A 55,257-nucleotide genomic window follows, 5' to 3' on the forward strand; every position below is an offset into this window, starting at 1 on the left:
ACGGCATGATCATCCGCCCATCCGGCGCCGATGTGAAAGTGGTTTGCGTGGGATAGGCGAATTCGATCCCGCGATCGTTGAATTGCCGCAGGATGGCCAGGCCAACCTTGTGCCGCACGATGTAGATCGCGTCCCAGTCCGGCAGATAGACGTCGAACTCCACCTCGAAATCCAGGCTCGACGCGCCAAATCCAATAAAACCGGACCGGACGAAATTGCCGCCCAGATCGGTGATGATCGCCTTCAATATGTCGGGTATCTGTTCGGCGACGTCGGGCGCCGTCTGATATATGACGCCGATGGCGAATTTGATCCGTCGATGGTCCAGCGTGAAATAGCTGGTGATTTCCTTTTGCAGCAGATTGGCGTTCGAAATGACCTTCTTTTCGCCGGTGACTGCGCGCAGGCGGGTGGATTTCAGCCCGATTTTTTCCACTGTGGCCGTCGTAGCGTCATAGTTGATCGTCTCGCCCCGGCGGAATGGCTTGTCGAAGATGATCGAGAGCGCGGCGAACAGGTCGGAGAAGATGCCCTGCGCGGCCAGGCCTATGGCGATGCCGCCAATGCCCAGACCCGCGACCAGCCCCGTGACGTTGACGCCCAGATTGTCGAGCACGACGATGGTGGCGATCGCGAACAGGGCGAAGCTGACCAGCACGCGAATCAGGCCCATGGCGTTGGCCAGCGTCTCGCCGCCGCCATCCTGCGCCAGCGTTTTGCGCTCGATCAGGCCCAGGATGATCTCCCGCGCCCAGAGCGCGACCTGCAACACGGTGGCGATGGTGAAGAGGAAAGCGACGGTCTTCGTCAGCGAAGCCGGCGCGTCGGCATAGCCCACGACCAGACGGGCGGCGACCAGCACCATGAAATAATGGGTGGTGCGCGCCGCCGCGCGGCCCAGCACATTGGCATAGCCCAGCGGATCGCCGCGCGTTCCCCGGTTGCGCTTGCCAAATTCGCGCAGCGCGGTGAGCGCCAGATAGATCAGCACGGCCGCGCCGAGCGCGATCAGGATCTGGACATAATGGACCTGGAACCAGGTGATGGTGGAATCCCACATTTCGCGTAGATTGGGGGCCTGCACGTCGATGGCGGGGAGGGCGGGGTCTTTTTTGTCGGCCATGCTGTTCCGTCTGAATGAGAGCGAGTTCCAATCAGATGGAATCATCTGATGACTGGCAAATCGCGTAAAACATAAGGGGCGGATCAGGCCGCCGCTGCGAGCGGCTCGCAATCCGCGATCCCGTCGAGAAACGCAATCAGGCCGCGCTCCCCGCGCGACAGATAGCGCGTCCGGCGCGGCAAGCGAAGCCCTTCGCGCCACGCATCCTGCCCATCCTTGCACAAAGCCAGCAAAGCAGGGTGGACATAGGATTTGCGGCTGATCGCGGGAGTATTGCCCAGCGCCCGCGACACCGGTTCGAGTAGGTCCTTAAGCGAGACATGGCCGGCCGCCAATGTTTCGAACGCGATGGTGGACGCCCCCCAGGTGCGGAAATGCTTGGCGGTGAAGGGGCCGTCCATGGCCTGCGCGATATAGGCGTTGACGTCGTTCGAGGTGATCGGCCGGGCGTCGCCATCCTCATCCAGATATTGGAAGAGATGCTGGCCGGGCAGATCCTGCACCTGCCGCACGAAGCGCAGCAGACGAGTGTCGGTGACGGTGAGTTGCTGTTGCTTGCCCGACTTGGCGCGGTAGCGCAGCGTCAACGACTTGCCGGACAGGTCGACATGGCGGCGGCGCAGCGTGGTGGCGCCGAAACTCTTGTTGGTGGTGGCATAATGTTCGTTGCCCACGCGCAGCTTGGCCAAGTCGAGCAGGCGGATCACGGCGGCCAGCGTGCGGTCCTTGCGCAGGCCGCGGCGCAACAGGTCGGCCTCCAGCCGTTCGCGCAATTTGGGCAGGGCGCGGCCGAAATCGGGGCAGCCGGCATATTTCTGCGCCTCCCGCGCGGCGCGGAAGTCGGGGTGATAGCGATATTGTTTGCGACCGCGATCATCATAACCGATCGCCTGGATATGGCCCCAGGGCGAGGGGCAGTACCAGCAGTCGACATAGGCCGGCGGCAGCGCGATCGCGTTCAGCCGGTCGATTTCATCGCGGTCGGCGATGCGCGTGCCGTGGGCGTCATAATAGGCCCATCCGTGCTTGAGCGCGCGTCGCGTAATGCCGGGAATGGAGTCGTCCGCATGGACGATGGAGGTGTTGGCCATCTTATCCTTCTCATGGCCGAAAACCCGCCGTTCGTCGCTTCGTTCCGCAACTTCCCCAGCGGACGGCCGTTGAGGCTGCTTCCCCATAGAGGAGACGATCATGCTCGCCCTTGAAGAAAGCCGAATCCTGATCATCGCCACCGACGGCTTCGAACAGTCCGAACTGTTCGATCCGCGTCAGGCCCTGATCGACGCCGGGGCGCAGGTCGTGCTCGCGTCGCCCGATACGAAGCCCATTCAGGGCATGAAGCATGACGAGAAGGGCGACAGGATCACGCCCGATATCATGCTGGAGGCGGTGAAGATCGCCGAATATGACGGCCTGATCCTGCCGGGCGGGGTGGCCAATCCCGATACGTTGCGAATGGACGAGAAAGCGGTGGCACTCATTCGCGCCTTTGCCGAAACGGGCAAGCCCTTGGCGGCGATCTGTCACGCGCCATGGCTGCTGGTGGAGGCCGATGTCGTGCGCGGCAAGACCGTAACATCCTGGCCGTCGGTGCGCACGGACCTCGCCAATGCCGGCGCGCAGGTGGTCGATCAGCCAGTCGTGATCGACGGGAACATCATCACCAGCCGCAAGCCGGACGATATCCCCGCGTTCGTCGCCGCGTTCAAGAAAGCGGTCGGCGAATCGCAGACGGTCGCAGCCTGAGCGGCGGGGCGCCCAGGCGCCAGGGCGTGACCGGGCGGCGGAGCAGCGACAGATAGGCCAGCGTCCACGCCGCGCAGACGGTCAGCGTCGGCGCGGCGAAAGCCAGGATGCCGGGGAAGATGACGGCTGTGGCGACAGCGGCGGCGCTGCCGCCCAGCACGGCCGCCAGGGCGCGCGGCTCCCCATCGGGGCCGCGCAGCCAGACTATGGCGGCGGTGACGCCTGTCAGGAAGCCTAGTATGAAATGCAGCGTGGCCGGGCCGGGCAGGCCAAGCGCGGCGACCAGCAGCATGAGGATCGCCGCCGCTGGCGCCAGCGGAACCCGGCCCAGCAGCCGCGTTGTCAGCGGATAGGCCAGCAATTCGCAGGTCAGCGCGGCGAGTAGAATAGCGATAGCCAGGTCGGCATGACCGGCGATCAGGGCGATCACCGCGGCGGCGCCCCAGCGGATGAGGCGGGTCGGGGCCATGCGGATATGGCTGATCCACTCCCGCGCGCCGGGACGCGGGATGATGCGACGATCGGCGAGGCGTAGCTGGAAGCCGCCGACAAGCAGCAGCGCATCGATGCCCCAGGGCAGCAAGTCCGGCACCTGCCATGAACAGGCGAGCAACAGGCCGAGCAGCAGGCCGTGGGCCAGACCCAAAAGGCGCAATTCTCCGATCATGCCGGGACGCTCCGTCCCGCACCGAGCGTCGCGGCAAGATCGTCGCGCGCCGCCGCCTTGCGCAGCCGCGTCAGATAGGTGTCGAGGCCGATCTGAAGCGCGAGCATCATGAAGATGAAGGGTTGATAGGCGATGCCCACGAACAGCGATCCGATCATGTAGACGACATGGCCCTGTTGCAGGGCCGAGGCGAAGGGCGAGATCCAGGCCTCGTCCGGGCCATCTCTCTTGCGATACAGGCGGCGGATCATCTCGGTGCGGATGAAGCAAATGCCGTGGATCAGCGCCCAGATGAAGAAGCCGAAATAGCCCTGTTCGCCCAGCATCTCGAAATAGGCGCTGTGATAGGCGCGGCCCTTGTCGGTGACGATGCGCCGCTCGATCCGTGCGCCGCCGCTGTCGACGACGGTGCTCTGGGCGAAATAGGTGAAGCTGTTCTGGAGATAATTGTCGAAGCCGCCGCCGCCTGGATGCTGCTTCACATAGTCGAGCGTCCACATCCACACCGCGACTCGGGTGGCGGCGCTTTCGTCGCCCTGGTGATTCTCGATCGTCTCCATCCGCTGGGTGAAGCTGGCGGGCAGGAAGGGGATGGACGCCAGCGCGGCCACGGCCAGCAGAGGGCCATAGACGAACTTCTTCTTCGACCGCACCAGCATCATGCCGAAGAGGATGACGAGGCAGACGAGGCCCGTGCGCGCCTCCGTGCCGATCGGCATCAACATGCAGGCGAGGCACAGGGCGTAGCAGAAGGTCTTCACGCGCCAGTCCGGCGGGAAGATGGTGCCATGGTTGGACAGCCAGAGGATGAGCGGCATCAGCGAGATGGCGACGCAACTGATGATGCTGCCTTCATAGAGGCCGCTGTTATTTTCGACCATCAGGTTGAGCACGCCATAGCCGCCGCCCGACAGCGCGGTCTTCATGCCGCCATTGATGATGATGGTGCTGGCGCAAAGAATCATGAAGAGGGTCAGCGCCTCGATCCGCAGCCGGGTGCGCAGGACGAGCGGCAGGAAGATGCCCGCGATGATCGCCTTCCACACCCAATTCCATTTGGTGAGCGCTTCGGCCGGGAAATCCGCGGTCATGGTGGTATAGCCGCAATAGGCCACCAGCACGAGCATCAGCCCCTGCCGCACCGAGAATCGGCAATCCTTCTTGTCGTCCATGACCAGCCAGGCCCCGACCATGGCGGCAAAGGCCATGGCGGAGATGGGGATGGTGTTGAGCAGGAAATAGGACAGGCGCTGGGGCGAGACGATGTCGATATAGGCATAGACCGCGACCAGCAGGAACGGCCGTTTCAGGCCCATCAGGCCGAAGATGCCGAGAAAGGCGATGAAGAAGAGGTCACGCATCGGTATGCGGTTCCGGCGCCGAAGGAAGCTGCGCGGGCGGGTCGCGATCCAGATCGGCGCGCGGCAACAGCCGCCAGGCGGCGAGCAGGATCACGCCATGGCTGATCAGCAGGGACAGGGCGTCGATCATCGCGCGTCGATCATAGGGGGCTGAGTGATTCCGTTCGGCACTTGTCCCCACTAGCGAGACAGAGTTGACGGGCCGTTAAACCTTTTCCGGCAAACCGATTGGGCTATGACTCGTATTCTCCATGTCCTGGACCACAGTCTGCCGCTCCATAGCGGCTACACATTTCGCACCCGCGCGATTCTGCGCGCGCAAATGGCAAAGGGGTGGGAGGTGCGCGGCATCACCGGCCATCGCCATGCGGCGCAGGGGCCGGAGCAGGAGATGGTCGACGGCCTGACCTTCCATCGCACGCCGGGCGAACCGGCCAGCGGCAATCCGCTGATTCGCGAATGGCGCGACATATCGGCCCATGCCGATGCGATCGACGCGCTGGTGCGGGCCTGGCGGCCGGACGTGATCCATGCCCATTCGCCGGTGTTGAACGCCATCGCGGCGCAGCGCGTGGCCAGGCGCCACGGCCTGCCGATGATCTACGAAATCCGCGCCTTCTGGGAAGATGCGGCGGTCGGCAACGGCACCGGGGTCGAGGGCAATCCCCGCTATTGGCTGACCCGCCAGCTTGAAACCCATGCGGTGCGCGCGGCCGATGCCGTGGCGGTGATCTGCGAAGGGCTGCGCGGCGACCTGATCGCGCGCGGCGTGGATGCGGACAAGATCGTGGTGTCGCCCAATGGCGTCGATATGGACCAGTTCGGCACGCCGGTCGATCGCGACCCGGCGCTGACCGCGAAGTTGGGCCTGGAGGGGGCCGACGTGGTCGGCTTCATCGGCAGCTTCTATGATTATGAGGGGCTGGACGACCTGATCGCCGCGATGCCGCGACTCGTGCGCGCCCGGCCCAGGGCGAAGCTGCTGCTGGTCGGCGGCGGCCCGCGCGAACAGGCGCTGCGCGACCAGGCGATGGCGTCGCCCTTCGCCGACCATATCGTATTCGTCGGCCGGGTGCCGCACGACCAGGTCGAACATTATTATGCGCAGGTCGATATATTGGCTTACCCGCGCAAGGCGATGCGGCTGACCGATCTGGTCACGCCGCTAAAGCCGCTGGAGGCGATGGCGCAAGGGCGTCTGGTCGCGGCGTCGAGCGTCGGCGGGCATCGCGAACTGATCGAGGATGGCGTCACCGGCGCCCTGTTCGCGCCCGACGATCCGGCGGCGATCGCCGCGGCGCTGGCGGACCTGTTCGCCAATCGCGACGGATGGGATGAACGCCGGGCCGTGGCCCGCGCGTTCGTCGAGCGCGAGCGTAACTGGTCGTCAAACATTGTGCGTTATGAACCCGTTTACCAGCGGCTGCTGGCGCGTCCCGCACGGACGCGCGCGGCCGCATGAGCAAGGGTTGAACATAAGGTGGCGGCGGGAGTCATCAGCAGGCGGGGCATGGCGATCGCCGCACTGGCCGGTCTGGCGGCTGCGTTGCTGGTGTTGTGGATGCCGGTCGGCCTGGTCGAGATGATCGTGGCGTCGAGCGGCCTCAGCGAAGCGTGGCCGGCCGCGGCGCCGCCGTTGGGATGGAAGGCGCGGCTGATGATGGCGGGTTTCGCCGGCGTCATGGCGATCGGCCTGGTCGGCCTGGCACGCCGCGATGCGGATGCGCCGGAACAAGAAGATGGGAAAGGACGCGCCCATCGCGTCCAGGGAGCACGTAAAATGGGTTTCGCATTCTCCAAGCTGACCGCGCTGGCGCGGGGCCGTGCTGCATCGGGCATCGAACCGGACGCGCCGATCCTGCGGCGCGCCGACGCGCATCCTGATGCGCCGTCACGCCCGCCGATCTTCGCGAGCCGGGACTTTGACGGGATCGACATTTTCCCGCGCGCCGAATCGGGCCGCCGATCGCTGGTGGCGCGTCGCGACCCGGAGCGCGACACGATCGTCCCGCTCGGCAAGCTGCCCATGCCCAGCGCGCCGATGCCGCTGACGGACGCAGAGCTGCCGCAACCCGCCTTCCTGCGGCCGGCCGGTCCCTTTGCCGTTCCGACCCTGGTCGAAGACGATATCGACGATGATGGCGCGGACGAAGATTATGCCACGTTTGAAGCAGCGCCGGTCGCGGCCGAATGGACCGCGCCTGCGATGCCCGCCAGCGTCGCCCAGCCCGCCGAAACAATCCGTCCCGCGCCGCTGCCCATGCCCTCCACCCATGGCCTGTCGATCAGCGAACTGACCGAGCGATTGGAACGCGGGCTTAAACACAGGTCGCGGAAAATGTCGTCGGCCGGGGCCGGTGGCGGTATGATCGCCGACATGCCGGTGGCCTCGGCCGTGCCGGTGCGCAAGACGGTGGAGCAGGATGCCGACGAAGCGCTGCGCGCCGCGCTGGGCGCGCTGCGTTCCATGACCGGGCGACGGTGACAGCCGCCGCCCGGCGCAGGTCTTACCAGTCTTCGATCGTCAGGGCGGACAGTTCCAGCCAGACGCTCTCCATATCCGCATCGCCATCATCGACGCTGATGTCAGCGACGAAATGGCCCGGCAGCACCCATTCGGCATCGGCGAGGCCTGCCATGAAGGCGCTGCCGCGTTCAGGGAAATCCTCGCCGCTCAGGCGCAGCCGCACCATATGGCGCTGCCCTTCGAACAGGGCGCTGGCCCAGGGGCGGCTGACCGCCCGTTCGACGATGGCGGGTTCGCCCGCGCGGGCAAGCAGTTGCGCCAGCAAGGGCGGCAGCGGATGCGCCCTTTTCCTTCCTATTCCTTTATTTCGGATGAGGTTGGCCACGCCGAACTCATGATCCAGACTTGTCATTGGCTGATGCTCCTGCGATAAGTGTTCATGAAATGTTCTACTCGTCTCCTTATGCGATCGCCGGGTTGCCGACCCAGGCGCAGGTCGAAAACCAGGCGTGGATCGCGTGCGCAGCGACGTCCGAAAGTGGTTGGCCGCATCTTAAATTCGCGAAGAAATTGTTCGATCATGCGCAGCAACATTGGCCTTCTTCTCCCCAGTCAGCACGACTCGCCCGCTGCAAGTCGATAGGTTTATTCCTATCTCTAACGCAATTTCCTACTTGTCTAGGAAAATTCCTATCATTATGGATTGGATATGGATGAATCGGAACATACCCGGATTGCGCTCGATCGGCTGATTGCCGAACGGGGGGAGAATTATGCCGATCTGTCCCGGCTGATCGGCCGCAATCCCGCTTATATTCAGCAGTTCATCAAGCGCGGCACGCCACGCAAGCTGGACGAGGAGGATCGGCGCGTGCTGGCGCGCTATTTCGGCGTGCCCGAACAGATGCTGGGCGGCGCGACGGCGCCGGTCGCGGCCCCCGCCCGGATGCGCGGGATGCCCGCGGTGGTCGCGGTGCCGCGGCTGGCGCTGGGCGCGTCGGCGGGGCTGGGATCGCTGGACGAGGATGAGCAGGCGGCGGGCGTGATGGCGTTCGATGCGCGCTGGCTGCGCCATCTGGGCGTGCGACCGCAACGGGTGTCGATCATCCGGGTCGATGGCGAATCGATGGCGCCGACGCTGAACGACGGCGACGACATCATGGTCGATCATGACGATGATGCGGGCCGCCTGCGCGACGGCGTCTATGTGCTGCGGCTGGACGGCGTGCTGATGGTCAAGCGCGTCGCCATGGGGCCGCGGCGCGGTTGGTTCAGCGTGGTGAGCGATAATCCGCATTATCCCGACTGGGCGGATATCGATCCGGCGCTGGTGGATATTGTCGGCCGGGTCGTCTGGAGCGGCAGGCGCTTGCATTAGCGGTGTCCGCCTCCCAATCCGTCAAGTGGATGTTTTCCGACTGGGTCGGGATAGGCGGGGTCGGCACGGTGTTATGCTGCCGTTGAGGCGATGGCGTGGCTGCGCCAGAGGAGTGTCGATTGAACGATAATGGCGCGGTGATCCGCAAGGGACAGGAATGGCGCGGCGCGCCCATGGCGCTGGCGACGGTGGTGTCGACCTGGGGATCGGCGCCGCGGCCGCGCGGCAGCCATATGATCGTCCATGCCGATGGCCGGTTCGAGGGCAGTATTTCGGGCGGCTGCGTGGAAAGCGACGTGTTGCAACGCGCGGCGGAAGTGATCGGCGGGCGCAACGCCCATGTCGAAAGCTATGGCGTGGCCGATGGCGATGCCTGGGAAGTCGGCCTGCCGTGCGGCGGCGAGATCGCGGTGCTGGTCCAGCCGGTGAGCGAGGCCGGCTTCGCGCCCGGATTGTTCGACCGGATCGCCGCCGCCAGCGCGCGCGGCCGGGCGCTGACGCTGGCGACCGACCTGGACAGCGGCGTGACGCGCGAGGCGGCGGGAGAAGGGGATTTCCTCAATCGCTACGATCCGCCGCGCCGTCTGCTGATCGTCGGTGCGGTGCAGATCGCCCAGAGCCTGGTGCCGCTGGCGCAGGCGATCGGCGTAACGCCGGTGGTGATCGACCCGCGCGGCCGGTTCCTGACGGTGGAGCGTTTCCCCGGCGTGGAGCTGGACGACCGCTGGCCCGACGAGGCGATCGCGGCGCGCTTCCCCGGCGAATCGACCGCGGTGGTGACATTGAGCCATGACATCAAGATCGACGACCCTGCGCTGGTGGCGGCGCTCCGCGCATCGACGGGTTATGTCGCGGCGCTGGGATCGCGCAAGAGCCATGCGGCGCGGCTGGAGCGACTGGGGGCGCTGGGCTTCGGGGCCGATGACCTGGCCCGTATCGATGGGCCGGCGGGGCTGGATATCGGCGCGATCGGCGCGGCGGAAATCGCGCTGTCGATCACGGCGGGGATGGTCGCGGGGTTTAACGCGCGACGTTGACCGTCATGCGTGCCCCCTGCCGCAAGAGATGGGCAGGGGACATATCCCCCACGCTGTCGGGCACAAAGGATGGCGCGCCCTAACAAAGCGACGGGATGGATCAATACCCCAAAGGACGTATTGGAGAAATTTCTCGTCGCCAAGCGCCGTTATACAATCGTAATATTACAGGCGCTGTAATGTTCGGCAGGGAACGACTCCAGCGAGAGCCGTTATCCCCTTTGTTTCGGCAGGATATTTTTCAGCAGCAGCGGCCGCCATTCCTGCCGCCGTAGCGCGCTTCCTGCCGGTCCCGAAAAAATTGCGTACGGTCCATGGCTGGCCGGTCGGGATGATGCGCGGCCATGTGGCGCAGATAGGCGTCATAGTCGGGCAGGCCGACCATGAGTCGCGCGGTCTGGCGCAGCGTGGCGAACAGCCCGCTCATTCCGCCGGCGCCAACTGGGAGGGGATTTCGCGCGCCGTGGGCGCGGCGGTCCGCCGGGCGGCGACACAGGTGCGAATGGTGAAGAAGAGCAGCGCCAGCACGACCGCCAGGAACAGCGCCACCAGCGCGGCGTCGATCCGGTCGTTGAAGATGATGCGCTGCATCTCCGCCATGGATTTGGCGGGGGCCAGCACCGTGCCCGCATCCGCCGCTGCGCTGAATTTCGCGGCATGAGCGAGGAAGCCGACCTTGACGTCGGCCGAGAAGAGCTTGAGCCAGCCCGCGGACAGGGTGCAGATCAGCAGCCAGGCGGTGGGGACCAAAGTCACCCAGGCGAACCGGTCGCGCTTCAAGCGGAACAGGACGGCGGTGCCCAGCATCAGTGCGATCGCCGCGAGCATCTGGTTGGAAATGCCGAACACGGGCCAAAGCGTATTCACGCCGCCGAGCGGATCGGTGACGCCCTGATAGAGGAAAAAGCCCCAGGCCGCGACCGTTAGCGCGGTGGCGACGATGCCGGGGACATGGCTTTTCGTATCCTTGAAACTGGGCACGGCCAGCGCGATCAGATCCTGCAACATGAAGCGCCCGGCGCGGGTGCCGGCATCGACGGCCGTCAGTATGAACAAGGCTTCGAACAGGATCGCGAAATGATACCAGAAGGCTTTCATCGCCGGGCCGCCTACGACATGGCTGAAAATCTCCGCCATCGCCACCGCCAGCGTCGGCGCGCCGCCCGCGCGGCTGATGACGCTATGTTCGCCGACATCCTTCGCCGTCTGGGCGATGAGGTCGGGCGAGATCGGGAAGCCCATGGCGGTGACGGCGGCCGACGCGCTGGCCGCGTCCGTGCCGATCAGCGCGGCCGGGCTGTTCATCGTAAAATAGATGCCGGGGTCCAGGATCGATGCGCCGACCAGCGCCATGATCGCCACGAACGCCTCCATCAGCATCGCGCCATAGCCGATCATCGGCGCATGGGCTTCGCTGGCGATCAGCTTGGGGGTGGTGCCGCTGGCGATCAGCGCGTGGAAGCCCGACACCGCCCCGCAGGCGATGGTGATGAACAGGAAGGGGAAGAGGCCGCCCGACCAGACCGGGCCGTTGCCGCCGACGAATTGCGTCAGCGCCGGCATCTTGAGCGGCGGGGCCATGATGACGATGCCGATCGCCAGCGCCGCGATCGCGCCGATCTTGAGGAAGGTGGAGAGATAATCGCGCGGCGCGAGCAGCAGCCAGACCGGCAGGACGGAGGCGACTGCGCCGTAGCCGATCAATATCCAGCAGAGCTGGACCGGGGTGAAGGTGAAGATCGGACCCCAGACCGGCGACAGCGATACCGCCTGGCCATAGACGATCGCCGCCAGCAGGCCGATCAGGCCCAGCAGAGACACTTCCCCGATGCGGCCGGGCCTGATCCAGCGCGTATAGGCGCCCATCGCCATCGCCAGCGGCACGGTGGCGGCGACGGTGAACATGCCCCAGGGGCTTTCCGCCAGCGCCTTCACCACGATCAGCGCCAGCACGGCCAGGATGATGACCATGATCATGAAGGCGCCGAACAGGGCAATGGTGCCTGCGACCTGCCCCATTTCCATGCGGATCAGTTCGCCCAGCGACTTGCCGTCGCGCCGCATGGAGATGAACAGGATCATGAAATCCTGCACCGCCCCCGCCAGTACGACGCCGACGATGATCCATAACGTGCCGGGGAGATAGCCCATCTGCGCCGCCAGAACTGGTCCCACCAGCGGCCCTGCGCCCGCGATCGCCGCGAAATGATGGCCGAACAGGACGGCCTTGTCGGTCGCGACATAGTCCAGGCCATCGGCGCGGAGGATCGCCGGGGTGGGCCGCGCCGGGTCCAGCCGCATCACATGGCGGGCGATGAAGAGGGCGTAATAGCGGTAGGCGACCAGGAAGCAGCTAACCGCCGCGACCACGATCCACAGTGCGTTGACCGCTTCGCCACGCGACACCGCGACGACGGTAAGGGCGATTGCACCGATGATCGCTGTCAAAATCCAGGGTAGGTGCCGGGTCACATGTGCTCCAGAGCGGTTGGGGGGACGTCGGCACCCTAATCCCCCCCAACCGAAACACAACCGCCTAGCGGCGCTGCCGGAACGGCCAGTCTGTGACGCCGCTGGCCCAGAGCGCCCACCAGATGATGACGGGCTGTAGCGCCAGTCGCGGGCCATGATACCACCAGCTCAGATGCACCCCGCCCAGGGGAATGTCGTTGATGGCGTGGTTGATATTGGCCGGCCAGACGCACAGAGCGTAGAGCGCAAGGCCCATGCCCGCCGCGGGGCGCAGGCGCGGGATCATCAGCCCGATCGTGCCGGCCAGTTCGGCCACGCCGGTCAGGGCCACAACCAGTTCGGGCATGGGCACCCAATGCGGCGTGATCGCCAGAAAACCGGCCGGCCGCGACAGATGCGCAATACCGGCAAAGGCGTAGGCGGCGGCCAGAACCAGTCGGCCGATTGTCCGGCCGCGCATCGCGGTCAATGCATCACGTCGATTTCCAGCTCGCCCTCATCCTGCCCATCCCAATAATGGGCGCGCTCGGCATGGACCTTTATCATCACCAGCCCCGGCGTGTCGGCGCCACCCTCGAACCAGAGTTCCAGATCGGGGTTCCAATGCGCGTCGAACTGGGCGCGGTCGCGGATCAGGTCGGCGCGCCCTTCCAGCGCGATGAACAGCGGGCGCTGGCCGAACAGGCCGCTCTTGCCGTGGAAGGACAGGCTGACGCGCGGGTCACGCTCGATATCCCGGACCATCAGCGTGTCTTCGGTGATGAAATAATAGCTGTCGCCGCCATGGGCCACATCCTGATTGTTGCTCATCGGACGGGCGCCGATATGGCCATCCTCCGTATGGGTGGACAGCATGGCAAAATCGATATGCTGCATCTTTTCGGCCAGGCTGGCCATCGTGTGCTGCACCATGGGAGTCTCCTCTACTCGATCCGCTGTTAACGCAGGATGGGCCGAGTCGGGTTCCATCGATCGGATTCGACTCTCGATCGATAAGAACATATCATGAACATAATAGATATGATTCGGGAGTCGCCGTCATGGAAAGCCGCACCACGCCGCTTTACCGCCCCTTCTTCGCGCTGAAGCCGCCGCCGGTCGTCGCGCGGCAGATCGATCATTTCGCCGCGACGCTGGCGCCGGGGGCGGATCGTATCCTGCCCGAACATCAGCATGTCACGCTGGGCATCACGACCGACTGGCCCGACTATCCCTATGAACTGATCAAGGCGCTGCGCCGGGCGGGCGCGGGGATCATGGCGGAGCCGTTCGACCTGCTGATGGACGGTGTGAACTTTGGCGGCCGGTCGGCGGCGTTGCGGCCTTCGCGCAGCATCGCCGGGTTGAAAACGGTGCAGCAGCAGGTCGCCGCCGCGATGGCGCGGGCCGGGGCGACGCCGCGTCCAGGCTGGAGCTTCAGCCCGCACCAAACCCTGTTCTACCGCGACGGCCGGCCCAGGCAGCAGCGCATCGACGGGTTCGGATGGCGGGTGGAGGAGGTGGTCTTGGTGTGCAGCCATGTGGGCCGCACCCGGCATGAGATTATGGGCCGTTGGCCGCTCAGGGGCGATGCGCAATATCGGCTGTTTTAGAGCCTCGCTTGACTTGGTCGCGTCATGTTCCCGCCTGCGCGGGAACACGGGTTACAATATTCAGCGTTTGCGGACGAATTCCGCGCGCAGCACCAGGCCCTTGATCCCGTCATAGCGGCAGTCGATTTCCTGAGCATCGCCGGTCAGGCGGATCGACTTGATGAGCGTGCCGCGCTTGAGCGTCTGGCCTGCGCCCTTGACCGTCAGATCCTTGATCAGCGTAACCTGATCGCCGTCGGCCAGCAGGTTGCCGACCGAATCGCGAACTTCGACGGCGTCACCATCATTTGCGGCTACGGCGTTCGCCGCGCTGATCCATTCGCCGCTGGCTTCGTCATAGACATAATCGTCGTCGTCCATGGCGATCTATCCCTGGGTCACGCTTTGCAGCACGGCGGCGCGCAATTCCGGGATGCCCATGCCTTTCTCGCTCGACGTGACGATGATCTCGGGATGGGCGGCGGGGCGCTTGCGGATCGCGTCGGCGGTGGCCTGAGTCACCGCCGCCAGTTCGCTCGCCTTGATCTTGTCCGCCTTGGTCAGGACGATGCGATAGCTGACCGCCGCGCCATCCAGCATGTCGAGCATGTCATTATCGACGTCCTTGACGCCATGGCGGCTGTCGATCAGCACCAGCGCCCGCTTGAGCGAGGCGCGCCCGCGCAGATAGTCGTTCACCAGGAACTTCCATTTGCGCACGACATCCTTGGGCGCCTTGGCATAGCCATAGCCCGGCATATCGACCAGCCGGAACTGAAGCGGCACGCCCACGTCAAAGAAGTTCAATTCCTGCGTGCGGCCCGGCGTGTTGGATGTGCGGGCCAGGCCATTGCGATTGGTCAGCGCATTGAGCAGCGAGGATTTGCCGACATTGGAGCGGCCCGCGAACGCGACTTCGTTGACGTCCATGTCGGGCAGGAAGTCCAGCGTGGGCGCGGATTTGAGGAAGGCGATCGGGCCGCTGAACAGCTTGCGCGCTTCCTCGATCAGGTCAGTATTTTCTTCTTCTGTCACGTTCTTCTCCGTTCGCCCTGAGTAGCCGCTGAGCTTGTCGAAGCGGTGTATCGAAGGGCCGAAGGCGCGCGATGCTTCGATACGGGCCTTCGACTTCACCTTCGGTGAAGTTTATCCTGAGCGCCTGCTGCAAGCGGGCAGTCGAAGGGCTCAGTCCCTACTCAGCACGAACGGGGACTTGGTAGGGTTATTCACTTCGTCGCGCTCGCCGTGCTCAGCACGGGATGGCGCTTGTACAACCACCATTGCTGCGCCATCGACAGGCAGTTGTTGGTGATCCAGTAGACCAGCAGGCCCGCCGCGAAGGGCGCCATGATGAACATCATCATCCATGGCATGATCGAGAAGATTTGCTGCTGCATCGGGTCCATCTGCGCGGGGTTCAGCTTGAACTGGAAATACATGCTGATGCCCAGCAGCAGCGCCAGCACGCCGATCGCCAGGAAGGACGGCGGGGTGAAGGGCAGCAGGCCGAACAGGTTGAAGATATGCAGCGGGTCGGGCGCGGACAGGTCCTTGATCCACAGCACGAAGGGCTGGTGGCGCATTTCGATCGTCAGCATCAGCACCTTGTAGAGCGCGAAGAAGATCGGGATCTGGATGAAGATGGGCAGGCAGCCGGCGAGCGGGTTGACCTTTTCCGTCTTGTACAGCGCCATCATCTCCTGCTGGAGGCGCGGCTTGTCGTCCTTATATTTCTCCTGCAGCGCCTTCATCTTGGGCTGCACCGCGCGCATCGCCGCCATGCTGGCGAACTGGCGCTGGGCGACCGGGAACATGATCGCGCGAACGACGAAGGTCAGGCAGATGATCGCCACGCCGAAATTGCCGAGCGTTTCGAACAGCCAGTGGAGCAGCGCGAAGATCGGCTGTTCGAACCAGTAGAACCAGCCCCAGTCGATCGCGCGGTCGAACAGCTTCACGCCGTCGCGCTCATAGGCCTGGAGCGTCTTGACTTCCTTTGCGCCGACATAGAGGCGAATGGTCTGGGTTGCGGCCTTGCCGGGCGCGAGCATGGTTGAACCGAGCGCGGCGTCGGCCTGATATTGCGTGCCTGCGCCCTTACGGAACTGGCCCGCGAAATCGGCGTCAGCGCCGGGGACGAGCGCGGAGAGCCAATATTTGTCGGTAAAGCCGATCCAGCCGCCCTTGGACTGGAAGCTTTGGGTCGATGGACCCTCGTCCAGATTTTTATAATTCACGTCATAATTGGCCGCGCCGTTGAACACGCCCATGGGGCCGACATGGATGGTCCAGGTGTCGGGATCCTTGGGGATGCCGGTGCGGCTGATATAGCTGTAGGGCTTGACGCCGACGGCGCCGGCGCCGCTGTTCGACACCTTCTGCGCGGCGGAAATCATGTAATTTTGATCGACGCTCAGGCGGATTTCGAACAACTGGCCCGCACCGTTGTTCCAGGTCAGCGTGACGGGACTCGTCGGCGTCAGCGCGCTGCCTTGAGCGGTCCAGACCGTGTTCTTGTTCGGCGTCTTCAACCCTTCGCCCTGCCAGCCGAAGCCGGCGAAATAGGCGTCCTGCGTGCCGCTGGGGCTATATAGGCGAACGGCGGGCGAATCCTTGTCGATCGTCTCGCGATAGGTTGGCAGCACGATATCGTCGATGCGCGCGCCGCGCAGGTTGATCGATCCGGTCAGCTTGGGCGTGCGGATCGGCACGCGCGGGCTTTCCTTCAGCACGATGGCGCGATCGCGAATCGTGGCCGGACCGTCGGCGGTGTCGGTGCCGGGGGCGGCGACCGGGGTGGTCTTGCCGCCTTCGATCTTCGTCGCGGGCGGATTGGCCGCCGGGAAGAAATAATGCGAGACATAGGGCCAGCCGAACAGGATCGCCGCGGTCAGCAGCACCGCCAGAATGATATTCTTCTTGTCGTCCACGTTGTTCGGCTCCGCCGTCTTATATCTGTGTCAGGGGACCGGGTCGTAGCCCGACCCGCCCCAAGGGTGGCATCGCATTAGCCGCTTGAACCCCAGCCAGCTACCCTTGATCGCGCCATATTTGCGGATCGCCTGAATCGCATATTCCGAACAGGAGGGGGCGTAGCGGCAGGTGGGGGGCAGGACGCGCGAAGGGCCGAGTTGCCAGAAGCGCGCGATCAGGATCAGCAGGCGGCCGATCACGGCTGTTCGCTTGAACGCGCCGCGGGCGTGTCGCTCTTTCTGGCGGTCTTGCCCTTGCGCGGACGCGGCGGGCCGCGCGGCGGGTCGATCGGGCGCGTCATGATCTTGCCCAACGCCTTGCCCAGTTCGGCGTGCAACAGCGCAAAATCGCGTTCGATCCCGCCTTCGCGGCCGATCAGCACATGATCCGCGCCGGCAATGCCATGGGCCGGCAGCAACGCGCGCGCCAGAACGCGAAAGCGGCGCTTCATCCGGTTGCGGATGACGGCGCCGCCAATCTTTTTCGTGACCGTGATGCCGATCCGCATCGCCGGGTCGCCATCGCCGCGTTCGCGCACCAGCAGGACGAAACCCGGCATGGGCGCGCGGCGTCCACGGTTCGCCGCCAGAAAATCCGCACGCCTGCTCATGACGGCAGGCGCGGCGGACGGCGGCGCGTCGATCAGGCGCTCAGGCTCTTGCGGCCGCGCGACCGGCGCGCGCGAATCACATTGCGGCCGCCGGGGGTCGCCATGCGAGCGCGAAAACCGTGACGGCGCTTCCGAACCAGATTGCTCGGCTGAAAAGTGCGCTTCATCGTTCATTCCTCAAAAAACAACTAGAGAATCGGGCGTGACAAAAAAGGGCCGCCAAAACAGCGGCCACCAGTCAGGGGGCGTCCGATAGGCAAAAGGGGGTGGGAAGTCAATGGCGGAAGCGGTTCACGGCGGACCTGCCGTCCGTTCGGGCTGAGCCTGTCGAAGTCCATCGCTGGGCGGAGCGCAGTGGCTTCACTCCCAGCAGAACCCTTCGACTTCGCTCAGGGCGAACGGCGTCCTTGGAACGCTTACTTCCCCCGCGCCGTCGCCACGGCCGCCTTGAGTGCGTCATAGCCGACCGCGCCGCCCAGCACCTGGCCGCCGATCACGAAGGTCGGGGTGCCGCTGGCCTGGAGTTTCTGGGCCAGGGCGATGTTGGACTGGATTTCGGCATCATATTTGGTCGATGCGATCGCCGAATCGGCTTCGGATTTGGTGATGCCCGCTTTCGCCGCCGCCGCGACGATGGTGTCGCGCGTGACCTTGCCCGCGTCATAAAGCGCCTTGTGATAGGGCATATATTGGCCGCGTTCGGCCGCCAGCAGCGATACCTTGGCCGCGGCGCTGCTTTCGTCCGACAGGATGGGCAGTTCGCGATAGACCACCTTCACCTTCGCGTCGCCGGCGACCAGCTTGGCCAGGTCGGGCAGCGAGGCGCGGCAATAGCCGCAGGCATAGTCGAAAAACTCGACCACGGTGACGTCGGCGTTGGTGGCGCCTTCCCACGCCCCGGCATAGGGGGTTTCGAGCGTGCTGCGACTGGCGTCGATCATGCCCGACATGCGTTTGGCCTGCAACTTCTCCACCGCCTGCGGGATGATTTCGGGATGCTCCAGAATGTAATCATGGACGATCTTTTCGATCGCCGCCTTATCCTGGGCGTTGACGCTGGCAGGCGCCTGGGCAGCCAGCGCGATGCCGGCAACGGCGGTCAGGGCGAGTGCGCCAAGGGTCATTTGAATGGTCCTGTTGGAAAGGGCCGTGCGAAAGCTGGGCCGGGTCTGGTCTGTCATGTCTATCTTTTCTTGCGCTGCTGCTCGATCGCCGCGCGGGATGTCATCGCGATATCCTGCGCCCGCAGATAGTCAACCGTGCCGGGCTTCAACCCCTGCATCGCGCCGTCGGCGCTGCGCAGCGCCATGGGATGTTCGCCCATCATGGCGTAGCGTTCCGCGGTCGCCAGCGCCGCGCGGGGCGTGTCGCCGCGCCGTTCATAGACGACGCCCAGTTGATACCAGGCGAAGGGGTTTTCCCGATCGCGTTGCACGGCCAGGCGCAGCACCTGTTCGGCCTCGGCGAAATTCGCCTCATCCTCGGTCGCGATCAGGGCGTGGGACAGCAGCACGGAAATAAGCGGCTGGTTGGTGATCTTCACCGCTTCGCGCAGCGGCGCCACCGCGTCCTTGGGGCGACCGCTTTCGAGCAGGATCTGGCCCTTGAGTTCCAGGAAATAGGGGTCGTCCGGCGCGGCGGCGAGCAGGGCGTCGGCTTCGGCCAGCGCCTTTTGCGGATAGGCGCTCTTATGCCAGGCATAGGCGCGGGCATAATGGGCCGGCATCGACTGGTCGGTTTCGGGATATTTCTGCAAGGTCTGGGTGGGTTCGGACACGAAGCCGATCAGCTTGGCCTTGATCCGTTCGAACCTTTGTTCGAGCGCCAGGTCGACCGGCCGCTCCCAGGCCGGATCGACGCTATAGACTTCGCGCAGCACATTGATGCGTTCGCCTGACAGAGGGTGGGTGCGGCCGTAACTATTGTCCTGCGGGATGGCGAGCCGATATTCCTGATTCTGCAGCTTCTTGAAAAATTCCAGGCTGCCCTTGCCGCTCAGGCCCGCCTTCGACAGGTAGCGCGCGCCGGCCAGATCCGCCGAGCTTTCCTGCCCACGGGAGAATGCCAGGAATTTGGTCATCGCCGCTTGCTGGCCCAGGCCCATGATGCCCATGCCTGCTTCCGCGCCGCCCGCCGCGATCGCCGCGGCGCCCAGCACCAGGCTGAGCAGGGTGACGCTGGTGGCTTCCTTGATCCCCTCGCCCGAACGGATGATATGGCCGCCCTCTATATGGCCCAGTTCATGCGCGACCACGCCCTGCAACTGGTTCACATTGTCGGCCTGGGCGATCAGGCCGCTATGGACCCAGACATATTGGCCGCCCGCGACGAAGGCGTTGATCTCCGGGTCGTTGATGACCATGACCTGGACGTTTTTCGGCTCCATGCCGGCTGCCTTGACCAACTGGCCCGACATGTCGGCCATGAAGGATTCGGTTTCGGCATCGCGCAATATCTGCTGGGCGAGGGCCGGGCGCACCATGCAGGCGAGCGCGGCGATCGCCAGCGCGCAAAATTTAAGCCGCCGCATCAGGAGCGGGCCGTTGGCAGGGAGAAGCAGACGGTCACAGCGGCGTCGTGCCAAGGCCGGGCTGAACCTGCCGTGAAGCAGGGGGCGCAACGAAAAGCGCCGCTGCGCACCGGTCGGAACCGGATGGGCAGCGGCGCTTGTTCATAACAGCCTAAGTCCGACCTTATTGGCCGAAGGTGCGCTGCCACCAGCCACGGCGCGGTTCGCCATCTTCGCCTACGCCATCCTCGCCATTGCCGGCGTCGGCGGTTTCGGCGACTGGCGTCTGAGGCGCGGCGGCTTCGGCAGCGGCTTCGACCGCGGGTGCGGCGTCTTCAGCCTCCGCTTCGGCGACGACGGCCTTCTTGCGGCGCGGACGCTTGGGCTTGGCCGGCGCCTCCTCGGCAACGGGCGCCTCGGCGACAGGGGCGGCTTCCTCGGCAACGACATCCGCTTCCGCTGCGACAGGCTTCTTGCGACGGGGGCGCTTGGGCTTGGCCGGGACCTCCTCGGCAACGGCTTCGACCGGCGCGGCCTCGGCGGCGACTTCCGCCACCGGCTCGGCCACGGTTTCGGCTACCGGAACGACATCCGCATTGGCTTTGCGCGCGCGGGGGCGGCGACGGGTCTTGGGCGCGTCCTCGGCGGGCGCTTCCTCGACCACGGCTTCGGTAGCTGGGGCCTCGACCACCGGCTCGGCGACCTCGCCAACGGTCTCTTCCGATTCGCCTGTGTCGGCTTCGAGCGTCGCAGCGTCTTCGCTACCTTCGCGACGGCGACGACCCCCACGGCGACCGCGACGACCGCGGCGGCGTGCGCTACCCTCTTCGTCATCGGCGGCAGTAGCGGCTTCCACCGGTGCGTCGTTCGCGTCTTCGGCGATGACGACGTCCTCGTCTTCATCCTCCGATTCCGCGTCGCCATTGTCGCTGGCGTCTTCACCGGCACGATTCTCCTCGCGCTGACCCCCACGACGGCGACGGCGACGGCGACGACGGCGTCCGCCATCGCGGTCTTCGTCCGCGCGCTCGCCTCGGTTGCTGCGGTCCTCCTGCTCGGTTTCGGCTTCGGCTTCCTCGACCTCTTCCTCTTCCTCCTCCTCGATGACGTCCAGATCGTCGTCCTCTTCCGGCAGCGGCGCATAGCTGACGACACGCTCAGGCCGCGGGCCGCTGGCCTCGACCGACATGCGCGCGCCTTCGATCTCGCCATCGGGCAGGATTTCGATGCGCACGCCATAGCGCTGCTCGATCTCGTCCAGTTCGCGGCGCTTGTTGTTGAGGACGTAGAAGGCCGCTTCCTGGCTGGCGCGCAGGGTGATGAGGTTGCCGCGACCGCGCGCCGCTTCCTCTTCCAACATGCGCAGCGCGCCCAGGCCCGCCGACGATGCGGTGCGGACCAGGCCGGTGCCTTCGCAATGCGGGCACTGGCGGGTGGACGCTTCCAGAACGCCGGTGCGCAGGCGCTGGCGGCTCATTTCCATCAGGCCGAAGCCGGAGATGCGGCCGACCTGGATGCGGGCGCGATCGTCCTTCAGCGCCTCCTTCATCGCCTTCTCGACCTTACGGATGTTGGAGTTCACCTCCATGTCGATAAAGTCGATGACGACGAGGCCGGCCATGTCGCGCAGGCGCAGCTGACGCGCGATTTCACGCGCAGCTTCCAGGTTGGTCGCCACGGCCGTCTGTTCTATGCCATGTTCGCGGGTCGAGCGCCCTGAGTTGATGTCGATCGACACCAGAGCCTCGGTCGGGTTGATGACCAGATAGCCGCCGGACTTGAGCTGGACGACGGGGTTGTACATCGCCGCCAGCTGTTCCTCGACGCTGGCGCGCTGGAACAGCGACACCGGATCGGCATATTGCTTCACGCGACGCACATGGCTGGGCATCAGCAGGCGCATGAAGTCCTTGGCGGCGCGATAGCCATGCTCGCCCTCGACGATGACCTCTTCGATATCCTTGTTGTAGATGTCGCGGATCGCTCGCTTGATGAGGTCGCTGTCATTATGGACCAGCGCGGGCGCGGCGGCGCTCAGCGTCTTTTCGCGAATCTCGTCCCACAGGCGGGCGAGATAGTCGAAGTCGCGCTTGATTTCCGGCTTGGTGCGCTGGAGGCCCGCGGTGCGCACGATGCAGCCCATGGAAGAAGGCAGCGCCATTTCGGCGATGATCGTCTTCAACCGCTTGCGGTCGGCCGCATTGCTGATCTTGCGCGAAATGCCGCCGCCATGGCTGGTGTTGGGCATCAGCACGCAATAGCGGCCGGCGAGCGACAAATAGGTGGTCAGCGCGGCGCCCTTGTTGCCGCGTTCCTCCTTGACGACCTGGACCAGCAGCACCTGGCGGCGCTTGATGACGTCCTGAATCTTGTACCGGCGGCGCAGGGCCATGCGCTTGCGGCGCAGTTCGTCGGCGGCTTCGTCGCCCCCGCGGCCACGACCGCGTCCGCCGCGACGGCCGTTCGGCGCGCTGTTGGTCCCGTCGTTTGCGCCTTCGCCTTCGGTCTGCTCGGCGTCTTCGCCCGGCTCTTCATCGTCATGATGATGGCTCGCTTCGACATATTCCACGCCGCCTTCGGGCGCGATGGAGTCGTGGTCCAGATCATGATCGTCATCGTCGAAATCGGCGCGCAGCGCGGCTTCTTCCTCGGCATGGGCGCGTTCTTCGCGCAGCAATGCCTCGCGGTCTTCACGCGGGATTTGATAATAATCCGGGTGGATTTCGCTGAAAGCGAGGAAGCCATGGCGGTTGCCGCCATAATCCACGAAGGCCGCCTGGAGCGAAGGCTCTACGCGGGTGACCTTGGCCAGATAGATATTGCCCTTGAGCTGCTTGTGCTCAGCGGACTCGAAGTCGAATTCCTCGATCCGGTTACCCTTGACGACCGCGACCCGGGTCTCTTCCCGGTGGCGCGCGTCGATCAGCATACGCATTGTCATTTACATGTCTCCGGCGTGGACGGGCTGCGGCACAGGGCCGCGCCGCCACGCGATAGTGAAGGGACGGCCGGGCGCGCTCCGTTAAGGGCGCGGATGTCGGCATCGTCCAGGTTTGAAGGAAATTATGCGCGTCTGCTGCGTCGGCAGGGCCGGACAAATCGCCGGGCCGGACCATCCACGCCGCATCGCCCGTTACCGGGGCAAGCGTGGAATGGAAATCATGCCTCATGCAGCGTCAACCTGTTTGCGACACTGCGGGGGGCAAATACTGCCTCCGCCGGTGCCTGTCTCATTGCCCCGCAAGGCTGCCATGATATCGGCAAGTCTTTCGGGAATATGAATGGGTAGCAGTCAAATACCGACGGGGCAACGGCCGCCTGAAATATAATGCCTTGTCCGCCGGTCGGGCTGTCGATGCCCAATTCATCGTGAAGGACGGGTTAACCCTCTCATTTTACCGGGCCACAAGGAGCGATGCTTAATCCGGAATTTAGCGTGGGGACGCTGAACGGATTAGCCCAAATGAAATTTGGCTGGACGGCCGACAGGCGCGCGTCGCACAAGCGACGTATGCTCCAAAGCATTGCCCTGGCAGGCACGATATTGATGGCGGTCCCCGGCAGCGCCGGCGGCATATCCGGCGTGGACGTGCAGGACGATATCGTCGTCGTGCGCTTCGACGACCGTGTGGACGGGGCTTCGGCCTTTCTGCTGGATTCGCCGCGCCGCATCGCGCTCGACATCAACGGCGCGCAAATGGGCAGGGGACGGTTCACGCCGGGCAACGGCGCGATCGCCGCGGTGCGCCAGGGCCAGTTGAGCGGCGACACGGCGCGCGTGGTGCTGGACCTCTCCACCCCCGCGACGCTGGGCAATGCGCGGCTGGCGCAGGACGGAAAGTCGCTCAGCTTCTCGCTGCAGGGCGTGAGCGACAGCCGGTTCCGCGCCGAAGTGGGCAAGGGGCGCACGCGCTTCGACGGCCCTGCCGACATGGCGGCGCGTCCGCAAAAGCGCATCCATTCGATCACCGTGCCGATCCCCGCCGCGGCGCGCGGGGTGTCGCTGCCGCAGGTGGAGGGGGCGCATGACGGCGCCCGGCCGCTGGTGGTGATCGACGCGGGTCATGGCGGTCATGATCCCGGCGCGATCAACAAGGAAAATGGCAAGCGCGAGAAAGACGTTACGCTGGCCATCGCCCAGGCGATTCGCGACCAGTTGGTCAAGTCCGGCCGGGTGCGCGTGGCGCTGACCCGCGACGACGACAAATTCCTGGTGTTGCAGGAACGCTATGGCATCGCCCGCAAGCTGGGGGCGGACCTGTTCATTTCTGTCCATGCCGACGCGGCGGAAAATACCGAGGCGCACGGCGCGACCGTCTACACCCTGTCCGAAACCGCATCAGACCGTGAAGCGGCGCGGCTGGCGGCGCGAGAGAATAAGGCGGACATCATCAACGGCGTCAATCTGGGCGGCCAGTCGGGTGACGTCTCGTCCATCCTGATCGACCTGACCCAGCGCGAATCGATGAATATATCGGCCAACTTTGCGCGGCTGTTGCAGCGGGAGGCTGCGCCCTATGTGCCGTTCCGCAGCGCCTATCACCGTTTCGCCTCGCTGATGGTGCTCAAGGCCCCGGACACGCCGTCGATCCTGTTCGAAACCGGCTATATCAGCAACGCCGACGACAGCGCCTTCCTTTCCTCGAGCGAGGGGCAGGGCAAGATCGCCCGCGGCGTCGCCCGCGCGATCGAGGTGCATTTCGCCCGCAAGCTGGCGATGCGCGACGGGGCTGCGGGGGGCTGAACGCAGCCATAAAAGCGCAAAGACCGTTCGCCCTGAGCCTGTCGAAGGGCGTTGCGCGCGCCCTTCGACAGGCTCAGGGCGAACGGATGTCGGAGGGTGGGGGCAAGAGTTGCGGCGGATCGCGTCATGCCCACTGGTCTTGGCGATAATTTGACCCTAGAGCCTCTTCCCTATGGAAGAGGCCCGTTCCGAACCCGCCCCGTCGTCCTTCGCCTATCGCCTGCGCCGCGACGCGGGGGGCTTTTTCGGCCGTCTGCGTCCCTTGTGGCAACGCCGCTGGGTGCGGTGGGCGTCGATTTTGCTGGGCGGCTTCGCGCTGTTCTGCGCCTTGTTCTGGCTGATTTTCGCGCGCGGCCTGCCTGACGCGGCGACGCTGCTGGAATATGAGCCGCCGCTGCCGACCATCGTGCGCGACATCAATGGCCAGCCGGTCCACAGCTATGCCCGCGAACGCCGCGTCCAGTTGCAATATAGCGATTATCCCCCGCTGCTCATCCGCGCCTATCTGGCGGCGGAGGACAAGACCTTCTTCGAACATCATGGCGTCGATATTCCCGGCTTCGCCGGCGCGGTGGTCGATTATGCCAGCAAGCTCGGCTCCGGCCAGCGCGCCCGCGGCGGCTCCACCATCACCCAGCAGGTCGCCAAGAACCTGCTGATCGGTGACGAATATTCGCCCACGCGCAAGGTGAAGGAGATGATCCTCGCCTACCGCATGGAAAATGTGCTGAGCAAGCAGCAGATCCTCGAACTCTATCTCAACCAGATTTTCCTCGGCCGGAACGCCTATGGCGTCCAGGCCGCCGCGCGCGCCTATTTCGACAAGGATGTCGCCGACCTCCAGCTACACGAAATGGCCTATCTGTCGATCCTGCCCAAGGGGCCGGCCAATTACCGCCCCGAAAGCGAAACCGGTCACGCCCGTGCGCTCGACCGGCGCAACTGGTCTCTGGGCGAGATGGAGAAGAATGGCTGGATCACCGCAGCGCAGCGCGACGCGGCGATCGCCCAGCCGCTCGGCACCGTCGCCGCCCATGGCTCCAGCTTCGACGCGCGCGCGGGCGGCTATTATATGGAGGAGGTCCGCCGTCGCCTGATCGGGCTGTTCGGCGAAAAGGCCGACGACGGCCCCAACAGCGTCTATGCCGGCGGCCTGTGGGTGCGCAGCCCCTATGATCCGGTGGTGCAGGACGGCGTCGCCACCGCGCTGCGCAACGGCCTGCTCCGCTTCGACGCCGGACGCGGCTGGTCCGGTCCGGTCGGCCACATCAATATCGACAATGGCTGGGAACGCGAACTGGCGGCCAGCTATATCGACGTCGATTATGCGCAATGGCGCGTCGCCGTCGTCATCAGCCGGACCTCGTCCGAGGCGCAGATCGGCTTTGCCGACGGCAGCACCGGCGCGCTGCCCGCCGGATCGGCGCAAATGCCCTATCGCAAGGTCGGCGGGCCGGCCTTTTCCGCGATGAAGCCCGGCGACCTGATCGTCGTGGCGCGCAACGGGGCGAGTTGGGCGCTGCGCTCCATTCCCGAAGTGTCGGGCGGCATGGTGGCCGAAGAAGTCCATTCGGGCCGCATCCGCGCGATGCAGGGCGGCTTCGATTCGCGCCTGTCCTCCTACAACCGCGCGACGCAGGCGATGCGCCAGCCCGGCTCCACCATCAAGCCGTTCGTCTATGCCGCCGCGCTCGACAATGGCATGACCCCGGCATCGATCATCGTGGATGGCCCCTTGTGCGTCTATCAGGGCGCGGGCCTGGGCCAGAAATGCTTCCGCAACTTCTCCGGCGGCAGCGCCGGGCCGCAGACGATGCGCTGGGGCGTGGAGCAGTCGCGCAACCTGATGACCGTGCGCGCCGCCAGCCAGACCGGCATGGACCGGGTCGTGCGCACCATCAAGAATATGGGGATCGGCGATTATCAGCCCTATCTCTCCTTCGCGCTGGGCGCGGGCGAGACGACGGTGGAACGGATGGTCAACGCCTATGCCACGCTCGCCAACCAAGGGCGGCAATTCCCGTCCAAGGTGATGGATTATGTGCAGGACCGGCGCGGCAAGGTGATCTGGCCGGAGCGCTGGCGCGCCTGCGACGGGTGCAACATGGCCAATTGGGACGGCAAGCCGATGCCCCGCTTCGGCATGGAGGGCAAGCAGGTCATGAACCCGATGACCGCCTATCAGGTCGTTCACATCGCCGAAGGCGTGGTGCAGCGCGGCACCGCGACGGTGCTGGCGGACCTCAAGCGCCCTCTGTTCGGCAAGACCGGCACCACCAACGGCCCGACCAACGTCTGGTTCGTGGGCGGATCGCCCGATCTCGTCGCTGGCGTCTATATCGGCTACGACCAGCCGCGCAGCCTGGGCGGCTGGGCGCAGGGCGGGAGGATCGCCGCGCCGATCTGGAAGGCGGCGATGGCGCCCATCCTGGAAACCATGCCCAAGACACCATTTGTTGCGCCTGCGGGCGTGCGCATGGTCGCGATCGATCGCCGGTCGGGCAAGCGCGTCTATGGCGCCTGGCCGACCAGCGAGCCGAAGGCCGCGGTGATCTGGGAAGCGTTCAAGCCCGAATCCGAACCGCGCCGCACGATCCGCAAGGAGGAAGCGGAGGAACAGGCCAAGGTCGCCGCCGCAAGGACGGTGACCGGCCGTACCCGCCAGCGCAGCGACGCCGACTTTCTGGAAGGGCAGGGCGGGATTTATTGAGGTTAGAGTCCCGCCGCCTTGCGCAAGGCTTCGTTGATCCGCCCCTGCCAACCAGGGCCATCCGCCTTGAAGCTTTCGATGACATCCGGGTCCAAGCGCAACGAGACATGCTGCTTGGTCTGCGCCAGTGTCGGCCGGCCGCGACGTATCAGCGCCTTGCCGCGATAGGCGTCGGCGCCATTAGCCCAGTCTTGCGCCAATTTAGGCGCGTCATCCGGATCGCTCCAACTCGCGCCGGTAGATTTCGCGTTCTTCATCATCTGCAATCCTCATGGAGATGACGCGAACTGCATCATCTCGTTGGGTCCAGACACAGACGACAGGGCGCTCTTTCAGCGCACCCAGCATGATATGGCGAACCTCGCCATAATCCTTTCGATCGTCCATTCGGACCAGATAAAAACCGTCAAAAACTTCAGCAATAGATTCAAAATCGAGGCCGCGCTCCTCAAGGGTGCGCTGGCGCTTATTCGGGTCGTACTCGATCTTCATGGCGGCGTGCTTCCTTATGGGCAAAAGCGCCCGGTTGGCTGGTCATCACGGTCCTCCATCTATGGCCGCACGAAGCGGCATATTTTTTGTAGCACACAAAACGTGAGTTGCAAATTAAATGTAGCACATAAATCCTCGCCCTTCCCAAATCTCCCGCCCTCGGATAGGGGCAGTCGCCTGATGCGTTGAGACGCCACGACATTTCTGGAGACTCCCCATGCGCGCCGAAGCGCAGCAATATATCGACCGTATCGACGCCGCGCTGGAATTGCTGCGCCGCTTCCTCGACTGGGACCGCGCGCTGCGCCGGCTTGACGAGCTGAATGCGCGCGTCGAGGACCCGACCCTGTGGGACAATGCGAAGCTGGCGCAGGAGGTGATGCGTGAGCGCACCCGGTTGGAAAGCGCGATCGGCGCCACCCGCGCGATCGAAGGCGGCAAGACCGACAATGCCGAACTTATCGAGATGGCCGAGGCCGAAGGCGACGAGGAGATGGTGACCGAAGCCATCGCGTCGCTCAAGGCGCTGGCCGACCGCGCGGACGAGGACAAGATCAAGGCGCTGCTCGCCGGCGAGGCCGACGCCAGCGACACCTATCTGGAAATCCACGCCGGGGCTGGCGGCACCGAAAGCCAGGACTGGGCCGAAATCCTCTCCCGCATGTATCGGCGCTGGGCGGAACGGCGCGGCTACAAGGTCGATCTGGTCGATTATCAGGCGGGCGAAACCGCGGGCATCAAGTCGGCCACCTTCCTGATCAAGGGCGAGAACGCCTATGGCTATGCCAAGACCGAAAGCGGCGTTCACCGCCTGGTCCGCATCAGCCCCTATGACAGCGCGGCGCGGCGGCACACCAGCTTCTCGTCGGTCTGGGTCTATCCGGTGATCGACGACAATATCGATATCGAGGTCAAGGAAAGCGACCTGAAGATCGATACCTATCGCGCATCGGGCGCGGGCGGGCAGCACGTCAACACTACCGACTCCGCAGTCCGCATCACCCACGTCCCGTCGGGCATCATCGTGGCGTCGCAAAATGACCGGTCGCAGCACAAGAACCGCGCCACCGCGATGAACATGCTGAAAGCGCGCCTGTACGAAGCGGAACTGCGCAAGCGCGAGGAAGCGGCGAACACCGACTATCAGGCCAAGACCGAAATCGGCTGGGGCCACCAGATCCGTTCCTACGTGCTCCAGCCCTATCAGTTGGTGAAGGATCTGCGCACCGGCGTCACCTCGACCGCGCCCGACGATGTGCTGGACGGCGCGCTCGACCCGTTCATGGCCGCCGCCCTCAGCCAAAAGGTGACGGGCGAAAAGGTCGATGTGGAGGATGTGGACTGATGATCCGGGCGGTCATGGCGGGCGTATTTGTCCTGCTGGCCGCCTGCGACCAGATTGGCGGCGGCAAGGATTCGCATCGCTCCGCCGCGGCGGCGCCCTTTCCGCAGGCCGACCGGCCGGTGGCCCCGATCGTATCGACCCGCTGGTCGAGCGAGGAAGCGCGCGACCGGGTCAACGAAGCGGAGGATATCATGGACCGGGCGGGTATCCGTTCCGGCATGACCGTCGCGGATATCGGCGCGGGCGAGGGCTATTACACCGTGCGGCTTGCCCGACGAGTAGGGGCCAAGGGTCGCGTCCTGGCTGAAGACATCATGCCCGAAGTGATTGAGGCGCTGTCGCGCCGCATCACCCGCGAGAAATGGGATAATGTCAGCCTGAAGCTGGGTGCGCCGGAAGACCCCAAACTACCCGAAAACAGCTTCGACCGGATCATGATGGTCCATATGTATCATGAGATCGCCGAGCCTTACGCCTTCCTCTGGCATCTCAGCCCAGCGCTGAAAAAGGATGGTGAACTGATCGTGGTCGATGCCGACCGGCCGACCGACCAGCATGGCGCGCCGCCGCGGCTGCTGGCCTGCGAACTGGCGGCGATGGGATTCCGCATGGAGCAACTAATCCCCAAGCCCACGGCGGGCGGCTATCTGGCGCGGTTCCGCCGCATCGCCGCGCGGCCCGACCCGGCCAGCATCGTCCCCTGCGCCTTTCACGGCTGAACGGCAGGGTTAATTTTTGCCTCATGCTTCTTGTTGAGATGCCGGCATGGCCCGATGGCGTAAAGATCGTGCAGGGAGGCTGCGGCATGACCGATCAGGGGTCTTTCACGGCATGGGAGATGCGACCGCGGGGCGCCGCGCGGCACAAGCTGTTCGAACCCCTGGCGATGCGCCATGCCGGGGTGCCGCTGCGCGCCCATATGTTGGACCTGTCGGTATCGGGCGCATTGCTGCACGCCGAACGACCGCCAGGGATCGGCGACAGCGTCATCATCGAATTGCAGGAATTTTCGGCTGCGGCGCATGTGGTCTGGGTCCGGGCCAAGCGTTTTGGCGTGCGATTCGATGTGCCGCTGACCGAGACCGCGGTGCGCGCCATTCTTGATGATGGCGGCGCGGGTTGCGCATGAAGGGCAGGCTGCTGTAGGCAGGCGGCCATGCATTTCGACGATCAGCTCCAGCGTTATTTCGGGACAACCGGGATAGACAGCCTGCCGCCCGAAGCGGTGGAAGCGGGGATCGAGCGGATGCGGGTCGATCTGGGGCTGGAGAAGGATCGCGGGCGGCGGTTCGCACTTTGGTCGCTGTTGTTCCTGCTCGGCGATGCGCCCGACCTGGACGTGGCGTTTAAGGATGCGGCGGACCGGGATGCGGCGCGCAACTTCATGGAGCTGACCGAAAGGGGCTGAACTCGCCTGCCTTGCAGGTCGATGTTTTCGCTTACGCGCCCGTTATGTTACGATCATAATGGTGGATCGCGCCATCACTGATCGCTGCCGCTGACACAGGGGCGCGCGGGCGCGTCATGCGGCGCGGGGCGGTTGGGCTTTCTTGTCCGCGGTGGCGGGTATGTCCGCCATCGCGGCGATGTCCTGCCACCAGTCGTCGATGCAAGGGGTGAGAATCGCCAGGATGCCATGGCGGGGCCGTGCGTGCCAGACGGACGCGATGCGCAGATAGCGCCATTGCGGATCGCAGTTGATGGGGATGTTGCGAAAGCGGCTTTGCGCGCCGGTCGTTACGGGATCGATGGGGCGTAGTTCGCTGGGCACTTCACGCCAGCCGCCATCGGGGAATCGCACAGAAATCGTCATGGCCTGCCTCCATCCCCGCCGTCGCTCTTCCATAACGCGCTACAAACCTTTGAGTTCATTGCGCCTTATCGCAAAACCGTCGGGCCGCGCAGGCGCGCTAAACGACACATAAAATGCGATTCTTCCGCAATGGCACGTAATGCAATTGCGAATAGGTCGCATTATCCTTATGGCGCGTCCCAATCGAGTCGAAAAAGGGACGTTGAAATGAAGGTAAAGTGGATCGCATTGGGTGGCGCAGCGGTCATGGCTTCGTGCCATACGGTTGCCTATGCTGCGGATGGCGCCATGATTGCGGACACGGATCAGGACAGCATCATCGTCACCGCCGCCACCACCGGGTCGAAGACCGACACGGCGCTGGTCGAACTGCCCCAGCCGATCAAGGTCATCACGTCCGAGCAATATCTCTCGCAGGGCGCGATCAGCATTTCCGACACGGTCAAATATGCCGCCGGCGTGCTCGCCAACCCCTATGGCCGCGACACCCGCGTCGACGGTTTCAACGTGCGCGGCCTGGATGCGCTCCAGTTCCGCGACGGGATGCGCGACATTTTCAGCTATTATGCCAGCATCACGTCGGACCCCTATAATTTTTCGCGGGTGGAAATCCTGCGCGGCCCGGCTTCCGTGCTATTTGGTCAGGGGTCAATCGGCGGCTTGGTCAACCTCGTCAGCAAGACACCCGAATTTCGCACCGGCGGCGAACTGAACCTTGTTTACGGCAGCTATGACCGCAAGGAAATCATGGGCGACGTCAATGTCGCGCTGGCCGATAATCTGGCGGTGCGGTTCGTGGGCCGCGCCCGCGACGCCGAAACCTATGTCGATCATGTCCCTGATGACCGGGTGATGTTCGCCCCGTCGATCCGCTGGCAGCCGACGCCCGACACCGACATCGTCCTGACAGGCCTCTATCAGGAGGATGATACGGGATCGACGTCGCAATTCCTGCCGATCGTCGGCACTTTCCTTCCGAACACGGCCTATCCGCAAGGCAAGCTGGGTCAATATGCGTTCGTCGGCAAGCCCGGCTGGGACCGCTATAATGGTCGCTCGCTGCAAGGCGGCGGCTCCATCACCCACAGTTTTTCCGACGCTATCAAGGTCAATCTGAAGGCGCGCTACATCGACAGCGACCTAGAATATAACACCCATTATGCCAACAGCTACGCCAATCCCCAAAATCCCTTCGAGGCGGATGGGCGCACCATCGGCCTTTATGCCGATGCCAGCGATGCGAAGATGAACGTCTTCTCGACCGACAACAATTTCCAGTTCAATTTCAACACCGGCGCCACTGTCGAGCACAAGCTGCTGGTCGGCATCGACTATAGCTGGAACAAGGTCGGCAAGCGCTATGCCGGCGGTTACGAGATCATCGACCTATACGACATCGATACTGACGCGCTGCTCACCTATGATCCCAGCGGTCCCTATATTTATGAATCGCAGAAGCAGCTTGGCGTCTACGTTCAGGACCAGATCCGCCTCTACGACCGCGTCTCGGTCGTGCTGGGCGCGCGCCGCGACCGCGTCACCGGCTCGTCGGGGCAGAAGGACAATGCGACCACTTTCCGCGCCGGCATCATCGGCGAGATCGGCGCAGGCGTCTCGCCCTTCTTCAGCTATACCGAAAGCTTCCTGCCGGTCGCGGGGCGCATCGACAATGGCGATGGCACGTTCGGCGCGCCCTACCGGCCGCAGACCGGCACGCAATATGAGGCGGGCGTGAAGTGGCAGCCCGACATCAACACGCTGGTCACGGCCACGGTCTTCAAGATCAAGGAACGCAACCGGGTCCTCTATCTTGCCGCTGGCGGCACCGCCCAATCGGGCGTGCTGGACACCAAGGGGTTCGAGATCGAAGCCAGCCACACATTGCCCGGTAATTTCGAACTGCTGGCCAATTATGGCTATGCCAAGCTCAAGTCCGAAACCAACACCAGCCTCGACTATATGCCGCGCCATACGGCGTCCTTCTGGACGACCAAGACCTTCGGCCTGATGGACGAAGCCCAACTGCGCTTGGGCGGGGGCGTCGTCTATAGCGGCAAGAGCGTATCGACCAGTTCGCTCTGGTCGATCGTCACCCCGGCCCGCACCACGGTCGACGGGCTGGCGGAAATCAACTGGAATAGCTGGCGCTTCGCGCTGAACGCGACCAATCTGCTCAACAACGAATATTATGCATCCTGCCTGGCGCGTGGCGACTGCTTCGTCGGTGCGCCGCGCAATGTGATGGGCACGGTCGGTTTCCGCTTCTGACGATCATAAGGAGAGAGAGCATGAAGAGATTGTCCATGGCGCTGGTGGCGCTGGTGGCCCTGTCGTCCACGGCGCAGGCGCATGAAATATGGGTGGAGCGCGACGGCGCCGGGCCGGCGCGCATCTATCTGGGCGAACCCGGCGATGTGCTGCCGGAAGGCGGCGATCCAGAGTTTGAGAAGCTCAAAAGCCCCAAGCTGGTGCCCGCGTCGAGCGCGCCGCAGGTCCGTAAGACCGGCTATATCGAGGTGGCTGCTCCCGCTGGCGACGTGCGCGTCATCGACGACAGCGTGTTCGCGCCCTGGGGCGAAGAGGGCAAGAAGGAGGGTGTGATCTATTATGCCCGCGCCGGCCGCGCGCAAGCCAAGGCGGGTCTGCCGCTGGAGATCGTGCCGACCGCCGCCAACGCCGACAGCTTTACCCTGGTTCGCGACGGCAAGCCGGTGCCCGCAACAAAGCTGACCGTCATTTCGCCTGACAAATGGACCAAGGCCTTCACGACCGACGCGCAGGGGCGCGTGGCGCTGCCGCTCAAGGACAAGGGCCGCTATATCCTGAGCGCGACGCATACGGAAAAGGGCGACCTCAGCCTGGCCGGACAGAAGGTCGCGACCCTCTATCACATGGCGACGCTAACCTTCTTGAACGACTGAATAACAATGTGACGGCGCCTGTCATGGATTTGACTTGGCGCCGTCGCCCAATCCACATTGCGGTGCAACATGACGCGGATAGGGCGCCCCGGACTGCACGTCCAAGGGGGACTATTCAACATGCGTATCACCACCGCTCTGCTGATGGCGTCGACCGCCATCATCGCCCAATCCGCTCACGCCCAGACTGTCGCGCCTGTCGCCGACGCCGCTGCCGACGGCGCGGACATCATCGTGTTCGGCCGGGGCGAAACCCGTCAGGTGCAGGAAATCTCCGCCAAGGACATCGTCGTGCTGACGCCGGGCACCAATCCGCTCAAAGCCATCGAAAAGCTGCCCAGCGTCAATTTCCAGTCGGCCGACCCGTTCGGCAATTATGAATGGTCGCAGCGGATCACCATCCGCAGCTTCAACCAGAACCAACTGGGCTTCACCTTCGACGGCATTCCGCTGGGCGACATGAGCTATGGCAACCATAATGGCCTGCACATCACCCGCGCGATCAGCAGCGAGAATATCGGCAGCGTGCGCGTGTCGCAGGGCGCCGGCTCGCTCGGCACGCAGGCGACCGGCAATCTGGGCGGCACGGTCGAGACCTTCTCGATGGACCCGGCCGAAGCCTTCGGCGCGCAGGGCAACCTGACCTATGGCAGCGACGACACCTGGCGCGCCTTCGGTCGCGTCAACCTGGGCAGCGCGGACGGCATCCGCGGCTATGTGTCCTATGGCTATGGCTCGACCGACAAATATAAGGGCGAGGGCGTCCAGGACCAGCATATGGGCAACGCGAAGGTCGTGATCCCGGTCGGCGACGCCAAGATCGATGGCTGGCTGAGCTATTCCGACCGCCGCGAACAGGATTATCAGGACATGTCGATGGGCATGATCCGTCGCTTGGGCTGGGACTGGGACAATACCTATCCCGACTATGCCCGTGCGATCGACTATGCCGATCGCCTGAACGATGTGGATAAGATCAGCAATAGCGGCGGGTCGCCCTTCCCCGATGGCTTGTACGACTATAGCGGCGCGCCAGTCGGCGCGCAGACCTATCCCGGCAATGTCACCAGCGCCGACGACGCTTATTATGACGCGGCCGGCCTGCGCAAGGACTGGCTGGGTGCGGTGGGCCTGACCACGCCGATTGGCGATGCTGCGACGTTCCAGATCAAGGGCTATTACCACAATAACAGCGGCATGGGCCTGTGGGCTACCCCCTATACCGCCAGCCCGAACGGCGTGCCCATGTCGGTGCGGACCACCGAATATGACATGGACCGGATCGGCGTGTTCGGCAGCGTCGACTATACGCTCGGCATCCAGAACCTCAGCGTCGGCGCCTGGTATGAAAATAATCAGTTCCATCAGGCCCGCCGCTTCTACGCCTTCGCCAGCCGGACCGCGCCCGGCCTGTCGTTCCGCGACTATCCCAAGAATCCGTTCGCGACGCAGTGGGAGTTTGATTTCACCACCGACACCTTCCAATATCATGTGCAGGACAAGATCGACCTCGGCATGGTGACGATCAACCTGGGGTGGAAGGGCTTCAAGGTCACGAACAAGGCCGAAGCCATCGTCCAGGCGACGTTTCCGCAGGGCAAGATCAAGGCGGAGGACTGGTTCCAGCCCCATGCCGGCTTCGCGGTGGAGCTGAGCCCCGAAGCGGAAATCTTCGGCGGCTTCACCCAGGTGACCCGCGCCTTCGCCAGCGCCACGACCACTGGTCCCTTCTCCACCAACCAGGCCGGTTTCGACGCGATCAAGGATGATCTGAAGCCTGAGACGTCGGACACGTTCGAACTGGGCCTGCGCTACAATACGCCGGTCTTCAACGGCACGCTCGGCGCCTATCTGGTCAACTTCAGGAATCGCCTGCTCGCGGTGCAGGTGGGCAGCCCGATCCAGGGTCTGGCCTCCGCCCTTCAAAATGTCGGCGGCGTGCGCGCGGTCGGCGTCGAGGCGGCGGGCGACCTGAAGCTCGGCCATGGCTTCGGCGCCTATGCAAGCTACAGCTACACCGACGCCACCTATCGCGACAATGTGTTCAACAGCAGCGACGGCACGCTGGTCGCCGCGATCAAGGACAAGACCGTGGTCGACAGCCCCAAACATATGCTGCGCGGGGAGGTGAATTACGACCAGGGTCCGATCTTCGGCCGGATCGGCGTCAACTATATGTCGCGCCGTTATTACAGCTACACCAACGATGCCTCGGTCCCCAGCCGGGTCATCGTGGACGCCTCGATCGGCTATCGCTTTACCGACAAGATCGAGTTGCAGCTCAACGCGACCAACCTGTTCGACAAGAAATATGTCGGTACGATCGGGTCGGGCGGCTTCGGTAACAGCGGCGACGCCCAGACATTGCTGGTCGGCGCGCCGCAGCAATTCTTCATCACCGCCAAGGCCGGGTTCTAAAATCATGAAAAAGGTCGCGCTTTTCCCGCTCCTCCTCGCCGCTTTCGTTCCGACGGCGGCGCTGGCGGAGCCCTTGCTCCTCATCTCGATCGACGGGCTGCGGCCCGGCGACCTGCTGGAGGCGGACAAGCGCGGCCTTTCCCTGCCTAATCTGCGCCGCTTCCTGACCGAGGGCGCCCATGCGTCGGGCGTCACCGGCGTCGCGCCGACATTGACCTATCCCAGTCACACGACGCTGATGACCGGGGTATCGCCCGCGACACATGGCATCGTCGCCAATAACAGTTTCGATCCGACCGGGATCAACCAGGGCGGCTGGTACTGGTATGCACAGGACATCAAGGCGCCGACCCTGTGGGAGGCCGCGACCAAGGCCGGCCTGTCCACCGGCAATGTCCATTGGCCGGTCAGCGTCGCAGCCAAGGGCGTGACCTGGAACCTGCCGCAAATCTGGCGCACCGGCCATGCCGACGACGCGAAATTGCTCGATGCGCTGGCGACGCCGGGGCTGAAAGGGGAATTGGAGGCCAAGGTCGGCCAGCCCTACGCCATGGGCATCGACGAAAGCCTGCCCGGCGACCAGAATAGGGGCCGTTTCGCCGCCGCGCTGATCGCCGCGCACAAGCCGCAATTCCTGACCGTCTATCTTACTGCGCTCGACCATGAGCAGCATGAAAAGGGGCCGGACACGCCTGCCGCCAAGGCGGTGCTGGAAAAGATCGACGCGATCGTTGGCGACCTCATCGCCGCCGAACGCAAGGCGCATCCCGATGCGGCGATCGCACTGGTCAGCGACCATGGGTTCGAAGCGACGCAGACCGGCCTCAATCTCTTCCGCGCCTTCATCGACGAAGGCCTCATCACGCTGGACAAGGACGGCAAGGTCGCGTCCTGGCAGGCGATGCCCTGGATAGCGGGCGGATCGGCCGCGATCATGCTCGCGCGCCCGGATGACGCCGCCATCGCCAGTCGGACGAAGGCGCTGCTCGACCGTCTCGCCGCCAATCCGGCCAACGGCATCGCCGCGGTGCTGGACAAGGCGGCGATCGCCCAGGTCGGCGGCAATCCGCAGGCGGCCTATTATGTCAATCTGAAGCCCGGTTTCGTCACCGACATCTTTCGCGGCGCGGGTGCGCCGCTGGTGGCGCGCACGCCTGTCAAGGGGATGCACGGCTATCTGCCCGGCCCCGCCCATCTGGAGGCGACCTTCATGGCCATGGGCAAGGGCATTGCGGCGGGCAAGGATCTGGGCCGGATCGACATGCGCGCGATCGCGCCGACGCTGGCGACGATCATGGGCGGGACGCTGCCCGATGCACAAGCGGCGCCGATCGACCTGCGGTAACAAATCTGCGCATAAAGCGTCATCGGACTGACCGATGGCCTTCATGCCGCTGCAACCGCGCCGTAAGCAGTGCGTCATTTGCCCGCTGTAATCTGGCGCAATGACAGCGACACATCCCCGCCAGATCCGCATCCCGGCTGCCGACAAGGCGCGGTTGCACATCCTCTTCCTCGCCAAGCACGCCCGCGCCGGCGGCCGGCCCGATGCGCAGGACGGCAACCATGCCGTCTATCATCATGAGATGCGCACCACGCTGGAGGCGATCGGCCTGCATGTCGATGTCGCCGACAGCTATGACGCGCTGTTCGATCGGCCCGAAGCCGATTTCGTCGTCACTCTTCTGAACCGCGGCGGTTTCCAGAATAGCGAGATGCTGGCGCCGCTGCTACTGAGCCGGCACGCCGTGCCCCATCTGGGCGCCAGCCCGATCGTGCGCGGCCTGTCCGACGACAAATATCTCAGCAAGCTGATCGCCCGCGCGCGGGGTGTGCCGACGATGCACGCGCAGCTTTTCCGCCGCGGCGGCCTGTTCGATGCCCCCGCCTTCCAAGCCGACCGGCTGGTGGTGAAGCCCAATGCCTCCTCCGCATCGTGGGGCGTCAACATGGTCGATAGCTGGTCGGAAGCTCATGCCCATGCCGACAGCCTGTTCGCGCTCGGCCATGACGTGCTGGTCGAACAATGGGCGCCGCTGCTGGACGTCGCGGTGCCGGTGATCGGCGGCAGCGGCGGCCAGCCCTGGATATTGCCGCCAATGCTCTACGTCCCCGCCGATCCCCATCGCGAACGCAGTTATGAGGAGAAGCGCGGCCTGATCGACGCGGGCGACGATCCGCTGGTGCTGGTCGAAGATATGGACCTGCGCGACCGGCTGGAGGCGATGACGGCCGCGCTGCTGCCCGAACTCTGGCCGTTCGATTATGGCCGGTTCGAATTTCGCTATGATCCGGCCAGCGGGCAGCTGCTGTTCATGGAAGTGAACCTGTCGTGCAACCTGTGGTCGAAGAAGACGATCGCCCGCTCCGCCGCCTCGATCGGTCTCGATCATGGGGAACTGGTTGAAACGATCGTCGGCCATAGTCTGGCGCGGCAGGGCTTGCTGAGCGACGCCATCGTGCGGGTGGCCGCATGAGGACCGGCGGCACAACGGCGATCCTGCTCGCCGGGCGGCGCGATGGCGCGACCGATCCGCTGGCGCAGGCGGCCGGCGTCACCCATAAATGCCTGGTCCCGGTCGCGGGCCAGCCGATGCTGCTGCATGTGGTCGAGGCGCTGGTCGCCAATCGCCGGATCGGGCAAGTGCGCGTGGTGATCGAAGATCCTGCGCTGCTGGCCGGCCTGCCGCCGCTGCGCGGGCTGCTCCATAGCGGCCGGGTCGTCGGCGTGGCGGCGCAGCTCAATCTGGTCGACAGCGTGCTGGCGGGGGCGGACGGCGCGGCGTTCCCCTTGCTCATCACCACCGCCGACAATGTGATGCTGACGCCCGAAGCGGTGGACGAGATGCTGGACGGATGCATGGCGCAGGGGGGCGGACGCCGCCGTCGCCTTCACCCGCCGCGCGTCGGTGCTGGCCGCCCACCGCCAGGGGCAGCGTAAATTCTACAATTTCGCCGATGACAGCTATTCCAACTGCAATACATATTGGCTGCGCGATCGGGCGGCGCTGAAAGCGGCGGAGACGTTCCGGTCGGGCGGCCAGTTCGTGAAGCATCCCGCGCGCATCATCGGCGCTTTCGGCCTGCTGAACCTCATTCGCTTCCGGTTCGGCATCGGCACGCTGGATCAAGCCTTCGCGCGCTTTTCGCGCCGTTTCCGCCTGACCATCAGTCCGGTGATCCTGACCGATGGCGCGGTGGCGATCGACGTTGACAATGCGCGCTCGCATGGCGTCGCCACGGCTTTGCTGGAACAGCGCATGGCCATGGCGCAGGCGGCGGAGTAAGGCTTGCTCACGCTGCGCGCGCTGCCGGTCCGGCGGGACGGCGGCAACAGCCTGATCGCCGCCTATCATGATGGGCTGGCGCGCCACTGGTCGCCGGTGCGACGGCTGGCGGGGCATGGCCTGTCGGCAATCGGCTGTGGCGGCTGGTCGCCCGCCGAGCGGCTTTATCTGGGCGAAGCCGTGCGGACGCAGGGCCTCAGCATGAAGGATCGCAAGGGCCTGCATCGCCTGCTCAACCCCGGCGCCTTTCCGCTTTCAGGCAACATATTGAAAAATAAGCAATTATTTTCGAAAATCGCCGCTGGCTTGCCGCTGCCGGACGCCTGTGATCCCGATGCGACGGACCTCGATGCCTGGCTGGCCGGGCAGGACGACATCATCGCCAAGCCTAGCTATCGGTCCAAGGGGCAGGGCGTGGCGCGGTTCGTCCGCCAGGGCGACCGTTGGCGCAACGGCGATTTTTCCCGTACAACTGTCCAACTCGCTGTATCTTTGCGCGCGCTCTGGCGCAGGGGCGGCGTCATCCAGCAACGCCTGCCGACGCATAAAGCGCTGGCCGACCTGTCGCCGGGCGCGCTGCCGACATTGCGAATCGTCACCTGCCTGAACGAGGCTGGCGCGCCTGAAATCTGTGACATGGCGCTGCGTCTGTCGGCGGGCGGGCCGCGGCCGGTCGATAATTTCAACGCCGGCAATCTGGTGCTGGCGGTCGATGGGGATGGGCGTTGCGGCGCGGCCTGGCGCAGCGGCGGCAAGCGCGCGCCATCCCGCCACAGCCGCCACCCCGTAACCGGCATGGCGATCGAAGGCGCGACCATTCCCGATCATGACGCGGCGCGGGCGCTGGCGCTCCAGGCGCATGAGCGGTTCCGGCAGGGTTTCACCCTGATCGGCTGGGACATCGGCCTCACGACGCAGGGACCGGTGCTGATAGAGGGCAATTGGAACCCCGGCACCGACATCGTGCAACTGGTGAACGGCCGGGGCGTGGCGGACAGCCGGCTGGGCGCGCTCTATCGTCACGCGCTCGATCGATTGACCGACGCGGACTGGCGCGGGGCGGGGGCTGTGCAGCGGGATCGGCGATGAAGGTCGCCTTCTATGTCCACGCGCTCGCGGCGACTGGCGTCGTCCGCAATGTGCGCCTGCTCGCTGGCGATTTTCACGCGCGCGGCCATGATGTGACGCTGGTGACGGCGCTGCCCGGCGGGGAAGGGGTGGCGGGCGTGCCGCATCATGCGCTGCTGGCGCGGACGGGCGGATCGCGGATGCTGCAAAAATGGCGGGCGATCCCGCGACTTCACGCCTATTTGCGCCGCGCGCGACCGGACATATTGCTGTCGGCCGGCAATCACGGTCATCTGACCGCGCTGCTGGGCAGCCGGGTCGTGCCGGGCCTGCGCCGCATCTATCGTATCAGCAACGACCTGCGCCGCGCGGCGCCGGGGACGCCGGGGAGACTGGGCGGTTCGCTGGGCCGGTCGCTCGCGATACGCCTGCTGGCGGCGGATGCCGACCGGCTGGTGCTGGTGTCGCCGACGCTGGCGGTCGGCGCGTTCGCGCGCGCCCTCGCCGAAGGCCGGGCGCATGTGATTGAAAATGCGATCGATCCCGCCATCGCCCGCGCCAGTGCCATCGGGCCATCGCCCCATGGCTGCTATGACGATGGCGTGCCGGTGATCGTCGCGATCGGTCGTCTCGCGCCGCAGAAGAATTTCGGCACGTTGCTGACGGCATTTGCGCAGCTGCGCCGCGAAGGCACGGTGGCCCGGCTCGTCATATTGGGCGAAAGCCGCGACCGGTCGCAACAGGCGCTGCGCGCCCAGGCCGATGCGCTGGGCGTCGGCGCGGACCTGCTGCTGCCCGGCACGGTCGACAATGTCTTCCCCTGGCTCACGCGCGCTGGCGCGTTCGTGCTGCCATCCTGGTGGGAAGGGTCGGCCAATGTGCTGCTGGAGGCGATGGCGCTGGACGTGCCGGTCGTCGCCTCGCGCAGCGCCGGCAATGCGGACTCGCTCTTGGGGCAGGGTCGCTATGGGCTGCTGGTCGATCCGTCGGACCCGGCCGCCATGGCGCAGGCGATGGCGCGGCAGATCGATCCGACGCGCGCCATTCGGCCGGGCGACCGGATCGACGCCTATCGGCTGGACGCGATGTTGAACAACTGGGCGCGGGCGATCGCTTGAACCGGGTCGCGCGACCGTTGCGCATCCGAATGGATCGCCGCGCGTTGTGCCGGCATGACAGACAATTTCGCTATCCTGCCCCATTTGCTGGCGCTGACTATCGCCTATGTCCTGGCCCTGCCGATAGGCTGGAATCGGGAGCGGGCCGAACGTAGCGCGGGGATACGGACCTTTCCGCTGGTCGCGGTGGCAAGCTGTGGCTTCGTGCAGGCGGTCGAGACGATGATGGCGCATGACCCCGCCGCCATGGCCCGCGTGCTGGAAGGCGTGATCGCGGGCGTCGGCTTTCTGGGCGGCGGCGCCATCCTGCAACAGAAAAACAGCGTCCGGGGCACGGCGACGGCGGCGAGCCTGTGGGTGACGGGCGCAGTCGGCGTGGCGGCGGGCCTGGGCAGTTATGATGTGGCGATGGTGCTGACCGCTTTTACCTTGCTGACCTTCTGGGTGCTGGCGCCGCTCAAGCCGACGGAGAATGAGCGCGACGAGGATAGCGAAGACGTCTGACGCTTATCCGGCGCGTCGACGCGCGAGGAAGAAGATCGCCATCGCGCGCGAAGCGTCGGGGCCTTTGGGGTCGGTGTGGCTGCCGCCGGGTTGGCCGCCCGACCAGGCATGGCCGCTGCCATGCACTGTCCATTCCTCCAGCATGATCGGCCCGCGCCCATAGCGGTAGAGGGTGCGGGTGAAGGCCCGTCCGCCGGGCGCGACGCCCGCTTCCGACTGGACGCTGAGCGCACGCGCGCTCGATCGCTGCAATTGACTGACGAAACCGGCGGCGTTGGATGGGTGGACCACCCGGTCGCTGTCGCCATGGAACAGGATCATGGGCAGCGGCGGCCTGGTCTTGCCGACAGGCGCGGCCGCCTGTCCGCGCATCGCCGCGAGCGCTTCGCCGACCGAGCCGATCGTGCCCATCGGCACGCCCGAATGGACGCCGACCGCGACGTAAAGCTGCGGATAGGCTGCGGCGACGATCGCGGCCGCCGCTCCGCCGGCCGATATGCCCGCAATATAGACGCGGCCCTCATGGCCCTTGCACAGGTCGAGGATATGGCGGGTCATGCTGGCGATCACGGCGGCCTCGCCGCTGCCGCGCTTTTGATGCGAAGGGCTATGCCAGTTCCAGCAGCGGTTGGGATTGGCGCGCGGCGATTGTTCGGGATAGAGAACGAGAAATCCCAGCTCGTCGGCCAGCCGGTTCATCGCCGTGCCGGTCGCGAAATCGGCGGCCGACTGGGTGCAACCGTGCAGCATGACGATCAGTGGCAGGCGGCGGCGCGCGGAGCCGACCGGCGTGTAGAGCCGGTAGCGCAGCGATCCCTGCGCGCAGATATAGTCGCCTTCGATGAAGCTGCCGGGGGCGGGCCGTTCGACGCGATCGGCCTTCTTGGCGGGACTTTTGCGTTTGGGCGCGCGGGGCGGCTTGGGGATGGCGGGCATCAGCGCGCGCTGCCACAACAGGGCGGCGGACAGCGGACGGCCCTTGCGCGCCATGCGGGCGGCCTTGAGCACGGTCGGGAAGGGATTTTTCATAGGTGCGCCGCAGCCGGACGATGCCGGTCGACGGGCCGTTGCCATGACCTGGGATTGGGCATCGCTCTATATGCTCCCTCTTGCTGCTATATGGGTGGATGGCGCCGTCGGCTGTGCCGGTCCGTGCGCTGCTATAATCCCTCGGCAGCGACATTTGATCCGTAGCCTATCCGGGCGGCGGCGCTTTGCGCGGTCTGCGCCAGCCGTTGCGCCCAGAGATGCTGGCCCACAATGTCGCCGATCAGATCCTGGCGCACCTCTATTTCGGCATAGGGAAGCGGGTGGGGGAAGGCGTGGCGGGGGACAGTGTGGTCGGTGGCGTCCATCCGATAGGGCTGGTTGTCGCCGACGGTGAGGGCCGCGTCGGCGCGCAGCGCATCCAGCATCGCCTGGGCGAAATCGGTGCGGCCCAGCCAGTGCAGCACACCGACGTCCCAGGGGCGGGTGATACCGTCCATGACCGGGGTGAAGCTGTGCAGCGACAACAGGATGGTGTCGCGCCCGGCGGCCTGACGCGCGGCGATCGTGGCGGCGATCGCGGCCTGATACGGGGCGTGGATCGCGGCGATGCGGGCGGCGCGGGCGGTAGCGTCCAGCCCCTCATTGCCGCCTATCCGGCTGCCGTCCGACAAGGCCGGGATAGCCTCCGCCTGGTCCGGGTCGCGGTTGCAGTCGACGACGAGGCGCGAATAGATTTGATGCAGGAACGGGGCGTCGAGCAGCGTGGCGAGGGCATGGCCCAGGCCATGGACGCCGATATCGATGGCGATATGGCGGCCGCGATCCGGGGCGGCAAGGCCAAGGTCGCCAAGCGCGGCCGGCACCGCCAACCCGGCATGGTCGCCGATCAGCAGGAACGGCGAAGCTCCTGCCGCGTTGAACAGTCCGACCGGCGCCGGATCGTCCGCACCCAACAGCCCATCCGCCGTGCGCCCGGCCATCAGGATTGCCCCCCATGCCGCTGCTGACGATCCATCATGTGACCAGCTATCGCTATCAGCAGCCAGTGTCGCTGGGTGAACATCGCATCATGATGCGCCCGCGCGAGGCGTTTGACCAGCGGCTGCTGTCCGCCCGGCTCGATATCGATCCGGAACCCAGTGAATTACGCTGGTTGCATGATGTGTTCGGCAATTCGGTGGCGATCGCTTCGTTCCAGCGGCGGGCGTCGCATCTGGTCGTGACGAGCGAAGCGACGCTGGAACATGCGCCGCTGGCGCAGCGCCAGGTGGATGTGGAACCCTATGCCGGGCTGTTCCCCTTCACTTACTCGTCGGAGGACATGCCCGATCTGCTGCGGTCGATCGAGCGGCAATATCATGACCCCGAACGGATCGTGGACAATTGGGCGCGCGCCTTCGTCAGCAATCATGGCGATACCGGCACGGTCGACCTGCTGACCCGGATGGCGACTGGCATCCAGCGCGACTTCACCTATGTCCCGCGCCAGGAAAAGGGCACCCAGTCGCCGATCGAGACATTGCGCAAGCGCCAGGGCACCTGCCGCGATTTCGCCGTGCTGATGATAGAGGCGGTGCGGGCGCTGGGTTTCGCCGCGCGCTTCGTTTCAGGCTATGTCTATAATCCGTCGCGGTCCGAAGATGTGGTGGGCGGTGGCAACACCCATGCCTGGGTGCGCATCTTCCTGCCTGGATCGGGCTGGGTCGAGTTCGACCCCACCAACGGCATTATCGGCAATCGCGGGCTGATCCGCGTCGCCATTGCGCGTGATCCTTATCAGGCGCTGCCTTTGTCGGGCACCTGGTTCGGCCTGCCCGCCAGCTTCCTGGGGATGGACGTGACGGTAGACGTGCGGCGCGCCGATCCCCGGAAATTTCCCCCGTCCGATCATGGGGCCATCAACAGCCGAGCCATCGGCGCTTCAGGAAAGTGACCTTCGATGCTGATCCGCTGCGGATATGACATAAGATTCGAGACCGACACCAGGACCGCGATGATGGCGATGCTGAGCCTGCACCCCTCGCGTCATCAGGATTTGCGCACGCCCCAGCGGTTGATGGCGGACCCGGACATCCCGCTCTATCATTTCGAGGACGGGTTCGGGAACGTCGCGACCCGGCTGACCATCCCGGCGGGTGGAGTCACCTTGTCCTGCGACTTCGTGATCGAGGATGACGGTATGCCCGACGCGCAGGCGCCCGACGGCCCGCAAATGGCGGTCGAGGATCTGCCCGATGCGGTGATGCCCTTCCTGCTGGGCAGCCGCTATTGCGAAACAGACCGGATGATGGCGGTCGCCTGGGCCAATTTCGCGCACTATCGCACGGCGCGGGCGCGGGTCGATGCGATCGTCAGCTTCGTCCACAATCATATCGAGTTCGGCTATCATCATGCGCGGCCGGACAAGACGGCTTGGAACGCCTATCAGGAGCGGCAGGGCGTGTGCCGCGACTTTGCCCATCTGGCCGTCACGCTATGCCGCTGCATGAATATCCCCGCGCGCTACTGCACCGGCTATCTGGGCGATATCGGCATCCCGCCGGTGGATGCGCCGATGGATTTCAGCGCCTGGTTCGACGTCTATATCGACGGCGAATGGTACACGCACGATGCGCGCCACAACAGACCGCGGATCGGCCGCATTTTGATGGCGCGCGGACGCGACGCCACCGATGTCGCCTTGACCACCGCCTTTGGTCCGGCGAATCTGGTGCGGTTCGAAGTGCACACCGACGAGGTCCAATCCATTGACTGACCCCCATGCCAACGCCTTGCTGCAACCCTGGGATGGCCCGCTGGGCGCGCCGCCCTTCGACAAGGTGCGGGATGAAGATTTCCTGCCCGCGTTCGCGGTGGCCATGGCTTGGCATCGGGAAGAAATTGCGACGATCGCGGGGGAGGCCGCCCCTGCGACGTTCGACACCGTGATCGCCGCGCTGGAGCGGTCGGGCGCGCCGCTGGCGCGGGTGCGCCGGCTGTTCTGGACGCTATCGTCGGCGCAGGGGACGCCCGGCATCCGTGCGATCGAGGGGCAGGTGTCGGCAATGCTGAGCGCGCATGGCGCCGCGATCAGCCATGACGGGGCGCTCGCCGCGAAAGTCGCCGCAGTTCATGCCGCGCGGCACGATGCAGGCTTGACGCCCGAACAGATAAGGCTGGTGGAAAGCAGCTATGCCAGCTTCCGGCGCGGCGGGGCGGAACTGGCGCCGGCGCAGAAGGCGCGCTTCGCCGCGATCGACGCGCGACTGTCGGCGCTGGCGGTGGCGTTCGGCCATAATGTGCTGGCGGCGACCGCCGACTGGGTGCTGGACATTGGTCCCGATGATCTGGCGGGATTGCCCGCCGCCTTGTGCGATGCCGCTGCTGGGCGCGCGGCCGCCAAGGGGCAGGCGGGGCGCTATCATGTGACGCTCGATCGCACCGATTATGAGAGTTTCCTGAGCTTTTCGGCGCGGCGCGACCTGCGTGAGGCGCTGTGGCGCGCCTTTACCGATCGGTGCGACGGCGGGGCGCATGATAATTGGCCGGTGATCGCGGAGACGCTGGCGCTGCGGCAGGAGCGGGCGGCGTTGCTGGGCTATGTCGACCATGCCCATTATGCGCTGGAAGACAGTATGGCGCATGATCCCGATGCCGCCGCCGACCTGCTGGCCCAGCTATGGGAACCGGGCAAGCGTCGCGCCGCCGAGGAAGCGGCCGAATTGCAGGCGTTGATCGACGCGGACGGCGGCGGCTTTGCGCTCGCGCCCTGGGACTGGCGTTTCTACGCCGAACAGGTGCGCCGCGACCGATATGCGCTGGACGGCGGCGCTGTGGCGGAGCATCTGCGGTTGGACGCGGTGCGGCAGGCGGCGTTCGACAGCGCCGCGCGCCTTTATGGCCTGACCTTCACCCGCCGGGCCGACATTGCCGGCTATCATCCTGATGTCTGGGCCTGGGAAGTGGGCGACGCGGCCGGCGCGCCGGTTGGCCTGCTCTTCACCGACTATCTGGCGCGGCCCGAAAAACATGGCGGCGCCTGGATGGGCAGCCTGCGCGTGCAGGAGGCGATGGAAGGCGACGTGCGCCCGGTCGTCTATCTGGTCGCCAATTTCGCCGCCGCGCCGCCACCCGACGCCGCCGCCACGCGCCTGTCCATTGACGAGGCGCGCACGCTGTTCCACGAGTTTGGCCATGCGCTCCACGGCCTGCTGTCGCGCGTCACCTATCCCAGCCAGTCGGGCACGGCGGTCGCGCGCGATTTCGTGGAATTTCCCAGCAAGTTCATGGAAAACTGGATCGTCAGCCGCGATGTGCTGTCGGGTTTCGGCGTGCCCGACGCGCTGATCGACGCGATCCGCAAGGCCGAAGCCTATGGCCAGGGTTTCGCCACGGTGGAGTTGATAAGCTGCGCGCTGGTGGACCTGGCCATGCACCAGTCGGAGGGCGCGGCCATCGATCCGCGCAGCTTCGTCGCGGCGGAGCTTGAGCGGCTGGGTATGCCGCCCGAAATCGGGCTGCGGCATCGCTTTCCCTATTTCACCCACATCTTCGATGGCGGCTATGCCAGTGCCTATTACAGCTATGCCTGGTCGGAGACGCTGGACGCCGATGCGTTCGAGGCGTTTCTGGCGGCGGGCGATATTTTCGATCCCGTGCTCGCCGCTCGTTTCCGTGCCGAGATATTGGCGGCGGGCGACAGCCGCGATCCGATGGACTCGTTCAGGGCGTTTCTGGGCCGCGCGCCCGACGCCAGCGCCCTGATGCGCGCCCGGCATCTGGTCGGTGCCTGACGCCGCGGCTCGGTCGATCAGCGTTCGGACATTGCCCGCCAAGGTTAGCGGGTTGAAGGGTTTCAGAATCACGCCCCTGGCGCCCGCCGCATGATAGCTTCGCACATCTGCTTCGCGCGCGCGGGCGGCCCCCGGCTGGTCATGCGACTGGATGCAGGCTGGGCGGCTTAGGCCGCCATGCGATTGCCCGACAGCTTTACCAGCAGGGCGGGCACTTCGCTCGCCGGGATCGGCCGGCTGAAAAGATAGCCCTGGATCTGGTTGCAGCCTTCGGATCGCAATATGTCGAGCTGCTCGCTGCTTTCAACACCCTCAGCCGTCGTTTCGATGCCCAGCGCGTCCGCCAGCGTCGTGATGGCGCGGATGATGGCGGTGGCGCCCTTGTTGGCGAGCAGGTCGACGATGAAGCTGCGATCGATCTTGAGCTTGTCGAAGGGAAAGCTGCGCAGATAGCTGAGCGAGGAATAGCCGGTGCCGAAATCATCGAGCGCGACACGCACGCCCAGAACTTTGAGCGAGTGGAGTGAGGCCAGGGTCGCCTCCACATTGTCGATGAACAGGCTTTCAGTGATCTCCAGTTCCAGCCGCTGCGGCTCAAGCCCGGATCGCGCCAGCGCCTGCAACACGATGCTGTTGAGCGTCGAGCTGCGGAACTGGACCGGGGAGACGTTCACCGCGACGCGGATGTCGTCGCCCCAGGTCGTGGCGATGCGGCAGGCTTCGTGCAGCGCCCATTCGCCGATTGGGATGATGAGGCCGGTTTCTTCGGCCAGCGGGATGAAGTCGATCGGCGACACCAGGCCGCGCACCGGATGGTTCCAGCGCATCAGCGCCTCGAACGCGGTCACGCAGTTCTGCGACAGTCCGAACAGCGGCTGGAAATGCAGCTCCAGCTCGCCGTTGCGCAGCGCATCGTGCAGATCGACTTCCATGGCGCGGCGCGCCTGCGCTTCGGCGTCCATGGCGTTTTCGAAGAAGCGATGGCTGCCCTTGCCGTCATGTTTGGCGCGATAGAGGGCAAGGTCGGCATTTTTGAGCAGCGAGGTCGCATCCTGCCCGTCCTGCGGCGCCAGCGCGATGCCGACGCTGCCGCCGGTGACGATGCGATGGCCATTGACGGTGAAGGGGCGGGTGAGCGCCTGGACGATCGCGCGGCCGGTCTGGTCGGCGGCACCGCTGCCGTCCTGCACGATGACGGCGAATTCGTCGCCACCCAGCCGGGCGACGAAGCCCTGGGGGCAGGTTTCGGCGAGGCGCGTGGCGACTTCGCACAGCAGCGCGTCGCCGGTCGGATGGCCCAACGTGTCGTTGACCGACTTGAAATTGTCGAGGTCGAGGCAGAAGAGCGCGAAGTCCGCGCCGCCATGGCGCTGGAGCGCCAGCGCGATCTGTTCGCGCAGCAATGTGCGATTGGCAAGGCCGGTGAGCGAATCATGGAAGGCCATATGCGCAATCTGGCGCTCGCGCTCCTCAACCGCGGTGACCATGCGGTTGAAGCTGCGCGCCAGTCGGCCGATCTCATCGCGGGTTTCCACTTCCACCTGCGCATGTTCGCCCGCGCTGACTTGGCGGGCGGCGGCCTCCAGAGCGATGATCGGCCGCGCCAGCCGGCGCGATGCCGCAAAGGCGCCGGCGATCGCCAGCAGCAGGCCGAGCGCGCCGAAGCCGAACAAGGCCCACAATATGGGCGCATAGCCTTGCAGCGCGCGGGTCAGGCTATATTCCAGCACCAGCCGTTGCGGCGCAGCCTCCACCAGCGCGGGCACCGGACGCGCCCAGCTGAGGATGCGTTCGCCGTCGCGATCGACCTCCCGAACCTCGGCGCCGCGTCCCGCGGCGTGGGTCGGCGGCACGAGTTGCGGATGCAGGTCGATCGAGGAGAGCTTGGCGAGTTGCTGGAGGTCCGCCTGTCCCATATTGCGCGCGAACACGACCCAGCCCATCAGCATCGGCGCGCGCACCGGCGCGGCGGCGACCATATGGCTTTGCCCCCTCCATCGCACGATGCCCCGTTCCCGGCCGGCATCCAGCGCGTCGAACAACTGGGTCTGGTCTTCCGCCGACAGGCCGACGGCGCCGCCCGCGACGGCGCCGTCGATGCCCACGAACATGGCGTCGTCGATCTTGAACCGCCCCTGCAGGCTCTGCAGCGCCGAGGCGATGGTCGCCGCGTCGCTGGTGCCGACCGCTTCTCGAAAGCCGAAGTCGCTGGCCAGCACATTGCCGGCCTGCGCCAACTGATGAAACTGCATCGCGGCGATCCGGTCGAACAGGGCGCTGCCGACCGTCATTTCGCGGCGGATCTGGCTTTCGGCATAGGATTCGATCGCCTTGCGGGTGCCGAACAGCGACAGCATCGACACCGCGACGAACAGCGCCCCGTAGAAGAGCGTCATGCGGAATGTCAGCGTTGACTGGAAACGCCAGACGGTGCGCCGCCAGAGCCGTTTGAAAGCTGCGGCGCGGATCATCGGCCGCTACGCAATGTCAGTGGAACGGTCTTGCTGGCTGCCCCGCTGCCTGGAATGGGGATGTTGACGACGATTTCATTGTCCTTCGCCTTGAGCAGCGGATGCCAGATCGTCACCTGCGCTGTGCCGGTCGCCATACCAACCAGGCGCGCCGTGCCGGCCGCATCGCTCTTGATCGCGAAGGGGGTGTCGACGACCTTGATGAAGCCGCTCATCTGGTCGTGGATGTTGCACCCCAGCGCGACGGCGCCGGTCGAGGTGAAGGTGTAGCTGCGCGTTTCGTCCTGGCCGAACAGCTTGATCTCGAATTTGGCCGGTTTCGAGAAGGAATAGACGTGATGACGCACCTTGTCCTTGTTGGGGAAGCGCACCGTCGTCCCGACCGGAACCACCAGCACATGCGGGGCGAAGGCGATATTCTGCTGAACCATGGTGGTGGGCCAGGAAAAGCGAATCGGGCCGGGCGGGATGCCGCCCGCGGGGCGCACCGTGACGACGGCGTCGCCGACCGGGCGCCCCGCCGTATCGACCAGCTTGAGGTTGAGATCGCCCGCCTGCGCAGGCGCGGCCAAGCAGGTCAGGGCGAGAGGGACAAGGCGCAGACAATCCATGGCGCCTGTCCCTAATTCCTAAGGTTGAAGAAATGTTTAGTGCGAACCGGACCGACTTTTCGCGGACAACGTCCGCCCTGATCGGCGAAGCGAATATTAACCATAGGTCGCTATCAAAATGGCATGATCCGATTTTCCTTTATAGCGCTCGCCGCCCTGACTGTTGCTCTGCCCATGGAGCAAGCCATGGCCAAACCGCTCCGTAACGGCGGCAAATTGCTGCTGACCAACGGCATCAGCTCATTGGAAGGCGCTGCCGGTGGCGGCCTGACTCCCTGGGCGGTGATCGCGGGCAATGAGACGGACGAGGGCTTTGGCCTGTCCGCCCATGGCACGATCGTCGAGGTGAAGGATTATGATTATCAGAGCGCTGGCGTCGCCATCGGCATCCGCGACCGGCTGGAGTTGAGCTACACCCGCCAGGATTTCAACACGAACGAGATTGGCGCGGCGTTGGGCCTGGGCAAGGATTATGCCTTTTCGCAGGATATCGTCGGCGCCAAGCTGCGCGTTGCGGGCGACCTGATCTATGATGCATTGCCGGCGATCGCGCTGGGCGTGCAATATAAGAAGAACGGGCAGGGAGACGTCGTGCGGGCGCTGGGCGCGCGCGATGATGACGGCGTGGATTATTACGCCACGGTCAGCCGGCTGTTCCTGTCCCGCTCCCTCCTTCTGTCCGCCACGGCGCGCCTGACCAAGGCGAACCAGATGGGCCTGCTGGGTTTTGGCGGCGACAAGAAGGGCAACTATGGCGTGGAATTCGAAGGATCGGCCGCTTGGCAATTGTCGCGCGGGCTGGCTATTGGCGGCGAGTTTCGCAGCAAGCCGAACAATCTGGGCATCGCGCGGGAGGATGACTGGTTCGACGCCTTCGCCGCCTTGTCGCTCAACCGCAACCTGACCGCGACGGTCGCTTATGCCGATCTTGGCTCGATCGCGACGGTGAAGGGGCAGCGCGGCGTCTTCCTCTCGCTCCAGACCGCCTTTTAAGGACTATTGCAATGTCGCTCATCCTTTCCCTGCTCCTGCTTCAGGCGGCGCCCCACGCCATGCCCGGCGAAGCGACCGTCGATCCCTATGTCGCCAGCAACGCCAATGCCGGCGCGACGCCCTTCACCGGGGATGCGATGGTCAAGGCCTTTCATGGCCAGGACGGCATCAACCGCGTGGTCGATGGCATGGTGACGCTGGCCTATGCCGATCCGGTTATCGGCGAGATTTTCACCAGTCATGACAAGGTCCGGTTGAAACGGACGCTGGTCGAACAATTTTGCTACATCCTCAACGCCGGCTGCGTCTATAGCGGCCGCGACATGGCCAGGTCGCACAAGGATCTGGGCGTGCAGCGCAAGGATATGAACCGGCTGGTCGAATTGCTGCAACAGGCGATGCGCGCCGAGAAGATCGATTTCCAGGCCCAGAACCGCTTCCTGTCGAAACTGGCGCCGATGCACCATGATGTCGTGGGGCGATAGGCGCGCGAGGAGCACCGGTCCGATTGCGACGCCGCTTAACAAGACCTATCGCGCGATGCTGTCACTGGAAGGCAAAATCAGCGGCAACTGGCGCTGGGACGCTTATCATCAATATGGCCGCAACAAGTTCCGCCAGGATTATGGCGGCAATATCGTCGGGTCGCGCGTCACCAACGCCGACGCGAGCGCCGCCAATGACGATCCCAATTGCGTGTGCTGCGCCAGCGCTTGCGCCAAAATCGATTTGCCGCAGCCCGCCACGCCCATCACCACGACGGCGCGGGTCATGCCGATCGCTCCCCGTCCAGGTCGAACAGGCGCATATAGGCCGCGCTGTCGGCCGCGCCGAGGCCGCCGGCGAGCGCGGCGGGAATGAGCGTGGCATCGACACCATGGGCTTTGGCGAAGCGCACGGCTTCGGCCACGACCGTGAAAATATTGGCGCACAATATCTGGTTGATGGGCTTAGGCTAGATTTCCGCAGATAGCGCGTGGATCGGCAGCAGCGCGGCGCCCAGCGTGATCGGGGAACCGCGCAGGCCTGATATCCGAATCGGCGGGCGGCGGCGGTCCAATATCGTCACCAGATCGGCGCGATGCAGACGATCGGCCAGACCGGCCAGGATCGGCGGAGGCAAAGTGCCCGCCAGCACGATCGCGCCGGGGTCTAGCCAGGCGAAAGCGGTATTGCAGACGGTTTCAAGCTGCCGCGCGGCGCGGTCCAGCCACGCTTCTATGGTCGATGCCTGCCAGGGCGCGGCAAGGTCGATTTCCCCGACCGAGGAAATGTCGCAGCCGCTGGCGCGCAATGTCGACAGGAGGTCGAGGGGGCTGGGACGCGGGAGGTCGCCGGGAAAGAGGCAACCGATTTCCCCCGCCACGCCGAACTGACCGCGGACCAGCCTGCCGTCGACGATCACCCCTGCGCCGATGCCAAAGCCCAGCAACAGCACGACGACGGTCGCAAAATCGCGAATCAGCCCACCCAGATAATATTCGGCAATCGCTGCCGCATTGGCGTCATTTTCGATCCAGAGCGGCCAGCCGAACTCATTGGAGAATATCTCGCGCAGAGGCGCGGCGCGCCAGTTGGGCAGCACATCGACCACGCTCCAGCGATCCCCGGTCGGGGAAAGGGAGGGGCCGGGCACGGCGATGCCGATCCCCAACATGCGCCATCCCAGCAAGTCGTGCCGATCCACGAGATCATGAATCATATGTGGACGACCCCCACTTACAAGAACCCTGAACAGATATTTTGAACGGATCGCTTGCGATCATATGTCCGGCCTCGGTGTGCGGTCGCACATGACCGCGGGCCAAGATGGTTTCCGCCACGCGAGTTCCAAACACAATCGCGACCTGTGAAGGCCAGTGATTCATGCGGAGTGTCACGCGTTTCGGATCGATCGATCACACCATCTGCTCGTTCTCTTGCAAGTTCCAGCCCCAACTCAGCACGGTAGCGTTAGCTGTACTCCCCGTGCAGCGATGAGCTCTATGCCGCGACCCCTAGTGCAGGCACTGCAGATCGGGATTTGTAGGGTTCGCCTGTCATCATCATTTTCCAGGCAATACGGGCGACCTTGTTCGCCAGCGCCACAGCGACAAGCTTGGGCGGCTTGCGCTTGAGCAACTCCATGAGCCAGGAAGATGCATTTTTACTTCGCCCCATCCGCACCTGTCGGAGGAGAGCGGTTGCACCCTGTATCAAGGTACTTCGCAAGGCCTCGTCACCGGCGCGGGTGATGACGCCAAGTCTGGTCTTCCCGGCTGTCGAATGATCTCTGGGTGTCAGGCCAAGCCACGCGGCAAAATCGCGGCCAGATCCAAACAGTTCAGGCGCCGGCGTCTTCATCATCAAAAGCGAAGCTCCGATTGGACCAACGCCCGGTATTTGCGCAAGGCGACGACTGCATTCGTCAGCACGGTGCCATGTCATCAGCCGGCTCTCAACCCTTTCGATTTCCTTCTGTAACTGCGCATATTCGTGGGCGTGAAGTGCGAACAGATCGCGCGCCATTTCCGGCAGCGTCTCATCCGTCGCGATCCGGTCGAGCAATGGCGTGATATGCCGCATCCCTTTGGCAGCCGTCAGTCCCAATTCGGCCGCGTAACCACGGATCGCATTGGTCAGCTGCGTGCGATTGCGAACCAAGCGGTCCCGCGTACCGACCAACATCAGTGCCGCTTGCTGCTCGGCAGTCTTCACCGGCACGCAGCGCATCGTCGGGCGGCTCATCGCTTCGCACAACGCCTCGGCATCGGCGGCGTCATTCTTGCCACGCTTTACATATGGTTTCACATATTGCGGCGGCAGCATCTTCACCTCATGCCCCAACGATTGCAGCTCCCGCGCCCAGTGATGCGAGCCGCCGCACGCTTCGATTGCCACTACCGTCGGCGGCAGTTTACCGAAAAACTCGACCATCTCTTTGCGCCGAAGCTTCTTGCGCAATACCGGCTCCTCGGCCGCATTCACGCCATGCAGCTGAAAGACATGCTTTGACGTATCCATTCCAACTCGGATAAACTGTTCCACGGACGGCCTCCTCGGTTGAGATCTACAACGACCTCATTCTGGCACACTTTGATGCCGTT

At 64.9% G+C, this 55,257-nt stretch carries 58 protein-coding genes (2 of these 58 cut by a window edge); 27 read left to right on the plus strand and 31 right to left on the minus strand.

Translation table 11 applies throughout. From position 1 onward, the window contains the following. Together sphantq_RS11915 and sphantq_RS11920 are read right to left on the minus strand one after the other, a co-directional pair. Positions 1-1,123, minus strand: the 5' portion of a protein-coding gene (locus sphantq_RS11915; protein WP_129925709.1) for a mechanosensitive ion channel family protein. Its footprint begins 44 nt before the window's first position; 1,123 of the gene's 1,167 nt are visible here — the first part of the coding sequence; it begins with the start codon at positions 1,121-1,123; its stop codon lies beyond the left edge, outside the window. 83 nt (positions 1,124-1,206) lie between these two features. Beyond that, positions 1,207-2,214, minus strand: coding sequence for a DNA topoisomerase IB (locus sphantq_RS11920; protein ID WP_066604843.1), 1,008 nt, complete (start codon positions 2,212-2,214; stop codon positions 1,207-1,209). A 100-nt stretch (positions 2,215-2,314) separates the two neighbouring features. Between sphantq_RS11920 and sphantq_RS11925 the strand changes: the two genes are divergently transcribed. Then, a complete protein-coding gene (locus tag sphantq_RS11925) occupies positions 2,315-2,869 on the plus strand; it encodes a type 1 glutamine amidotransferase domain-containing protein (protein ID WP_272798582.1) in 555 nt (184 codons plus the stop codon). Here the strand turns inward: sphantq_RS11925 and sphantq_RS11930 are convergent. Genes sphantq_RS11930 through sphantq_RS11940 form a run of 3 tightly spaced genes read right to left on the minus strand, consistent with a single transcriptional unit; the run spans position 2,829 to position 5,027 of the window. Beyond that, a complete protein-coding gene (locus sphantq_RS11930) occupies positions 2,829-3,536 on the minus strand; it encodes a hypothetical protein (protein WP_129925712.1) in 708 nt (235 codons plus the stop codon). The two genes, sphantq_RS11925 and sphantq_RS11930, sit on opposite strands and share 41 nt — an antisense overlap. Further along, the gene (locus sphantq_RS11935) at positions 3,533-4,897 is read right to left on the minus strand and encodes a putative O-glycosylation ligase, exosortase A system-associated (RefSeq protein WP_066599731.1); all 1,365 of its coding nucleotides are present in this window, start codon (positions 4,895-4,897) and stop codon (positions 3,533-3,535) included. Before sphantq_RS11935 ends, sphantq_RS11930 begins: the two co-directional genes overlap by 4 nt. After that, positions 4,890-5,027, minus strand: coding sequence for a hypothetical protein (locus sphantq_RS11940; protein ID WP_165363561.1), 138 nt, complete (start codon positions 5,025-5,027; stop codon positions 4,890-4,892). The genes sphantq_RS11935 and sphantq_RS11940 overlap by 8 nt, the downstream gene beginning before the upstream one ends. Before the next feature lie 105 nt (positions 5,028-5,132). Here sphantq_RS11940 and sphantq_RS11945 point away from each other — a divergent pair, with 105 nt between their 5' ends. Beyond that, entirely contained in the window at positions 5,133-6,359 is a 1,227-nt protein-coding gene (locus tag sphantq_RS11945; RefSeq protein ID WP_066599734.1) for a TIGR04063 family PEP-CTERM/XrtA system glycosyltransferase, read from the plus strand. 48 nt (positions 6,360-6,407) lie between these two features. Further along, the gene (locus tag sphantq_RS11950; protein ID WP_066599736.1) at positions 6,408-7,382 is read left to right on the plus strand and encodes a hypothetical protein; all 975 of its coding nucleotides are present in this window, start codon (positions 6,408-6,410) and stop codon (positions 7,380-7,382) included. Between the two features lie 22 nt (positions 7,383-7,404). Here the strand turns inward: sphantq_RS11950 and sphantq_RS11955 are convergent, their stop codons facing one another. Continuing rightward, the gene (locus tag sphantq_RS11955; protein WP_272798583.1) at positions 7,405-7,776 is read right to left on the minus strand and encodes a hypothetical protein; all 372 of its coding nucleotides are present in this window, start codon (positions 7,774-7,776) and stop codon (positions 7,405-7,407) included. Positions 7,777-8,073: 297 nt separating this feature from the next. Between sphantq_RS11955 and sphantq_RS11965 the strand changes: the two genes are divergently transcribed. After that, entirely contained in the window at positions 8,074-8,742 is a 669-nt protein-coding gene (locus sphantq_RS11965) for a S24 family peptidase (RefSeq protein WP_066599752.1), read from the plus strand. A 119-nt stretch (positions 8,743-8,861) separates the two neighbouring features. Continuing rightward, positions 8,862-9,779 (plus strand): XdhC family protein, encoded by a 918-nt coding sequence (locus sphantq_RS11970; protein WP_272798584.1) that lies wholly within the window; start codon positions 8,862-8,864, stop codon positions 9,777-9,779. A gap of 241 nt (positions 9,780-10,020) precedes the next feature. Here the strand turns inward: sphantq_RS11970 and sphantq_RS11975 are convergent, their stop codons facing one another. The 4 genes from sphantq_RS11975 to sphantq_RS11990 all read right to left on the minus strand — a co-directional run bounded on the left by sphantq_RS11975 (position 10,021) and on the right by sphantq_RS11990 (position 13,163). Next, positions 10,021-10,206 carry a YbdD/YjiX family protein gene (locus sphantq_RS11975; RefSeq protein ID WP_066599759.1) on the minus strand — a complete coding sequence of 62 codons (186 nt, stop codon included), beginning with the start codon at positions 10,204-10,206 and terminating at the stop codon, positions 10,021-10,023. Further along, positions 10,203-12,251, minus strand: a complete 2,049-nt coding sequence (locus sphantq_RS11980; RefSeq protein WP_129925717.1) for a carbon starvation CstA family protein — start codon at positions 12,249-12,251, stop codon at positions 10,203-10,205. The genes sphantq_RS11975 and sphantq_RS11980 overlap by 4 nt, the downstream gene beginning before the upstream one ends. A gap of 64 nt (positions 12,252-12,315) precedes the next feature. Then, a complete protein-coding gene (locus sphantq_RS11985; protein WP_272798585.1) occupies positions 12,316-12,711 on the minus strand; it encodes a DoxX family protein in 396 nt (131 codons plus the stop codon). Positions 12,712-12,716: 5 nt separating this feature from the next. Next, positions 12,717-13,163 carry a pyridoxamine 5'-phosphate oxidase family protein gene (locus sphantq_RS11990; protein WP_272798586.1) on the minus strand — a complete coding sequence of 149 codons (447 nt, stop codon included), beginning with the start codon at positions 13,161-13,163 and terminating at the stop codon, positions 12,717-12,719. A 128-nt stretch (positions 13,164-13,291) separates the two neighbouring features. Between sphantq_RS11990 and sphantq_RS11995 the strand changes: the two genes are divergently transcribed. Beyond that, entirely contained in the window at positions 13,292-13,843 is a 552-nt protein-coding gene (locus tag sphantq_RS11995) for a 2'-5' RNA ligase family protein (RefSeq protein ID WP_066599767.1), read from the plus strand. Positions 13,844-13,903: 60 nt separating this feature from the next. On the opposite strand, the gene sphantq_RS12000 is transcribed toward sphantq_RS11995, so the two are convergent. From sphantq_RS12000 to sphantq_RS12040, 9 genes are all read right to left on the minus strand, one after another. Continuing rightward, a complete protein-coding gene (locus tag sphantq_RS12000; RefSeq protein ID WP_066599770.1) occupies positions 13,904-14,203 on the minus strand; it encodes an alkylphosphonate utilization protein in 300 nt (99 codons plus the stop codon). 6 nt (positions 14,204-14,209) lie between these two features. Next, positions 14,210-14,857 carry a ribosome biogenesis GTP-binding protein YihA/YsxC gene (yihA, locus tag sphantq_RS12005; RefSeq protein WP_272798587.1) on the minus strand — a complete coding sequence of 216 codons (648 nt, stop codon included), beginning with the start codon at positions 14,855-14,857 and terminating at the stop codon, positions 14,210-14,212. A gap of 191 nt (positions 14,858-15,048) precedes the next feature. Then, positions 15,049-16,752, minus strand: coding sequence for a membrane protein insertase YidC (yidC, locus tag sphantq_RS12010; RefSeq protein ID WP_272798588.1), 1,704 nt, complete (start codon positions 16,750-16,752; stop codon positions 15,049-15,051). A gap of 30 nt (positions 16,753-16,782) precedes the next feature. Next, positions 16,783-16,995: a membrane protein insertion efficiency factor YidD gene (gene yidD / locus sphantq_RS12015; protein ID WP_066599775.1), complete on the minus strand. Its 213-nt coding sequence runs from the start codon at positions 16,993-16,995 to the stop codon at positions 16,783-16,785. Further along, positions 16,992-17,405: a ribonuclease P protein component gene (gene rnpA / locus sphantq_RS12020; RefSeq protein WP_272798589.1), complete on the minus strand. Its 414-nt coding sequence runs from the start codon at positions 17,403-17,405 to the stop codon at positions 16,992-16,994. The genes yidD and rnpA overlap by 4 nt, the downstream gene beginning before the upstream one ends. A 32-nt stretch (positions 17,406-17,437) precedes the next feature. Beyond that, complete coding sequence (rpmH, locus tag sphantq_RS12025; protein ID WP_021317369.1) at positions 17,438-17,572, minus strand: 50S ribosomal protein L34; 135 nt, start codon at positions 17,570-17,572, stop codon at positions 17,438-17,440. Positions 17,573-17,821: 249 nt separating this feature from the next. After that, positions 17,822-18,586: a DsbA family protein gene (locus sphantq_RS12030; protein ID WP_066599777.1), complete on the minus strand. Its 765-nt coding sequence runs from the start codon at positions 18,584-18,586 to the stop codon at positions 17,822-17,824. 2 nt (positions 18,587-18,588) lie between these two features. Then, the gene (locus sphantq_RS12035; RefSeq protein WP_272798590.1) at positions 18,589-19,935 is read right to left on the minus strand and encodes a M48 family metalloprotease; all 1,347 of its coding nucleotides are present in this window, start codon (positions 19,933-19,935) and stop codon (positions 18,589-18,591) included. A gap of 163 nt (positions 19,936-20,098) precedes the next feature. Further along, positions 20,099-22,855, minus strand: coding sequence for an Rne/Rng family ribonuclease (locus tag sphantq_RS12040; RefSeq protein ID WP_272798591.1), 2,757 nt, complete (start codon positions 22,853-22,855; stop codon positions 20,099-20,101). 522 nt (positions 22,856-23,377) lie between these two features. On the opposite strand from sphantq_RS12040, the gene sphantq_RS12045 reads away from it, so the two are divergent. Both sphantq_RS12045 and sphantq_RS12050 read left to right on the plus strand, forming a co-directional pair. Further along, complete coding sequence (locus tag sphantq_RS12045; RefSeq protein ID WP_129925721.1) at positions 23,378-24,658, plus strand: N-acetylmuramoyl-L-alanine amidase; 1,281 nt, start codon at positions 23,378-23,380, stop codon at positions 24,656-24,658. 172 nt (positions 24,659-24,830) lie between these two features. Further along, on the plus strand, positions 24,831-27,368 hold the full coding sequence (locus tag sphantq_RS12050; RefSeq protein ID WP_129925722.1) for a penicillin-binding protein 1A: 2,538 nt from the start codon (positions 24,831-24,833) through the stop codon (positions 27,366-27,368). Positions 27,369-27,370: 2 nt separating this feature from the next. Here sphantq_RS12050 and sphantq_RS12055 read toward each other — a convergent pair whose 3' ends face one another. Next, positions 27,371-27,568, minus strand: coding sequence for a BrnA antitoxin family protein (locus tag sphantq_RS12055; RefSeq protein ID WP_066599788.1), 198 nt, complete (start codon positions 27,566-27,568; stop codon positions 27,371-27,373). 10 nt (positions 27,569-27,578) lie between these two features. Beyond that, positions 27,579-27,860 carry a BrnT family toxin gene (locus sphantq_RS12060; RefSeq protein ID WP_066599790.1) on the minus strand — a complete coding sequence of 94 codons (282 nt, stop codon included), beginning with the start codon at positions 27,858-27,860 and terminating at the stop codon, positions 27,579-27,581. A gap of 217 nt (positions 27,861-28,077) precedes the next feature. On the opposite strand from sphantq_RS12060, the gene prfB reads away from it, so the two are divergent. The 4 genes from prfB to sphantq_RS12080 all read left to right on the plus strand — a co-directional run bounded on the left by prfB (position 28,078) and on the right by sphantq_RS12080 (position 30,613). Continuing rightward, complete coding sequence (gene prfB, locus sphantq_RS12065; RefSeq protein ID WP_066599796.1) at positions 28,078-29,205, plus strand: peptide chain release factor 2; 1,128 nt, start codon at positions 28,078-28,080, stop codon at positions 29,203-29,205. Further along, positions 29,205-29,924: a class I SAM-dependent methyltransferase gene (locus sphantq_RS12070; protein ID WP_066599802.1), complete on the plus strand. Its 720-nt coding sequence runs from the start codon at positions 29,205-29,207 to the stop codon at positions 29,922-29,924. Before prfB ends, sphantq_RS12070 begins: the two co-directional genes overlap by 1 nt. 86 nt (positions 29,925-30,010) lie before the next feature. Further along, positions 30,011-30,334: a PilZ domain-containing protein gene (locus sphantq_RS12075; protein WP_272798592.1), complete on the plus strand. Its 324-nt coding sequence runs from the start codon at positions 30,011-30,013 to the stop codon at positions 30,332-30,334. Between the two features lie 27 nt (positions 30,335-30,361). After that, entirely contained in the window at positions 30,362-30,613 is a 252-nt protein-coding gene (locus sphantq_RS12080; protein WP_066599806.1) for a hypothetical protein, read from the plus strand. A 114-nt stretch (positions 30,614-30,727) separates the two neighbouring features. Here the strand turns inward: sphantq_RS12080 and sphantq_RS12085 are convergent, their stop codons facing one another. Then, positions 30,728-31,018 carry a hypothetical protein gene (locus tag sphantq_RS12085; protein ID WP_272798593.1) on the minus strand — a complete coding sequence of 97 codons (291 nt, stop codon included), beginning with the start codon at positions 31,016-31,018 and terminating at the stop codon, positions 30,728-30,730. A 207-nt stretch (positions 31,019-31,225) separates the two neighbouring features. Between sphantq_RS12085 and sphantq_RS12090 the strand changes: the two genes are divergently transcribed. The 10 genes from sphantq_RS12090 to sphantq_RS12135 all read left to right on the plus strand — a co-directional run bounded on the left by sphantq_RS12090 (position 31,226) and on the right by sphantq_RS12135 (position 42,334). Continuing rightward, positions 31,226-33,286, plus strand: a complete 2,061-nt coding sequence (locus sphantq_RS12090) for a TonB-dependent siderophore receptor (protein ID WP_272798594.1) — start codon at positions 31,226-31,228, stop codon at positions 33,284-33,286. A gap of 20 nt (positions 33,287-33,306) precedes the next feature. Beyond that, positions 33,307-33,939: a DUF4198 domain-containing protein gene (locus tag sphantq_RS12095; protein WP_272798595.1), complete on the plus strand. Its 633-nt coding sequence runs from the start codon at positions 33,307-33,309 to the stop codon at positions 33,937-33,939. A gap of 120 nt (positions 33,940-34,059) precedes the next feature. Continuing rightward, a complete protein-coding gene (locus sphantq_RS12100) occupies positions 34,060-36,357 on the plus strand; it encodes a TonB-dependent receptor (protein ID WP_272798596.1) in 2,298 nt (765 codons plus the stop codon). 4 nt (positions 36,358-36,361) lie between these two features. Beyond that, positions 36,362-37,702, plus strand: coding sequence for an alkaline phosphatase family protein (locus tag sphantq_RS12105; protein WP_272798597.1), 1,341 nt, complete (start codon positions 36,362-36,364; stop codon positions 37,700-37,702). Positions 37,703-37,802: 100 nt separating this feature from the next. After that, on the plus strand, positions 37,803-38,834 hold the full coding sequence (locus sphantq_RS12110) for a phosphoribosylglycinamide synthetase (RefSeq protein WP_272798598.1): 1,032 nt from the start codon (positions 37,803-37,805) through the stop codon (positions 38,832-38,834). Next, complete coding sequence (locus sphantq_RS12115; RefSeq protein WP_272798599.1) at positions 38,831-39,298, plus strand: NTP transferase domain-containing protein; 468 nt, start codon at positions 38,831-38,833, stop codon at positions 39,296-39,298. Before sphantq_RS12110 ends, sphantq_RS12115 begins: the two co-directional genes overlap by 4 nt. After that, positions 39,267-39,644, plus strand: a complete 378-nt coding sequence (locus tag sphantq_RS12120; RefSeq protein ID WP_272798600.1) for a hypothetical protein — start codon at positions 39,267-39,269, stop codon at positions 39,642-39,644. The genes sphantq_RS12115 and sphantq_RS12120 overlap by 32 nt, the downstream gene beginning before the upstream one ends. 3 nt (positions 39,645-39,647) lie before the next feature. Then, on the plus strand, positions 39,648-40,733 hold the full coding sequence (locus sphantq_RS12125; RefSeq protein WP_272798601.1) for a sugar-transfer associated ATP-grasp domain-containing protein: 1,086 nt from the start codon (positions 39,648-39,650) through the stop codon (positions 40,731-40,733). Beyond that, entirely contained in the window at positions 40,730-41,830 is a 1,101-nt protein-coding gene (locus sphantq_RS12130) for a glycosyltransferase (RefSeq protein ID WP_272798602.1), read from the plus strand. Before sphantq_RS12125 ends, sphantq_RS12130 begins: the two co-directional genes overlap by 4 nt. Positions 41,831-41,884: 54 nt before the next feature. Then, positions 41,885-42,334, plus strand: coding sequence for an MgtC/SapB family protein (locus sphantq_RS12135; protein WP_272798603.1), 450 nt, complete (start codon positions 41,885-41,887; stop codon positions 42,332-42,334). 3 nt (positions 42,335-42,337) lie between these two features. Here the strand turns inward: sphantq_RS12135 and sphantq_RS12140 are convergent, their stop codons facing one another. Both sphantq_RS12140 and sphantq_RS12145 read right to left on the minus strand, forming a co-directional pair. Further along, positions 42,338-43,363, minus strand: a complete 1,026-nt coding sequence (locus tag sphantq_RS12140; protein ID WP_272798604.1) for an extracellular catalytic domain type 1 short-chain-length polyhydroxyalkanoate depolymerase — start codon at positions 43,361-43,363, stop codon at positions 42,338-42,340. 131 nt (positions 43,364-43,494) lie between these two features. After that, positions 43,495-44,304, minus strand: coding sequence for an N-formylglutamate amidohydrolase (locus sphantq_RS12145; protein WP_272798605.1), 810 nt, complete (start codon positions 44,302-44,304; stop codon positions 43,495-43,497). A 14-nt stretch (positions 44,305-44,318) separates the two neighbouring features. On the opposite strand from sphantq_RS12145, the gene sphantq_RS12150 reads away from it, so the two are divergent. Genes sphantq_RS12150 through sphantq_RS12160 form a run of 3 tightly spaced genes read left to right on the plus strand, consistent with a single transcriptional unit; the run spans position 44,319 to position 48,096 of the window. Beyond that, positions 44,319-45,257, plus strand: coding sequence for a transglutaminase family protein (locus tag sphantq_RS12150; protein WP_272798606.1), 939 nt, complete (start codon positions 44,319-44,321; stop codon positions 45,255-45,257). Positions 45,258-45,263: 6 nt separating this feature from the next. Continuing rightward, the gene (locus sphantq_RS12155) at positions 45,264-46,079 is read left to right on the plus strand and encodes a transglutaminase-like domain-containing protein (protein ID WP_272798607.1); all 816 of its coding nucleotides are present in this window, start codon (positions 45,264-45,266) and stop codon (positions 46,077-46,079) included. Next, complete coding sequence (locus sphantq_RS12160; protein WP_272798608.1) at positions 46,072-48,096, plus strand: M3 family metallopeptidase; 2,025 nt, start codon at positions 46,072-46,074, stop codon at positions 48,094-48,096. Before sphantq_RS12155 ends, sphantq_RS12160 begins: the two co-directional genes overlap by 8 nt. Before the next feature lie 167 nt (positions 48,097-48,263). Here sphantq_RS12160 and sphantq_RS12165 read toward each other — a convergent pair whose 3' ends face one another. After that, complete coding sequence (locus sphantq_RS12165) at positions 48,264-50,567, minus strand: putative bifunctional diguanylate cyclase/phosphodiesterase (RefSeq protein WP_066599853.1); 2,304 nt, start codon at positions 50,565-50,567, stop codon at positions 48,264-48,266. Beyond that, complete coding sequence (locus sphantq_RS12170) at positions 50,564-51,178, minus strand: cupredoxin domain-containing protein (RefSeq protein ID WP_066599860.1); 615 nt, start codon at positions 51,176-51,178, stop codon at positions 50,564-50,566. The genes sphantq_RS12165 and sphantq_RS12170 overlap by 4 nt, the downstream gene beginning before the upstream one ends. A gap of 186 nt (positions 51,179-51,364) precedes the next feature. Here sphantq_RS12170 and sphantq_RS12175 point away from each other — a divergent pair, with 186 nt between their 5' ends. After that, complete coding sequence (locus sphantq_RS12175) at positions 51,365-52,171, plus strand: DUF3034 family protein (RefSeq protein ID WP_244884325.1); 807 nt, start codon at positions 51,365-51,367, stop codon at positions 52,169-52,171. Between the two features lie 11 nt (positions 52,172-52,182). Further along, the gene (locus sphantq_RS12180) at positions 52,183-52,656 is read left to right on the plus strand and encodes a group I truncated hemoglobin (protein ID WP_272798609.1); all 474 of its coding nucleotides are present in this window, start codon (positions 52,183-52,185) and stop codon (positions 52,654-52,656) included. Positions 52,657-52,794: 138 nt separating this feature from the next. Here the strand turns inward: sphantq_RS12180 and sphantq_RS12185 are convergent, their stop codons facing one another. The 5 genes from sphantq_RS12185 to sphantq_RS12205 form a co-directional block, all read right to left on the minus strand. Beyond that, complete coding sequence (locus sphantq_RS12185; protein WP_272798610.1) at positions 52,795-52,944, minus strand: hypothetical protein; 150 nt, start codon at positions 52,942-52,944, stop codon at positions 52,795-52,797. After that, positions 52,941-53,105 (minus strand): hypothetical protein, encoded by a 165-nt coding sequence (locus sphantq_RS12190; protein ID WP_272798611.1) that lies wholly within the window; start codon positions 53,103-53,105, stop codon positions 52,941-52,943. Before sphantq_RS12190 ends, sphantq_RS12185 begins: the two co-directional genes overlap by 4 nt. A gap of 21 nt (positions 53,106-53,126) precedes the next feature. After that, on the minus strand, positions 53,127-53,873 hold the full coding sequence (locus tag sphantq_RS12195) for an ROK family protein (protein WP_272798612.1): 747 nt from the start codon (positions 53,871-53,873) through the stop codon (positions 53,127-53,129). Between the two features lie 281 nt (positions 53,874-54,154). Then, positions 54,155-55,198, minus strand: coding sequence for an IS110 family transposase (locus sphantq_RS12200; RefSeq protein ID WP_272798613.1), 1,044 nt, complete (start codon positions 55,196-55,198; stop codon positions 54,155-54,157). Positions 55,199-55,231: 33 nt separating this feature from the next. Next, a protein-coding gene (locus tag sphantq_RS12205) for a MarR family winged helix-turn-helix transcriptional regulator (protein ID WP_272798614.1) crosses the window boundary here: on the minus strand, positions 55,232-55,257 show its 3' portion. 388 nt of this gene lie beyond the right edge of the window; the window shows 26 of its 414 coding nt (coding positions 389-414); its start codon lies off the right edge, out of view; it ends in the stop codon at positions 55,232-55,234.

The organism is Sphingobium sp. AntQ-1, assembly GCF_028538045.1.
GTDB classification, from domain to species: domain Bacteria; phylum Pseudomonadota; class Alphaproteobacteria; order Sphingomonadales; family Sphingomonadaceae; genus Sphingobium; species Sphingobium cupriresistens.

What these genes read in the sequence shown, in the direction of transcription:
- sphantq_RS11930 (WP_129925712.1), bottom strand. Translation starts at nt 3,536, where the DNA reads ATGATCGGAGAATTGCGCCTTTTGGGTCTGGCCCACGGCCTGCTGCTC.
- sphantq_RS11940 (WP_165363561.1), bottom strand. Translation starts at nt 5,027, where the DNA reads ATGATCGACGCCCTGTCCCTGCTGATCAGCCATGGCGTGATCCTGCTC.
- sphantq_RS12100 (WP_272798596.1), top strand. Translation starts at nt 34,060, where the DNA reads ATGCGTATCACCACCGCTCTGCTGATGGCGTCGACCGCCATCATCGCC.
- sphantq_RS12150 (WP_272798606.1), top strand. Translation starts at nt 44,319, where the DNA reads ATGCCGCTGCTGACGATCCATCATGTGACCAGCTATCGCTATCAGCAG.
- rpmH (WP_021317369.1), bottom strand. Translation starts at nt 17,572, where the DNA reads ATGAAGCGCACTTTTCAGCCGAGCAATCTGGTTCGGAAGCGCCGTCAC.
- sphantq_RS12115 (WP_272798599.1), top strand. Translation starts at nt 38,831, where the DNA reads ATGAGGACCGGCGGCACAACGGCGATCCTGCTCGCCGGGCGGCGCGAT.
- sphantq_RS12075 (WP_272798592.1), top strand. Translation starts at nt 30,011, where the DNA reads ATGACCGATCAGGGGTCTTTCACGGCATGGGAGATGCGACCGCGGGGC.
- sphantq_RS12185 (WP_272798610.1), bottom strand. Translation starts at nt 52,944, where the DNA reads ATGACCCGCGCCGTCGTGGTGATGGGCGTGGCGGGCTGCGGCAAATCG.
- sphantq_RS12130 (WP_272798602.1), top strand. Translation starts at nt 40,730, where the DNA reads ATGAAGGTCGCCTTCTATGTCCACGCGCTCGCGGCGACTGGCGTCGTC.
- sphantq_RS12155 (WP_272798607.1), top strand. Translation starts at nt 45,264, where the DNA reads ATGCTGATCCGCTGCGGATATGACATAAGATTCGAGACCGACACCAGG.
- sphantq_RS12195 (WP_272798612.1), bottom strand. Translation starts at nt 53,873, where the DNA reads ATGATTCATGATCTCGTGGATCGGCACGACTTGCTGGGATGGCGCATG.
- sphantq_RS12085 (WP_272798593.1), bottom strand. Translation starts at nt 31,018, where the DNA reads ATGACGATTTCTGTGCGATTCCCCGATGGCGGCTGGCGTGAAGTGCCC.
- sphantq_RS12135 (WP_272798603.1), top strand. Translation starts at nt 41,885, where the DNA reads ATGACAGACAATTTCGCTATCCTGCCCCATTTGCTGGCGCTGACTATC.
- sphantq_RS12170 (WP_066599860.1), bottom strand. Translation starts at nt 51,178, where the DNA reads ATGGATTGTCTGCGCCTTGTCCCTCTCGCCCTGACCTGCTTGGCCGCG.
- sphantq_RS12080 (WP_066599806.1), top strand. Translation starts at nt 30,362, where the DNA reads ATGCATTTCGACGATCAGCTCCAGCGTTATTTCGGGACAACCGGGATA.
- sphantq_RS12035 (WP_272798590.1), bottom strand. Translation starts at nt 19,935, where the DNA reads ATGCGGCGGCTTAAATTTTGCGCGCTGGCGATCGCCGCGCTCGCCTGC.
- sphantq_RS11975 (WP_066599759.1), bottom strand. Translation starts at nt 10,206, where the DNA reads ATGAGCGGGCTGTTCGCCACGCTGCGCCAGACCGCGCGACTCATGGTC.
- sphantq_RS12090 (WP_272798594.1), top strand. Translation starts at nt 31,226, where the DNA reads ATGAAGGTAAAGTGGATCGCATTGGGTGGCGCAGCGGTCATGGCTTCG.
- sphantq_RS11985 (WP_272798585.1), bottom strand. Translation starts at nt 12,711, where the DNA reads ATGCGCGGCCGGACAATCGGCCGACTGGTTCTGGCCGCCGCCTACGCC.
- sphantq_RS12180 (WP_272798609.1), top strand. Translation starts at nt 52,183, where the DNA reads ATGTCGCTCATCCTTTCCCTGCTCCTGCTTCAGGCGGCGCCCCACGCC.
- sphantq_RS12060 (WP_066599790.1), bottom strand. Translation starts at nt 27,860, where the DNA reads ATGAAGATCGAGTACGACCCGAATAAGCGCCAGCGCACCCTTGAGGAG.
- sphantq_RS11965 (WP_066599752.1), top strand. Translation starts at nt 8,074, where the DNA reads ATGGATGAATCGGAACATACCCGGATTGCGCTCGATCGGCTGATTGCC.
- sphantq_RS12040 (WP_272798591.1), bottom strand. Translation starts at nt 22,855, where the DNA reads ATGACAATGCGTATGCTGATCGACGCGCGCCACCGGGAAGAGACCCGG.
- sphantq_RS11995 (WP_066599767.1), top strand. Translation starts at nt 13,292, where the DNA reads ATGGAAAGCCGCACCACGCCGCTTTACCGCCCCTTCTTCGCGCTGAAG.
- sphantq_RS12000 (WP_066599770.1), bottom strand. Translation starts at nt 14,203, where the DNA reads ATGGACGACGACGATTATGTCTATGACGAAGCCAGCGGCGAATGGATC.
- sphantq_RS12110 (WP_272798598.1), top strand. Translation starts at nt 37,803, where the DNA reads ATGACAGCGACACATCCCCGCCAGATCCGCATCCCGGCTGCCGACAAG.
- sphantq_RS12070 (WP_066599802.1), top strand. Translation starts at nt 29,205, where the DNA reads ATGATCCGGGCGGTCATGGCGGGCGTATTTGTCCTGCTGGCCGCCTGC.
- sphantq_RS12140 (WP_272798604.1), bottom strand. Translation starts at nt 43,363, where the DNA reads ATGAAAAATCCCTTCCCGACCGTGCTCAAGGCCGCCCGCATGGCGCGC.
- sphantq_RS12045 (WP_129925721.1), top strand. Translation starts at nt 23,378, where the DNA reads ATGAAATTTGGCTGGACGGCCGACAGGCGCGCGTCGCACAAGCGACGT.
- sphantq_RS11955 (WP_272798583.1), bottom strand. Translation starts at nt 7,776, where the DNA reads ATGACAAGTCTGGATCATGAGTTCGGCGTGGCCAACCTCATCCGAAAT.
- sphantq_RS12095 (WP_272798595.1), top strand. Translation starts at nt 33,307, where the DNA reads ATGAAGAGATTGTCCATGGCGCTGGTGGCGCTGGTGGCCCTGTCGTCC.
- sphantq_RS12105 (WP_272798597.1), top strand. Translation starts at nt 36,362, where the DNA reads ATGAAAAAGGTCGCGCTTTTCCCGCTCCTCCTCGCCGCTTTCGTTCCG.
- sphantq_RS11950 (WP_066599736.1), top strand. Translation starts at nt 6,408, where the DNA reads ATGGCGATCGCCGCACTGGCCGGTCTGGCGGCTGCGTTGCTGGTGTTG.
- sphantq_RS11945 (WP_066599734.1), top strand. Translation starts at nt 5,133, where the DNA reads ATGACTCGTATTCTCCATGTCCTGGACCACAGTCTGCCGCTCCATAGC.
- sphantq_RS11920 (WP_066604843.1), bottom strand. Translation starts at nt 2,214, where the DNA reads ATGGCCAACACCTCCATCGTCCATGCGGACGACTCCATTCCCGGCATT.
- prfB (WP_066599796.1), top strand. Translation starts at nt 28,078, where the DNA reads ATGCGCGCCGAAGCGCAGCAATATATCGACCGTATCGACGCCGCGCTG.
- sphantq_RS11935 (WP_066599731.1), bottom strand. Translation starts at nt 4,897, where the DNA reads ATGCGTGACCTCTTCTTCATCGCCTTTCTCGGCATCTTCGGCCTGATG.
- sphantq_RS11990 (WP_272798586.1), bottom strand. Translation starts at nt 13,163, where the DNA reads ATGGTGCAGCACACGATGGCCAGCCTGGCCGAAAAGATGCAGCATATC.
- sphantq_RS12175 (WP_244884325.1), top strand. Translation starts at nt 51,365, where the DNA reads ATGGCCAAACCGCTCCGTAACGGCGGCAAATTGCTGCTGACCAACGGC.
- sphantq_RS12030 (WP_066599777.1), bottom strand. Translation starts at nt 18,586, where the DNA reads ATGACAGACCAGACCCGGCCCAGCTTTCGCACGGCCCTTTCCAACAGG.
- sphantq_RS12165 (WP_066599853.1), bottom strand. Translation starts at nt 50,567, where the DNA reads ATGATCCGCGCCGCAGCTTTCAAACGGCTCTGGCGGCGCACCGTCTGG.
- sphantq_RS12145 (WP_272798605.1), bottom strand. Translation starts at nt 44,304, where the DNA reads ATGGCCGGGCGCACGGCGGATGGGCTGTTGGGTGCGGACGATCCGGCG.
- sphantq_RS12050 (WP_129925722.1), top strand. Translation starts at nt 24,831, where the DNA reads ATGGAAGAGGCCCGTTCCGAACCCGCCCCGTCGTCCTTCGCCTATCGC.
- rnpA (WP_272798589.1), bottom strand. Translation starts at nt 17,405, where the DNA reads ATGAGCAGGCGTGCGGATTTTCTGGCGGCGAACCGTGGACGCCGCGCG.
- sphantq_RS11925 (WP_272798582.1), top strand. Translation starts at nt 2,315, where the DNA reads ATGCTCGCCCTTGAAGAAAGCCGAATCCTGATCATCGCCACCGACGGC.